Annotated in this window: 46 protein-coding genes and 1 pseudogene (1 of these 47 running past the window's edge); 28 read left to right on the top strand and 19 right to left on the bottom strand. The window is 60.6% G+C overall.

Annotated elements, in window-relative coordinates:
• The first annotated feature begins 1,009 nt into the window (after positions 1 to 1,009).
• Complete coding sequence (locus tag CXR02_RS12670) at positions 1,010 to 1,669, top strand: ParA family protein (protein WP_104062324.1); 660 nt, start codon at positions 1,010 to 1,012, stop codon at positions 1,667 to 1,669.
• A 676-nt stretch (positions 1,670 to 2,345) separates the two neighbouring features.
• Here CXR02_RS12670 and CXR02_RS12680 read toward each other — a convergent pair.
• Positions 2,346 to 4,088: a winged helix-turn-helix domain-containing protein gene (locus CXR02_RS12680; RefSeq protein ID WP_258060942.1), complete on the bottom strand. Its 1,743-nt coding sequence runs from the start codon at positions 4,086 to 4,088 to the stop codon at positions 2,346 to 2,348.
• 897 nt (positions 4,089 to 4,985) lie between these two features.
• Here CXR02_RS12680 and CXR02_RS12690 point away from each other — a divergent pair.
• The 3 genes from CXR02_RS12690 to CXR02_RS12700 are packed head-to-tail and all read left to right on the top strand — an operon-like array spanning position 4,986 to position 6,797.
• The gene (locus CXR02_RS12690; RefSeq protein ID WP_104062327.1) at positions 4,986 to 5,432 is read left to right on the top strand and encodes a hypothetical protein; all 447 of its coding nucleotides are present in this window, start codon (positions 4,986 to 4,988) and stop codon (positions 5,430 to 5,432) included.
• Positions 5,433 to 5,882 carry a hypothetical protein gene (locus CXR02_RS12695; protein WP_104062328.1) on the top strand — a complete coding sequence of 150 codons (450 nt, stop codon included), beginning with the start codon at positions 5,433 to 5,435 and terminating at the stop codon, positions 5,880 to 5,882.
• Between the two features lie 3 nt (positions 5,883 to 5,885).
• A complete protein-coding gene (locus CXR02_RS12700; RefSeq protein WP_258060943.1) occupies positions 5,886 to 6,797 on the top strand; it encodes a hypothetical protein in 912 nt (303 codons plus the stop codon).
• On the opposite strand, the gene CXR02_RS12705 is transcribed toward CXR02_RS12700, so the two are convergent.
• The gene (locus tag CXR02_RS12705) at positions 6,794 to 7,867 is read right to left on the bottom strand and encodes a S9 family peptidase (protein ID WP_258060944.1); all 1,074 of its coding nucleotides are present in this window, start codon (positions 7,865 to 7,867) and stop codon (positions 6,794 to 6,796) included. The genes CXR02_RS12700 and CXR02_RS12705 overlap by 4 nt on opposite strands.
• Positions 7,868 to 8,122: 255 nt before the next feature.
• Between CXR02_RS12705 and CXR02_RS12710 the strand changes: the two genes are divergently transcribed.
• From CXR02_RS12710 to CXR02_RS12775, 14 genes are all read left to right on the top strand, one after another.
• Positions 8,123 to 9,202, top strand: a complete 1,080-nt coding sequence (locus tag CXR02_RS12710) for a CHAP domain-containing protein (RefSeq protein ID WP_104062330.1) — start codon at positions 8,123 to 8,125, stop codon at positions 9,200 to 9,202.
• Positions 9,199 to 9,711: a hypothetical protein gene (locus CXR02_RS12715; protein ID WP_104062331.1), complete on the top strand. Its 513-nt coding sequence runs from the start codon at positions 9,199 to 9,201 to the stop codon at positions 9,709 to 9,711. Before CXR02_RS12710 ends, CXR02_RS12715 begins: the two co-directional genes overlap by 4 nt.
• A 41-nt stretch (positions 9,712 to 9,752) precedes the next feature.
• Entirely contained in the window at positions 9,753 to 11,240 is a 1,488-nt protein-coding gene (locus tag CXR02_RS12720) for a ParA family protein (RefSeq protein ID WP_104062332.1), read from the top strand.
• A gap of 34 nt (positions 11,241 to 11,274) precedes the next feature.
• Complete coding sequence (locus tag CXR02_RS12725; RefSeq protein WP_104062333.1) at positions 11,275 to 11,886, top strand: DUF6668 family protein; 612 nt, start codon at positions 11,275 to 11,277, stop codon at positions 11,884 to 11,886.
• A gap of 11 nt (positions 11,887 to 11,897) precedes the next feature.
• The gene (locus CXR02_RS12730; protein ID WP_104062334.1) at positions 11,898 to 12,167 is read left to right on the top strand and encodes a hypothetical protein; all 270 of its coding nucleotides are present in this window, start codon (positions 11,898 to 11,900) and stop codon (positions 12,165 to 12,167) included.
• Between the two features lie 28 nt (positions 12,168 to 12,195).
• Complete coding sequence (locus tag CXR02_RS12735) at positions 12,196 to 12,936, top strand: hypothetical protein (RefSeq protein ID WP_104062335.1); 741 nt, start codon at positions 12,196 to 12,198, stop codon at positions 12,934 to 12,936.
• Complete coding sequence (locus CXR02_RS12740) at positions 12,933 to 14,189, top strand: hypothetical protein (protein ID WP_104062336.1); 1,257 nt, start codon at positions 12,933 to 12,935, stop codon at positions 14,187 to 14,189. The genes CXR02_RS12735 and CXR02_RS12740 overlap by 4 nt, the downstream gene beginning before the upstream one ends.
• Positions 14,176 to 15,684: an SCO6880 family protein gene (locus CXR02_RS12745; RefSeq protein ID WP_104062337.1), complete on the top strand. Its 1,509-nt coding sequence runs from the start codon at positions 14,176 to 14,178 to the stop codon at positions 15,682 to 15,684. The genes CXR02_RS12740 and CXR02_RS12745 overlap by 14 nt, the downstream gene beginning before the upstream one ends.
• The gene (locus CXR02_RS12750; RefSeq protein ID WP_181037218.1) at positions 15,684 to 17,279 is read left to right on the top strand and encodes an ATP/GTP-binding protein; all 1,596 of its coding nucleotides are present in this window, start codon (positions 15,684 to 15,686) and stop codon (positions 17,277 to 17,279) included. Before CXR02_RS12745 ends, CXR02_RS12750 begins: the two co-directional genes overlap by 1 nt.
• Entirely contained in the window at positions 17,276 to 19,045 is a 1,770-nt protein-coding gene (locus CXR02_RS12755) for a type IV secretory system conjugative DNA transfer family protein (protein WP_104062338.1), read from the top strand. The genes CXR02_RS12750 and CXR02_RS12755 overlap by 4 nt, the downstream gene beginning before the upstream one ends.
• A gap of 14 nt (positions 19,046 to 19,059) precedes the next feature.
• Positions 19,060 to 19,500: a DUF4913 domain-containing protein gene (locus tag CXR02_RS12760; protein ID WP_104062339.1), complete on the top strand. Its 441-nt coding sequence runs from the start codon at positions 19,060 to 19,062 to the stop codon at positions 19,498 to 19,500.
• Positions 19,501 to 19,658: 158 nt separating this feature from the next.
• Positions 19,659 to 20,714 (top strand): YhcG family protein, encoded by a 1,056-nt coding sequence (locus tag CXR02_RS12765; RefSeq protein ID WP_104062340.1) that lies wholly within the window; start codon positions 19,659 to 19,661, stop codon positions 20,712 to 20,714.
• 422 nt (positions 20,715 to 21,136) lie between these two features.
• Positions 21,137 to 21,835, top strand: coding sequence for a hypothetical protein (locus CXR02_RS12770; RefSeq protein ID WP_146072536.1), 699 nt, complete (start codon positions 21,137 to 21,139; stop codon positions 21,833 to 21,835).
• A 273-nt stretch (positions 21,836 to 22,108) separates the two neighbouring features.
• Positions 22,109 to 22,936 (top strand): hypothetical protein, encoded by an 828-nt coding sequence (locus CXR02_RS12775; RefSeq protein WP_146072537.1) that lies wholly within the window; start codon positions 22,109 to 22,111, stop codon positions 22,934 to 22,936.
• Between the two features lie 329 nt (positions 22,937 to 23,265).
• On the opposite strand, the gene CXR02_RS12780 is transcribed toward CXR02_RS12775, so the two are convergent.
• The 10 genes from CXR02_RS12780 to CXR02_RS12830 form a co-directional block, all read right to left on the bottom strand.
• Positions 23,266 to 23,814, bottom strand: coding sequence for a hypothetical protein (locus CXR02_RS12780; protein WP_104062343.1), 549 nt, complete (start codon positions 23,812 to 23,814; stop codon positions 23,266 to 23,268).
• Positions 23,786 to 24,799, bottom strand: a complete 1,014-nt coding sequence (locus CXR02_RS12785) for a hypothetical protein (RefSeq protein ID WP_146072538.1) — start codon at positions 24,797 to 24,799, stop codon at positions 23,786 to 23,788. The genes CXR02_RS12780 and CXR02_RS12785 overlap by 29 nt, the downstream gene beginning before the upstream one ends.
• Positions 24,800 to 25,072: 273 nt before the next feature.
• Complete coding sequence (locus CXR02_RS12790) at positions 25,073 to 25,444, bottom strand: hypothetical protein (RefSeq protein WP_104062345.1); 372 nt, start codon at positions 25,442 to 25,444, stop codon at positions 25,073 to 25,075.
• A gap of 397 nt (positions 25,445 to 25,841) precedes the next feature.
• Entirely contained in the window at positions 25,842 to 26,105 is a 264-nt protein-coding gene (locus tag CXR02_RS12795; protein ID WP_104062346.1) for a hypothetical protein, read from the bottom strand.
• Positions 26,106 to 26,891: 786 nt separating this feature from the next.
• Complete coding sequence (locus CXR02_RS12805) at positions 26,892 to 27,698, bottom strand: GNAT family N-acetyltransferase (RefSeq protein WP_104062348.1); 807 nt, start codon at positions 27,696 to 27,698, stop codon at positions 26,892 to 26,894.
• Entirely contained in the window at positions 27,695 to 28,765 is a 1,071-nt protein-coding gene (locus CXR02_RS12810; protein ID WP_258060945.1) for a M20/M25/M40 family metallo-hydrolase, read from the bottom strand. The genes CXR02_RS12805 and CXR02_RS12810 overlap by 4 nt, the downstream gene beginning before the upstream one ends.
• Before the next feature lie 455 nt (positions 28,766 to 29,220).
• Positions 29,221 to 30,048, bottom strand: a complete 828-nt coding sequence (locus tag CXR02_RS12815; RefSeq protein ID WP_104062349.1) for an ABC transporter ATP-binding protein — start codon at positions 30,046 to 30,048, stop codon at positions 29,221 to 29,223.
• Positions 30,045 to 31,844 carry a dipeptide/oligopeptide/nickel ABC transporter permease/ATP-binding protein gene (locus CXR02_RS12820; RefSeq protein WP_104062350.1) on the bottom strand — a complete coding sequence of 600 codons (1,800 nt, stop codon included), beginning with the start codon at positions 31,842 to 31,844 and terminating at the stop codon, positions 30,045 to 30,047. The genes CXR02_RS12815 and CXR02_RS12820 overlap by 4 nt, the downstream gene beginning before the upstream one ends.
• 1 nt (position 31,845) lies before the next feature.
• Complete coding sequence (locus CXR02_RS12825; protein WP_104062351.1) at positions 31,846 to 32,880, bottom strand: ABC transporter permease; 1,035 nt, start codon at positions 32,878 to 32,880, stop codon at positions 31,846 to 31,848.
• Positions 32,881 to 32,893: 13 nt separating this feature from the next.
• A complete protein-coding gene (locus CXR02_RS12830; RefSeq protein WP_104062352.1) occupies positions 32,894 to 34,501 on the bottom strand; it encodes an ABC transporter substrate-binding protein in 1,608 nt (535 codons plus the stop codon).
• Between the two features lie 516 nt (positions 34,502 to 35,017).
• Here CXR02_RS12830 and CXR02_RS12835 point away from each other — a divergent pair.
• Positions 35,018 to 35,623, top strand: a pseudogene (locus CXR02_RS12835) (IS3 family transposase); the annotation flags it as partial.
• Between the two features lie 163 nt (positions 35,624 to 35,786).
• Here the strand turns inward: CXR02_RS12835 and CXR02_RS12840 are convergent.
• On the bottom strand, positions 35,787 to 37,508 hold the full coding sequence (locus CXR02_RS12840; protein ID WP_104062353.1) for a CdaR family transcriptional regulator: 1,722 nt from the start codon (positions 37,506 to 37,508) through the stop codon (positions 35,787 to 35,789).
• Between the two features lie 401 nt (positions 37,509 to 37,909).
• On the opposite strand from CXR02_RS12840, the gene speB (CXR02_RS12845) reads away from it, so the two are divergent.
• Positions 37,910 to 38,923, top strand: a complete 1,014-nt coding sequence (gene speB, locus CXR02_RS12845) for an agmatinase (protein WP_104062354.1) — start codon at positions 37,910 to 37,912, stop codon at positions 38,921 to 38,923.
• 877 nt (positions 38,924 to 39,800) lie between these two features.
• On the opposite strand, the gene CXR02_RS12850 is transcribed toward speB (CXR02_RS12845), so the two are convergent.
• Positions 39,801 to 40,646, bottom strand: a complete 846-nt coding sequence (locus CXR02_RS12850) for a M55 family metallopeptidase (RefSeq protein ID WP_104062355.1) — start codon at positions 40,644 to 40,646, stop codon at positions 39,801 to 39,803.
• A gap of 133 nt (positions 40,647 to 40,779) precedes the next feature.
• On the opposite strand from CXR02_RS12850, the gene CXR02_RS12855 reads away from it, so the two are divergent.
• The 5 genes from CXR02_RS12855 (at position 40,780) to CXR02_RS12875 (ending at position 50,931) form a co-directional block, all read left to right on the top strand.
• Entirely contained in the window at positions 40,780 to 42,408 is a 1,629-nt protein-coding gene (locus CXR02_RS12855) for a CdaR family transcriptional regulator (protein ID WP_104062356.1), read from the top strand.
• 686 nt (positions 42,409 to 43,094) lie between these two features.
• Positions 43,095 to 46,406 (top strand): serine hydrolase, encoded by a 3,312-nt coding sequence (locus tag CXR02_RS12860; protein WP_104062357.1) that lies wholly within the window; start codon positions 43,095 to 43,097, stop codon positions 46,404 to 46,406.
• A gap of 351 nt (positions 46,407 to 46,757) precedes the next feature.
• Entirely contained in the window at positions 46,758 to 47,885 is a 1,128-nt protein-coding gene (gene menC / locus CXR02_RS12865; protein ID WP_104062358.1) for an o-succinylbenzoate synthase, read from the top strand.
• 43 nt (positions 47,886 to 47,928) lie between these two features.
• Positions 47,929 to 49,482 carry a GMC family oxidoreductase gene (locus CXR02_RS12870; protein ID WP_181037219.1) on the top strand — a complete coding sequence of 518 codons (1,554 nt, stop codon included), beginning with the start codon at positions 47,929 to 47,931 and terminating at the stop codon, positions 49,480 to 49,482.
• 27 nt (positions 49,483 to 49,509) lie between these two features.
• A complete protein-coding gene (locus CXR02_RS12875; protein ID WP_104062359.1) occupies positions 49,510 to 50,931 on the top strand; it encodes an aldehyde dehydrogenase in 1,422 nt (473 codons plus the stop codon).
• Here CXR02_RS12875 and CXR02_RS12880 read toward each other — a convergent pair.
• From CXR02_RS12880 to CXR02_RS12890, 4 genes are all read right to left on the bottom strand, one after another.
• Positions 50,928 to 51,965: a serine hydrolase gene (locus tag CXR02_RS12880; RefSeq protein ID WP_104062360.1), complete on the bottom strand. Its 1,038-nt coding sequence runs from the start codon at positions 51,963 to 51,965 to the stop codon at positions 50,928 to 50,930. The genes CXR02_RS12875 and CXR02_RS12880 overlap by 4 nt on opposite strands.
• 89 nt (positions 51,966 to 52,054) lie before the next feature.
• Complete coding sequence (locus tag CXR02_RS12885; protein ID WP_258060950.1) at positions 52,055 to 52,297, bottom strand: hypothetical protein; 243 nt, start codon at positions 52,295 to 52,297, stop codon at positions 52,055 to 52,057.
• Complete coding sequence (locus tag CXR02_RS22955) at positions 52,207 to 52,782, bottom strand: hypothetical protein (protein WP_258060951.1); 576 nt, start codon at positions 52,780 to 52,782, stop codon at positions 52,207 to 52,209. The genes CXR02_RS12885 and CXR02_RS22955 overlap by 91 nt, the downstream gene beginning before the upstream one ends.
• On the bottom strand, positions 52,779 to 53,441 hold the full coding sequence (locus CXR02_RS12890; protein WP_181037220.1) for an MFS transporter: 663 nt from the start codon (positions 53,439 to 53,441) through the stop codon (positions 52,779 to 52,781). The genes CXR02_RS22955 and CXR02_RS12890 overlap by 4 nt, the downstream gene beginning before the upstream one ends.
• Before the next feature lie 413 nt (positions 53,442 to 53,854).
• Between CXR02_RS12890 and CXR02_RS12895 the strand changes: the two genes are divergently transcribed.
• A complete protein-coding gene (locus CXR02_RS12895) occupies positions 53,855 to 54,082 on the top strand; it encodes an Lrp/AsnC ligand binding domain-containing protein (RefSeq protein WP_258060946.1) in 228 nt (75 codons plus the stop codon).
• Between the two features lie 130 nt (positions 54,083 to 54,212).
• On the opposite strand, the gene CXR02_RS12900 is transcribed toward CXR02_RS12895, so the two are convergent.
• Entirely contained in the window at positions 54,213 to 55,745 is a 1,533-nt protein-coding gene (locus tag CXR02_RS12900; RefSeq protein ID WP_104062363.1) for a PucR family transcriptional regulator, read from the bottom strand.
• A gap of 177 nt (positions 55,746 to 55,922) precedes the next feature.
• Here CXR02_RS12900 and CXR02_RS12905 point away from each other — a divergent pair, with 177 nt between their 5' ends.
• Together CXR02_RS12905 and speB (CXR02_RS12910) are read left to right on the top strand one after the other, a co-directional pair.
• Positions 55,923 to 57,305, top strand: coding sequence for an MFS transporter (locus tag CXR02_RS12905; protein WP_104062364.1), 1,383 nt, complete (start codon positions 55,923 to 55,925; stop codon positions 57,303 to 57,305).
• Positions 57,302 to 57,671 carry the 5' portion of an agmatinase gene (speB, locus tag CXR02_RS12910; RefSeq protein WP_104062365.1) on the top strand. Its footprint extends 650 nt past the window's final position, so the window shows 370 of its 1,020 coding nt (coding positions 1-370); its start codon is at positions 57,302 to 57,304; the stop codon falls past the right edge of the window. Before CXR02_RS12905 ends, speB (CXR02_RS12910) begins: the two co-directional genes overlap by 4 nt.

Raw genomic sequence — 57,671 nt, forward strand, 5'->3', positions numbered from 1 at the left:
GCCGAACTGCCGATATACGTAAGTACCAGAGTCTGTCAGTACCGGAGTCAGTGAGCACCAGACTCCGGAAGTCCGTGCCCCAGCGAAATCGCCAGAGCCCGCAACCAGGACACCCTCCGCCACCGACCGACTACCAGACCCTGTCACTCCGGCACCCCCGAAGTGCCGAACTGCCGAACTGCCGAACTGCCGAACTGCCGATATACGTAAGTACCAGAGTCTGTCAGTACCGGAGTCAGTGAGCACCAGACTCCGGAAGTCCGTGACCCAGCGAAATCGCCAGAGCCCGCAACCAGGACACCCTCCGCCACCGACCGACTACCAGACCCTGTCACTCCGGCACCCCCGAAGTGCCGAACTGCCGAACTGCCGAACTGCCGATATACGTAAGTACCAGAGTCTGTCAGTACCGGAGTCAGTGAGCACCAGACTCCGGAAGTCCGTGACCCAGCGAAATCGCCAGGGCCCGCAACCGCCGTGGAGATACAGCCGGCACCACTGAAAAGTCATCCCCGGGGGAGAGAGACCGTCTTAGCGACAACAACCGCATGCTAGCTGAACGGTGTTCACGGCAAAAAACATAGAGGAACAGAGTCACTGACCCTGCGTTCGCCCGGATGGACGAATAGTCCAAAAAGGCTTCCTGGCTCGCCGTCACTGGTCAGTTTGAGACGCCGCGCCCAAACTACCGGCGGCGTTACCGGGCGGCACTAACTCGAAGACTACCGGGGGAGTGGTGCTTGCCTGAGGCGCTGACTAACAGAGTACCGGAGTTACGTAGTCGTGGAGTTACAGACAAACGCAGTCACTGACTCTGTGCGTTTACGGCGATTCTTCGGGGTGTGGAGGACTGGGACTGGTAATTTTGGCGTAGCGCTTGCCGGCGACTAACAGATGTTCTCTACTTTTTGGTGGAGCTGACCCGACTTTTCGGGTTGTGCAACTTTGGTGGAGTCTCAAATCCGCAGTCGGTCCGAGTGCCACGGTAACCGAACTTAAGGAAGTACTCATGAGAGTCGTAGCTGTCGTCAACCAAAAAGGCGGGGCTGGGAAGACCACCACGGTGATGAATCTTGCCGCCGTTGCTGCCCAGAGCTCGAAGGTGCTTGTCGTCGACGCCGACCCACAAGGGTCAGTAACCATGTGGGCAACCAATGCAGAGGAACTCCCTGAGAAGGAGCAGCTGCAGTTCGACGTTGCGACGGAAACGGATCCCGAAGCGCTCACACAAATGCGCGATCTCGACTACGACACAGTCTTCGTCGACACCCCAGGTAACTTGGAAAACATTCAAGTGCTCAAGGCCATCGTTGGCCAGTCGGACTTCATTGTGATGCCTACAGAAGCGACTCCGTTGGCCCTTTTACCTCTCGTCTACACTTTTGAGAAGATTGTCCAACCCTCCGGTCGGGACTACAGAGTGGTGGTCACAAAGGCCGATTCGCGTTCCCCACAGGACGCGCTGGATGCCCAAGAGATGTTGCGAGAGCAAGGGATCCTCGTATGCAACTCGTTTGTTCGCGCCTACAAAGCACACGAGCGGGCCCCGATGTACGGGACTGTGGTCACTTCCTACGAAAAGACCCGCAACTCTGAAAAAGCAACTATGGATTACAAAGACGTCGCCCTGGAACTTTTTAGTCTCTGGGCCAAGACCAGGAAGGGCTAACCCCAATGGCGCTCAAAGGTGGATTCAAGAACTTTGCAAACCAGACTCGAGACATCAAGGAAGCCCCTCCCATTGACCTTGGTGCAGAAGTACCCACTCTGCATATTGTCCATGAGGCCGCGGCTTTGCATAACGACTCACAAGTACCCTCGACACAACGAACTGGCACACCCCCTCCGACTGCTGACCTCGCATCAAAGTCAAATGGGGGAGCGGAGTCGGAGATTGCGGTCAACGACAAGAAGGCCACTGCGCATCCCTCTTCGACGCAAGCGGCAGCAGAGGATGAGGGGCCCATTGTTTCCAGCCATACCCATTACACGGAGCTGGTCCGCAAAGAATTGCGTCTGCACGCAGACCAAGCCGACGAGCTGACGGTACTAGCTACCAAAGTTCAACGCGCCCGTAAGGAGAAGGGGGAGCGGATTACGGACAACACACTGATCCGAGTTGCCGTGGACCTTCTGCTGAAGCGCCAGCAGGAGCTAATCGGTTCCACTGAGGATGAGCTCCGCGTTGCGTTAGGCCTAACTCCACGGACCTAAAATACATCAGGAGGATCACGTCCCTTGGCCGGGCCAGCCTGACACCCGAGGGCATCGCGAGTCGTACTCTGTAAGTCCGACAGTCACAGACTTACAGAGTACTTCAGTATCGGACTGAATGACTGGATGACTCATCCTGCCCGGGCAAATGCAATGTCAGTCATGGCCCACTCATCCGGCGGACCTTCGAAGTCCTCCCACGGATAGTCCTCACCGGGGGAGAGGAGCTCGGCGACGGTATTTACGTTCTTCGACAGCCACTCCCTCCAGAGAATTCGTTCTATCCGGTAGCGGTCCAGCTGAGCGGCGACAGCTTCCAATACGCCGAAATACTCGGCAAGATCCTTTAGCGACGTTGCAGTTACTACTGACCAGGCTCTCTTGTTGTCCCGTCCGATCATGTTCCACGCGGCCATTACGTCGAGGGCTTCACTGACAGCTGTCCTAGAGAGCCTAGTTAGTTTGATGATTTCCGCCGTCGACAAGCCGGGGGAGTGCTCCAACGCCTCGTAAACGAATGCAGCCGGCAAGCCGAGTTCGCGGAACACCGGCCGCACGGCATGGATTTTCCCTTTCTGCCACGTCAGGTCCTCAGCCGCCGCTTTAACGTCCCCCGGCACGGTGAGCATGTAGAGATCTCCCTTAGTGCCGCGCCCTTCTTCAACCAGGGTCACCAAGCCATCCTGCTCTTCGCGCAGCGCTCTCAAATGGGATCCGACTGTCGTGTGGTCGAGTCCTGTAGCTATAGCAATAGATCTGACGCCGAATTCAACGAATCGGGAGGCTGTCATATGTGCAGCCTCCCCGAGTGCCCTCAGGACCATTCTGCGTGCCAGTCCGGTCCTCGAGTCTAGGTAGGCGTGCTCCTTCAGTCTGAGCGCGTTGCGCCACGTCCTGATGAGCCGATGCTCAGCGTCGGCATTCAGGAGAGCTGAGTTCCCTTGGTTCCCCTGGGCGTGTGTAGTTGGCTGGCTTGTGGGGGATATGTGGGCATTGTTTTTCCCTGCTGTGGATCCTGGGTTTTTCATTACGTAAGCGACGGCTTCAAGCCAGTCGCGGCGCAGCGCTTGGCCTCGGTGCCGGGAGGCGTAGCGGGCGTAGAAAGAGGCCAGCCCTGGCCAGGTTCCCTGCATCATCCGGCGTTCCACATCTGTCAGTTCCATCCCGGCAGCCGCAGCTCCGACGAGGATTGCTTGCCTGGCATCTGAGTCGGTCGAATAGCGGTTCGCGTCGTAGAGGCCTGTTTGTGCCATCTGGTGCATAACCCGGGACATCCGGCCGGTGGGGTGTTGAATTCTTGGTACCCCGACGTCCGTCGGCGTAAACGTCTGTTGTAAACGCAGCGCACGTACAGCGCTGATCTCCCCGGCTAGGTCGGCATTCATGGCAGCCCATACGGAGGCTGAGTTGGGCCGGCGGGCGACGTCGTAAGCCATGCTGAGGCTCATGGCCAGTTCTTGGTGGCCGCCGCGCTTGTGAGGAGAACCTGGAGTCCGCATGCAGCCGTGCAAAAGGTTCTGATGAGGGGACTTATCCAGGCTCTGGTGACGGTTACCCAAGGCTTCTACAAGATCTCGGGCTTCCGAAAACGTGACTCGCTTCTCCAGCGGTATGTAAACGTGGCGGCCGCCGTTGGGGGAGTAGTCCTCGATCCACCGAGCGCCGCAGGAATGCAGCCAGGTCTGAACGGCGCGGACATCGGCTTCCACCCAGTCAATACCCGCGACTGAGGAGTCAAAGTCAAGGAAGATCGCTGCACACGTGCCGTCCTTGCCGAAGATCCGGACCGCCGCGGGGAAGGCGGGAAGCGCTGGCGTTAGGGTTCGTTCATGTTTCTGTGGGTAGGTCTTTCCGCCGTCGCGGGAAAGGCGCATGCGAGGCTGCCCAGCAAGCAATGGAGCTAAGGCGGTCCAAGCTTGAGCTGGACGGCTTGGTGCATGCGGCGCGCCCGGACTCTGTAAGTCTGTGCATACGCGCATCTCGTGGGGTACGATGATGCTATTCCTCTCAAGGGATAGGAAGATGCCCGGACCGCAAGGCCCGAGTTGATTCTCACGGACTCTCTACCTCGTCGCCGGCAAGCAAAAAAGGTAGTGAGTCAAATGCTTAGAAGGCCCGCCTCGTGCGGGCCTTCGTCATTTAAGAGGCGATGCGGCCGATGGGCAGCTCCTCTTGATATTTGGGATGGTCATGACGCTCTCGCCATGGGCAAAGTCTCCGGGGCGTCGAGCGCTTCTAAGTCAATGGTCAGTAAGTGCTCATGGAGGAGCCTGGCCACGATGTCAGACCGAGTTTCAGCAGTAAGTTCTACGACTCTGCGTAACTTGTCTGCATCCGCCCTTGGGATCTTTGCCGTGACAACGTGACGGTCGCCTTTGTGCATGCGTGCCATGAGTCCTCCTAATTAGGGTGCTGGGACTACCCAATCGCAATTAGATTGCATTAAGTGGGACGCCGCGCGTCGGCGTGTCGGGGGCTTCAGTCCTGGATGGACGTAAGTCCCAGAGCTTGACCCGGTGCACACCACTCCTTCCTCTGCCAGCAGCTGAAGGCCTTCGCAGTGAACCTGCACGTCTACAGGTCCTGTCGCGGTGGCGCCCGGTGCTCCTTCAAAAGCCCAGCCACCGAAAGACTACATACATGCTCCGCACATGCACAACTCACTGCTTGTACCCTGCGGAAGTCATCGGGTAATATTTTGAGTCAGCTGCCCGCCTCCTCTGTGTTGGCGGCCTACACAAGTGGCTGAGCTTGGCTAAGGAGCTGTATAGATGGCAAATGGGGGCCGCAGCGTGTTTCTTACGCAGCAACAGAAGAAAGAGCGGCTAGCGGATCGCATGGGCATCCTGGTGGATATCTGGGAGGCAGATAACCACACTGCGCTCATTTACCCTCATGTCGAAGAAGCACTTTCCGCCCACGGAATCCACCTGTCGCGGACACGGTGGTCCTACTTGATCAATGGCACTGGCAGCCTGGTGACGGATCAGGAACTGCTGAAGGGCATAGCTGAGTTCGTTTTTGCCGTACCAGCCAGTTATCTGTGTGATCTCAACAGCGAGACTCCTCCCGAGGTAGAAGCGCGGATGGAATTCCTTGTGCAGATGCGGAAGCTCAAGGTGAAGAACTTTGCCGCGAGAAACCTGGGGGCCACCTCGCCAGAAACACTGAGGACGATCACCAGGATCATCGATGCATCGATGAAAGGCGACGAGTGAATGGCTCTCCCGCCGGTACCGGAAAAGGTCCGGGAGTTATGCGGAGACGGCACGACGTCGATGAAGGAAGTTATCGACCGCTTGACCGTGATCTGTGAGAAGCCGATCAATCTGATCGAGTACAAGGAGTCCTGGGGTGCGCTGACGGCCTTCAAAGCCGAATTTGAGGATCGCATAAACGTCTATTTCCCCCCGCAGAAGTCGCGTCAATACAAACTTCACTGCATCTATCACGAGCTCGGACACATCTACTTGGAGAGCTTTCGGATTCCCCTGGCTCTGCCGGATCTTTCTGAAGAGATGCTGAGGGAGACCGCGGACGCAATTAGCGTTACCTGCCGGTCCGTTCCGAACCATCCTGTCGAACGGTGGGTGGAGGATTTCGCTTTCGAGATGTCGAAGAAGACCCGTGCACGCAGCTCGTCCGATCCTGATCCTTTCCTTAGCTAGACCATGAAACTCTTGCTCTTTGCGCTGCTGAGTGCCCTATGCCTCCTTCGGATCCCCTCGGTGGTGAAGGTGGCGGAATCCCGGGCGTCGTGGCTGGCATCGATGTTCGGCCTGACGGCGCTCTATGTCCTGGGGACGGTTACACCGCTTGAGGTTATCGACAGCTACCTCGGTGGCATCAACGTGACGAACCTGCTTCAAGCCATCTTCGCGCTACTGGCGATCTTCTTTTTCAACGACAGCGTGCGGCGGTTAGCGAACGTACCAGTCAGATGGACTTACTACGCCCCGTTGCTGAGCGTTCCCATCATGATTGTCAGCTTCGCCCTTATTCAGGACAAAGCTCCAACAGCTGCGGACTTCATTGATTCCCGCATGGACCAGCTCGCAACTGCCACGTACAGCGGCACGTACATGCTCGCGTTGTTGTTCACCGTGCTCAGGATCCTCTACATGCTTCGGCACAAGGCGAGGGGCCCGTATGCAACATTCTCAGCGGGTCTGGTTGTGGTTGCGGCGGCTTGTTCGTGCCACATTACGTACGTGGTGCTGTTCCATTTCTCGCCCTGGGACGCTTTCGCCCAAGCGATCGGATCCTGGTTTGACCGCCTTTTCTATTTAGGCCTCTCGGTGACGGCTGCGGGCTGGCTGGTTCTTTTCCTGTCGAAGCAGCTCCCGAAATTGCGGCTCTGGATGATCGATGCGCTCTGGCTTACTGCGCTGAGGATCCGGGTAAATGCAGATCAATCCCGAGTCAGCCCGGCGTGGGACCTTTTCAATGAATCGCTCGAAAACGGGGTCTACAAAAGCCTCATCGTTCTGCACAACTACCAGCGGGGGAACATGACGATGTTCCCGGATTCTGTTCAGGGCAGAATCAGCCAAATTGAGGCCAAGCTAGACGCACAGACCTAGCCCTGCTCAGCCAAGATCGTTTTGCTGACCCAAGCCGTCAGTTCGTTAGAGAAGGTACGGGGCGAGGCATTCCACTCCTGGGTATGGTGTGCCTCAGGTAGGGGGATCAGGGTGACTGTGTCAGGATTCGCGCGTTGGAACGCCGCCGAGATCTCCCAGGGAACCTCTTGATCTGTGTAGGAGTGCAAGACCAGCGTCGGGACTGCCACCCGGTTAGGTACATCGACCCATTCAAGTGCATCGAAATTGATCGGTTCCTCCAACCCGAGCATCCTCGCGAACGGGGGTGCCTGCAGCAGGCACATGACAAGGCCGGCCCCTATCGCCGGCACGCCAGCCCGCGCCGCCCCCGCCGTGATGGTCTTGCGCCAGCTCGTGACCGGCCCTACCAGGACGACTCCGACGATCCGGTCCCGGTAAGCGCTGCGCTCCGCTGTCAGCAGCGCAATGGTGCCACCCATTGACCAGCCCGAGAGGATGATGCGACTGGCTCCATGAGCCACGGCGTAGGCCACAGCGCTTTCCACGTCACGCCATTCGGATTGCCCAAGGTGGCTGGATTCGGCCTGTGGTGGGCTGACCTCCTGGTCGCTGCGGAATGACGGAATCAAGGACGTGAATCCCAGGGGGCTGAAAGCGTGGACGTCCCGAAACATGATCGAGCGGTCTGTCCAGCTGCCATGGATATGGATCACCCATGTGTCTGCGTTCTTTCCTTGGAATAGCCATGCAGGCGCCGCACCGTAGGCGGTGGGGATGTGCACCTCTTCGAACCGTCCGGCCACCGCAGAAGGTTCGAAGAACACATCGGGGGTCCAATCAACCAGGGGCCCCAGGGACGCCGGCCCGGCACCCGAAGGATGAATTAGCCGCTCCACGTACTTTCGATCCTCATCGATCAGCGTGACCTCGCCGACTCTCGTGTAGCGCTCTGCCACAGGGTCGAACACGCCAAAGTCGCCCGGAGCTTTCGTGTAGTCATCCAAATCGATGCGGACTCTCCGGCCATCACCTGTCAGCTCGGCACGACGGTAGTCCTTTGGTCCCCGCTTAACGATCTTGCGCGCCATGACAACCGCGAACCCAGATAGCGCGGCCGCCGGTACAAGGAACGCGAGGTAGGCCAGGCCGCGCCGTGTCGTCAGCATTAGGTCTCACCCTCCAGCGCCGAGCCAGGAAGAGGAACGGAACCCAATCATCGTAACGTCGCCTCGTTCCTGATATATGAACAATTCATGCCCACTACAGGCGTTGCACATGTTCACTACAGGCGTGTACTCTTTTTGATTGAGCCAGTCGACGTCCAAGGGGGAGGGACGAATCTAATGCGGCGCAAATCGCTTGGCCTAGTGGCCATCATTGCCCTCCCTGGGCTGTTCTTCGGCTTGATCTTCTCCATGCTCTTGCTGTTGGCCCCCGCGAAGCCTGCTGCAGCTGATTGCGGCCCGGCCATCTCCGTTGCCGTCGACGCCAACACCAAGGTTGAGGGCTACACCGAGGAGCAGTTGAAGAACGCCGCGGCGATCATGGGTGCCGGTAAGGCACTGGACTTGTCCGTTAAGGGCCAGATGATCAGCGTCATGGTTTCCCTCGGGGAGTCAGGGTTGCGTGTCCTGGACCATGGCGATGGACCCGGCCCGGATTCCCGTGGGTTGTTCCAGCAGCGCGACAACGGAGCGTGGGGCTCCTATGCAGACCGTATGGACCCCACCACCAGCGCCACGAACTTCATCAAGGCCCTGCAGGCTGTCGCCGGCTGGGAGCTGTTGGAGCCGACCCTCGCCGGTAACAAAGTTCAGCGCAACGCCGACCCTTACCACTACCAGAAGTACTGGCCTGAGGCCCTCAAACTCGTCCAGGCACTCTCGGACGGGAAGTTCACGCTGGAAGGCAGCGACTGCACCATCCCGGGACAGTCCGGTGCCGGGGATGACTACCCGTGGAAAGACGCTCCCACCTGGTTGCAGGTCGGAGCGAACGCTGCCAGCACCTCGCCGCTGGGTATGTATAACCGCGAGTGTGTGGACTTCGCGTTGTGGCGCGTGAACCAGCAGATGGGTTCCGCCAGCGCACCCTTCAAATTTCTCAACGGGACCTTCCGCCCGGATGGGCAGGGCCTCGGCTCGGCTCTGACGTGGAAGAGCGGCTGGGACGCCAAAGGCTGGCCCACAGGCGCCGTTCCACGCGTCGGTGCGGTCGCTTGGTACGCACCTGGCACCGGGGGAGCGGACCCGAACTTCGGCCACGTTGCGGTGGTCAAGGAAGTCAAGGACGACGGGACTTACGTCGAAGAAGGCTACAACGGCAACCCGGCCCCGGATGACCACAACTACTACACCCGGACAGTCAGCAGCAACGTCCCCTCAGCCTTCCTGTACCTGCCCGCTCAAGAGGAGAAAAAGTGAAAAAGCCCTTGGCCCTGCTCGCCGTGGCCCTGCTCTGCGTTTCATGCGCACCTGCAGCGAACACGACACCGGCAGAAACGGCCAGCACCACGCCCACAGCGTCCGCCCCCGTCTCACTGAGCGCCAACAGCGGACCACAGGCCCCCGGAGGAACAATCCCGGCCTCCACCGGCATCACCTGGGATCAGGCCAGCAAGGACAAAGCCGTGGAAATCGCCCAGAAGGCTATGGGCGACTTCGCGCGCCCCAACGTGGAGGAAAAACAGTGGGCCAACGATCTTGCCCGCTGGCTGACACCACAGGCCACCGCCGACTACTCGGCGGTGGACCCGGCCAACATTCCGGCCAACCGCGTCACCGGTCCGGCCACGCTGACCGTCGATGAAGCCAACGGCTACGGCGTCACGGCAGCGGTCCCCACCAATGCCGGGACCTACACGCTGCAGCTGCTCCGCACGGGCAAGGAAGCCCCGTGGAAGGTCAACCGGCTCACACCACCCACGGCCTAAGCGCCGCACCTCTCCATCCCACACACGTAAGGAAGAAGTTCATGGGTACTACACCAACCGAGGTCCTGGCCTTTCCAAACATCAGGGCCATCGTCCGCGACAACGGGACCGCTGAGGTCGTCGTCGCAGGTAACTCCCGCATCGTGCCTGCCGGGGATTCGGTACAGGATCTCCGCAACAACGCCCTGGCTCTGGTCGTGGGCGAGGCGCAGACACTGCAGCGCCCCGTCCGGGTCCAGATCGAGGATCCCGAAGGACACGGTGAACTGATCGTGCACCCGGACAACACGATCGAATCCGTCTCCTACGAACCGCGCCCGGCACGCCGCCGGGCAGAGGCCCCGGAAACCACCCCCGAGACCGTCGCTCCGACCGTCATTGATACGGTCCCTGTTGCTGCTCCTGAACCAGTAGCCGCCCCCGCACAGCCCACCGCTGCGGCAACGGTGGACCGCCAGCCATGGCCGCCCAACCCCGCCGAGACCGAGCCAACAACCGAGACTCCTGCGCCTGCCCAGCCGGCCGCCGCAGAAGAACCGCAAACCACCGCAACCGCCCCGGAAGCACCGCTGACCCGGCGCAGCCTGAAGGAAACCTCGTTCCTGGTCAGCGCTCCGATTTTGGAACCGGCAACACAGGGCTGGCGCGGAACGCTCACGCGACTCGGATACCGGATGGACCCCTCCGCAGAAGAACTCTCCGAACGTGAGGACATTCGCACTGTCAGCCAGCACTGGCCCGGACCGCGCACCATCGCGGTGGTGAACCGCAAGGGCGGGGCTAACAAGACCCCCACGGTCGTCATGCTCTCGGCCATCCTCGCCCGCTACAGCGGGGCCGCCACAGTGGCCTGGGACAACAACGAATCTCAAGGCACCCTCGGGTGGCGGACGGAAAAAGGCTCCCACGACCGGAGCGTCCTGGACCTCATCGATGCTTCCACCGAGCTGCTGTCACCTTCAACGAACGCGGCAGAAATCGCCAAGTTCGTCCATCACCAGACCGCCGACAAATTCGATGTCCTCCGCTCGGATGAGAACGAAGAAGGCGACCACGAAGTCACCGCTGAGGAAGTCGACATCGCCCACCAGGTGCTCACCCGCTATTACCGACTGGTGGTCATGGACTCGGGCAATACCGCCAGGTCAGCGAACTGGCGTCGGATGATTGACCACACCAACCAGCTCGTCGTGCCTGTGACAGCCATCGAGGACCGCGCCGAAGCCGCCCGGCTGACGTTGCAGACCCTCGAATCCCGTGGTGGCCACAACGCGGAACTGGCACGCAACGCCGTTGTGATCGTCTCCGAATCCACTGACGCCAAGCGCAGCATGAGCGGGGACGCCTTGCAGCGGGCCAAGGACGAGGCCCGGCGGATCGCTGACGGCTTCGAACCGTTCGTTCGGGCCGTCGTCCGGATTCCTTACGACCCGGCCATGGTCAACGGCCCCATCCGTTACGAAGCCCTCCAGCCCGCAACCCAGCGGGCATGGCTGGCCGCAGCGGCCGCCGTCGCCTCCGGCTTCTAGAACAGCCCACCGACGGATTCCGAAAGGAGGAACCATGCAACAGTCCCTGAACCCCTGGATCACCCGCCCAGCCGAAGACGCGGCAGAGGCAGCCCCGGCGGATAGGCACGTGCCACCAGAGGCCGCCATCAGCGCGCCGCTGAGGGGAATGGTAGAACCGGACGCAGCAGACCGCCTCGGCCGACGCACCATGTCAGGCTCGCCAATATTGTGGATTACCGGCGCCCACGGGGGAGCCGGCGAGAGCCGCATCGCTGACCTGTTCGACGGAGCCCGCCCCACCGGTCACTGCTGGCCCGTCCTGCAGAACGGAAGCACACCCCGGGTGCTGGTGGTCTGCCGGGCAGACATGCGCGGCCTGACAGCGGCACAGAGCGCACTGACCCAATGGGCATCAGGAGCAGCCCCTGGACTGGATCTGCTCGGACTCGCCGTCCTGGCGGACGCACCGGGGAAGACTCCCAAAGCGCTCCGTGACTTCGCCGCAATCGTCGGCGGGGGATCGCCCCGGCTCTGGACCCTGCCCTGGGTAGAGGCCTGGCGGCATGGCGACACCACGACACCGCCAATGGGCCGCGAATACCAACGATTCATCAATGACTTGGCCTCCCTGGCCACCGACAGCACACCCAGCACCACCCACTGAAAGGTCTCACCATGAACTCCTTCTCCGCACTTGCGGCAAGCGTCATCCCCAACCCCACCCCGGTCGTCCCGGCCGAGGCCGGCGGCCTGCTTACGGTCTTGAACTGGGCCTCCGGTATCGGGCTGGTCCTCGGCGTCCTGGGCGTCATCATCGTCGGCGTCGGCATGGTCATCCAGCTCCAACGCGGCGAGGGTGGCCAGGCCCTCGCCAAGCTCGGCTGGGTCCTCATGGGCTGCATCATCATCAGCGGCGCTTCCGGCATCGTCCGCGCCTTCGTCTAAAGCCAGCACCAACAACGGGAGGTTCATCATGAGCCAGTCAACAGAGAGCACCACCGAAAGCAATCCGTTCACCAAACCCGGTTTCCTCATCGCTGCCGCGCTGGTGGTCGCGCTGATCGCAGCAACCGTCATCATCTTCCTGCTCCCCAAAGGACAGGGCAACGCACAGCCAGCCCCTGCCCCGGGAGAAAGCAGCAGCACAGCCGCAGCCAGCCCCGGCACATCAGCTGCGGCCAGCAAAAGCATCTGCGGACTGCCCGCCTCGCCGGAGTCGTCATTGGGGGCGGCACCGGATACGAAGTGGGAACTCGTAGGCACCATGGCTGCACCAATCGATCCGAAAGTTGGCCCGGGAAAGTCGGACGAACAGGGCATCAGGTCCTGCTTCGCCCATACACCAACAGGGGCGCTGTACGCGGCGGTGAACCTTTGGGCGCTAGGCATCGATCCCTCCAACGAACGAGCTATTGCCGAGCATCTTGCAGCCAAAGGACCTGGCCGTGACGCTGGGATGAAAGCAACCCAGACCCCCGCGCCGGCCTCGGCCGTGAAGGTCCAGATAGCGGGCTTCAATGTCTCATACACAGCGAACCAGACCGTCGTGGAACTGGCATTCAAGGCGGACAATGGAGCGCTTGCTTCGGTGCGGACAACGCTGCTTTGGCAGGACGGGGACTGGAAGGGCGTCGTCGCTGACAATGGCGCACCCTTGGAGGAACCCCGGCAAGTCCGTGACCTTTCAGGATTCATCCTCTGGAGTGGAGCATGAGGCCTACCTGGAACCCGGTAGGGGACTGGTTTTCAGGGCTCGCGGATGACGCTATGGGCAACATGGCGAAGGCCATCCTGGAGGGCATGAGCCAGATGGTGACGACACTGTCTACCTTCTGGGTGACCATGCCCACGGTGAACCTCGCCAGTGAGGACGGAACGACGCCAAGCCCCATCGTCTCCATGGTGAACAGCGAATTGATGCCCTGGACGGTGACGCTGGCAGTTCTCGCCGTCATTCTCGGTGGTATCCGGATGATCTGGGAGCAACGCGGGGCACCGTTGAAGGATCTACTGCGATCCCTGGTCACGCTCACCCTGGTCACGGGGTTGGGTCTGGGTGTCATCTCGATTCTGGTAGTCGCCGCCGATGCCTTTTCGGCCGCCATCATCGAGCGCTCCACGAACGGTAAGGGCTTCGCTGAGTCGATGAACCTCCTGGTACTGACCGGCCAGACGGGGGTCGGGGTGTTCATCCTGATCGTCCTGGGTTTGATTGGCCTGATTGCCTCTCTCGTCCAGGTCGTGCTGATGGTGGTGCGCAGCGGCATGTTGGTGATCCTGGCGGGCATCCTGCCGACCACGGCCGCGTTCACGAACACGGAAATGGGAAGGCAGTGGTTCCAGAAGGCAGTTGGCTGGACTATTGCCTTCATCCTCTACAAGCCAGCGGCCGCCATCGTTTACTCGGTCGCGTTCCTCCTCATGGGCAGCGGCGGGAAGGACAGCTTGATCACTTCCATCACGGGCTTCACGCTGATGATCGTTGCCCTGTTCGCCTTGCCAGCCCTAATGCGTTTCGTGACGCCGATGGTCGGTGCCGTCGCCTCTGGCGGGGGAGCAGGAGCAGGGGCTGTCGTTGGCGCCATGGCCACAGGCGCCGTCTCCCTGGGCCGCAGTGGCAGCGGTAAAGGCAATGCGGCACCAACGCCAGCGAGCACGCAGAGCAGCCAGGCAGGCACGTCTCCGAAGGGCAGTGACGGCACGTCGGGTCCCAGGGGAAGCGGCGGCCAGCCGACTCCAGGGTCAACCGGTCCTGGAGGTCCGGGTGGAGCTACCAGCACCGCGACCGCCGGCACTGCAGGAGCAGGGCCCGGCGCAGGGGCAGCAACGGGAGCCGGCGGGGCAGCAGCAGCTGGTCCGGCGGGCATGGCCGTAGCTGCAGGCGCCCAAGTGGCGTCCAAGACGTCGCAGGCAATCGCAAAGACCGCGCAGGATTCAACCGGGGAGGGCCCCAGTGGCAGCAATTAATACCGAATACAAGGAACCGTCCTATGGCAACTGGCGCGTACCGCGCTCAGCCGGCTTGGGTAACCTCGGCGCTATCGGCACCGGGATTGTCATGGCCGGGCTGTTGATGGGCATCATCAGCTTCGCTATCTGGGGTCTTTTCCCGGGCCTCGCTGTCCTGGCCGTGGCCGGGGCCAGCGCTCTACTGCTGACCGTCAAGGACAAGCACGGCCAGTCCATTGTTGACCGGTTCGCCACACGGATGAGCTTCCGGCTCTCCAAGTCCTCCGGAACGAATCTCTACCGTTCCGGCCCCCTGGGCGTGACGCAGTGGGGCATGTACCAGCTGCCGGGGCTCGCCGCGAAGTCCACCCTGTACGAGTTCACTGACTCCTACAAACGGCCATTCGCCCTGCTGCACGTGCCCACCACCAGCCACTTCACCGTGATCTTCTCCACCGAACCTGACGGAGCCTCACTGGTGGACCCTGAACAGGTTGACGCGTGGGTGGCGAACTGGGGCGGCTGGCTCGCCGGCCTGGCGGACGAGGCCGGCCTGGACGCCGCGGCCGTGACGGTGGAGACCGCCCCGGATTCCGGATACCGGCTACGGAACGAAGTTGAAATGAACATAGACCCGAACGCGCCAGCCTTTGCCCAGGCGATTCTGCGCGAGGTCGTAGACACCTACCCGGAAGGATCGGCCACGGTCCGTGCCTGGGTGTCCCTGACCTTCAACGCCTCCCTCCGGACAGGATCGAAGAAGCGCACACCGGAAGATGTTGCCCGCGACCTCGCCTCCCGGATTCCTGGCCTGTCGGCCCGGCTGCAGTCCACCGGCGCCGGTATTGCCCGTCCGATGTCAGCCCAGGAACTCTGTGAAGTCGTGCGGATCGCCTACGATCCCCCCGCAGCCTTGATCATTGATGAAGCGCACGCCGCCGGCTCCCCGGTCTCCCTTACCTGGGGCGAGGTTGGCCCGACCGCGACGCAGGCAAGCTGGGATGACTACCGGCACGACAGCGCGTTCTCGGCCTCTTGGACCATGACCGGCGCACCCCGCGGGTCTGTGAACTCATCGGTCTTGTCCCGGCTGTTGGCCCCGCACGGGGACATTGACCGTAAGCGGATTTCGCTGCTGTACCGCCCGATGGATTCCGCCCGTGCAGCTGCCGTGGTCGAGCGGGACCAGAACAACGCCAACGTCCGCATCACCTCCGGGAACCGGCCGTCCGCCCGCGCCCTGGTCGACGCACGGTCCGCTGTGCAGACCGCACAGGAGGAAGCCCAGGGTGCTGGCCTGGTGAACTTCGGGATGGTCGTCACGGCCACCGTGACCGATAGGGAACGCCTCGCTGATGCTGTGGCGGCCATCGAACAGACCTCCGGTACTGCCCGGGTACTGTTGCGCCGCGCCTACGGCGCGCAGGACACCGCGTTCGCTGCATCCCTGCCGCTGGGCCTGGTCCTGCCCAAGCACAGCCTGCTGCCCTCCGAAATCAAGGACGCCCTGTAATGGCCCTCATGAAGATGTTCACCCGTTCCCCCAGGAAGGCAGCTGAGCCGGTACCGGCTGCACCGACAAAGGCTGAGCGGCACCCTCGGGAGGCCGGGCCGGGCTCCCGCGGCTGGACCGGGCGCGGCGGAGGCATGGCCGCCCTCGTCCCGTCCGTGACGGAGTACCGCGGAACGACGGTCCAGGTCTGCGGACTGTGGCCGTTCTCCTCCGGTGCATCCTCGCCCATGATCGGCGTCCCACTCGGACGCCATGAGGAAACCCAGGCCACGGTCTGCTGTGACCCGATCAGCTGGTTCCAGCGGGCACGGCTCATTTCCAACCCCTCCGCGTTCATCCTGGGCAAGCCCGGGTTGGGGAAATCCACGCTGGTGCGCCGCATGTTCCTAGGGCTCTCCGCTCAGGGTGTCCATCCGCTCGTCCTGGGGGACTTGAAGGGCGAGCACGTCAAAGCGGTCCAGGCACTCGGTGGACAGGTCATCAAGCTCGGCCGTGGCGTTGGTTACCTGAACATTCTTGATCCCGGCCAGGCCGTTGAGGTCGCGCAGCTCCTCGAGGGCAGCGACCATCACGAAGCCGCCACCCGGGTCCGGGCTGACGCTCACGGCCGCTGCCTGAACATGGTGGTCTCGCTGATCACGATCAGCCGGAACAACCCGCCCACGGATCAGGAACAGACGATCCTGGACAGGGCGCTGCGGGTCCTCGATGACAAGTTTGTAGGAATCCCTGTCCTGAAGGACCTCCTGGACGTGATTGTGTCCGCGCCGGACGAGCTGCGCCAGGTCGCACTGGACCGTGGCGACATGGCCGTCTACCTGCAGGAAACACGGGCACTGGAAGCAACCCTGCTGGGCCTGACCGGGGGAGGGAAGCTGGGAGAAATCTTCTCCCAGCAGACCACCAACCCCATGAAGCGGGACCGCGCCGTGGTCTTCGATGTCTCGAGCATCGACGGGACGGAGACGGACCTGCAGGCCGCCGTGCTGCTCGCTTGCTGGTCCTACGGCTTCGGCACTGTCAACGTCGCCAACGCCCTGGCCGACGCTGGCTTGGAGCCGCGCCGGAACTACTTCGTGGTCCTGGATGAGCTGTGGCGGGCGCTGCGCTCCGGTAAGGGAATGGTTGACCGGGTGGACGCCCTGACCCGTTTGAACCGTTCCGTCGGCGTCGGGCAGATCATGATCTCCCACACCATGTCCGACCTGCTGGCATTGCCGGCCGAAGAGGACCGGATGAAAGCCCGCGGCTTCGTGGAGCGTTCCGGCATGGTGATCTGCGGTGGTCTGCCGGCGTCGGAGATGCCGCTGCTGACCTCAGCGATTCCCCTGTCCCGGCAGGAGCAGCAGAAACTCATCTCCTGGCAGGACCCGCCCGCCTGGGACTCACGCGGAGTCGACGTCGAACCGCCCGGGCGCGGGAAGTTCCTGATCAAGGTCGGCGGCCGCCCCGGGATCCCGGTGCAGGTTGGGCTGACGTCGATCGAAACCGGAGACCACGGCGTGAATGACACCGAAACGAGGTGGCACGCCCCGGCTGATTCTCTCCTTGGGCCAGCAGCTCCGGAGCTGCCCCTGGAAGGAGGCACACCGTGAGTGCACCGAACCGTAAGGGAATGGGTCTCGGGGATGCCCTGCTGGTCTGGCTGGCTATCGGCTTTATCGTCGTCTTTGGCGGCGGGACCTACGCGGCGGCCCACATGGGTTCCCGGATGGCCGGCGTCGACGCACCACCTGTCCATCCGATTGATCTGATTGCCGGGCTGGTCAAGGGCCGGGTGCCCTGGCCCACCCAATCCACCTTTGTCGCTGCTCTCATGGCCGGCGTGATCGTGGTCCTGACCATCGTCGTGCTGGTGGCCTGGAGGAAGGGTGCGAGTAAGCGTGCCCGGGTCGATAAGGCCGCCCGGTATCTGGGGCGGGGGAAGTCCCTGGCCGCGTTCTCCGAAAAGGGAGCGAAGGCCACGGCGGAGCGCCTCGGCGTGAAGGGCACTCCGGGCATCGTGGTGGGCAGCGTGGTTTCCACGGGGCAGAAGTTCATTCAGTCCTGGGAAGACCTTAGCCTCGACATCTGGGGTCCTCGGACAGGTAAGTCGACCTCCCGGGTCATGCCCGCGATCCTGGATGCACCAGGGGCTGTCGTCTCGACCTCAAACAAGCGCGACGTGGTGGACGGCACCCGTGGCGTCCGGGTCCTGACCGCCCCGGTGTGGGTGTTTGATCCGCAGAAGATCGCCCAGGAGGAACCGGACTGGTGGTGGAACCCGCTCTCCTACGTCACCGATGAAGAGAAGGCCTACAAACTCACCCAGCATTTCTCTGTCGGTTCGCGCCTTCCGGGGTCCAAACCGGATGCGTACTTCGACCCGAAAGCCGAAGACATCCTCTCCTCGTACTTCCTCGCGGCCGCGCTGGGGGAGCTGCCCATCACCCAGGTGTATCTGTGGGTGACGGAGCAGGTCAGCCAGGAACCCATCGAAATCCTGAAAGAGCATGACTACGAGCTGCAGTACAAGGGCCTGGAGTCCACGCTGAAGCTGGCCGACAAGCAGCGCGACGGTATCTTCGGCACGGCCGAGAAGATGATCCAGTGCCTCAAGAGCAGGAACACCCTTCGCTGGGTCGCCCCGGCACGCGGGGCATCCGTGGCCGCGGATCCCCGCCGCCAGTTCAACCCTCACGGCTTCGCCGCCTCACAGGAGACGATCTACATCCTCTCCAAAGAAGGGGCCGGCTCCGCCGCCCCGCTCACCACGGCACTGACGGTGGCCATTGCCGAGGCCATGGAAGAACGCGCCGAGCGCAGCGGCGGCCGCCTGCCACTGCCGGCGCTGTTTGCCCTGGATGAGTTGGCGAACGTGGTCCGCTGGGCAGGACTGCCGGACCAGTTCAGCCACTACGGCTCCAAGGGCCTGATCGTGATGGCGATCCTGCAGTCCTGGTCACAGGGCGTTGAACTCTGGGGCGAGGCGAACATGCGGAAAATCTGGTCCGCCGCGAACGTCAAGGTCTACGGCGGAGGAGTGGCCGAAGAAGGCTTCCTCCGGGCCCTTTCGGACCTCGTCGGCGATTACAGCTATATCAACGTCTCTGTCTCTGCCGGGAAATCCGGGTCCAGCCGCTCCCGCCAGGAAAGCAAGGAGCGCATCTTCGATGTCTCCAACCTCGCCGAACTCGACCGGGGCCGCGCCGTCGTCCTTGCCTCCGGGGCACCCGCCACCCTCGTCCGCACACTGCCCTGGTACACCGGCCCGCACAAGGACGCCGTAGAGGCATCCATCAAAACCCACAGCCCCCAGCCCGAAGAACCAGCCGTACCAGTGGCGGCAGTCCCCGCGGCTAATCCCTGGGTCACGAAGTAAGGAAGCCCCCAGCCATGTCAGAAGAGCTTGGATTGTTCGATACCGACGCACCTGCCACGGGGCATGACCGGGGGAGTGATGGAGGGGGAGGGGAGAAACCGCCGGAAATCGTTTACGGGTCAGCCGAAGAGTTCCTGCATGAACAGCTCCTGCCGACCTACGTCCGCGACGTCGACGGGCGCTCCGCGAAATGGTGCACAGAGTGGTACTTCCACCCGGAAGCGGTCTCCCGCGTAGCTGCTCTCTGGCGGGCGTGGGAACACCTGCGCCTCGACCCCGCTACCGGCATGAGCGTCTGGTGGCGGGACCACGCGGACCACCACATGCGCGTTCTCCTGGACCCCCACGGCCCGTTCTACAAGTGCGACATGCAGAAGCACAGGGACCCCGAGCACCTGGAACCGAAGAAAGCCCCCGCCGCTTGGTTCCCGGATGTACGGACTCAGCGACCTTAGCGGCCGTGCCATCGAGGGAAAGTACTTGGTGGACCGACAACGGGCCCGGAATGAATCGGACGAGCACTCGACTAGAAGAGCCGGCGGCTGGCGCCCCGCCAAGCCCGGCCACCAGCCGATGCCGTTCCGGGCCGGACTTGATCGATAGGATCGAAGGCATGACTGACGCCCGTGACCTCGCCCTCCCCGCCGGGTACTCCGACCTCCTCGGCGAGCTCAAGAACCGCGTCCGCGCCGCACGCGCCAAGGCACTCCGAACCGTTAATACCCAGCTCATAGAGCTGTACTGGTCCATCGGAAATGACGTAAGTGCACAGCAGGACAGCCAGGGCTGGGGGAGTGGTGTTATCAAAAGACTGGCCGAGGACCTCCGTGCTGAGTTCCCCGAGATGAAGGGATTCTCTCCCCGGAACCTCCAGTACATGACCACCTTCGCCAAAGCTTGGTCGGGGACCTCAATTGCGCAACAGGCTGTTGCGCAATTGCCATGGGGACACGTCACCGTGCTACTGGACAAGGTCAAGAGCCAGCAGGACCGGGACTGGTACGCATCGGCGGCGGCCGACTACGGGTGGTCCCGAAACGTCTTGATGAACATGATCATGAACAAGACCTTGGAACGCACAGGAGCAGCACCCTCGAATTTCGCGCAACAGCTTGTTGCGCGAGACTCCGAGCTCGCTCAACAGGTGGCAAAGGACCCGTACAACTTCGAATTCCTCGGCCTCTCCGGTGAAGTGGCGGAACGCGACCTCGAAAATGCCCTCACCAGCAGGATCACCGAAACCCTCCGCGAGCTGGGCCCAGGATTTGCCTTCGTCGGCCGGCAGGTCCACTTCGATGTTGAAGGGGACGATTTTTACGTAGACATGCTGTTTTTTCACATCGAGCAGCTCCGGTACGTCGTCATCGAACTCAAGACCGGCAAGTTCCAGCCCGAATTCGCCGGGAAACTCAACTTCTACGTCGCCCTCGTGGACGATGTGCTCCGCCGCGACCACCACAACGAAACCATCGGCATCCTCATCTGCGGCACCAAAAATGACCGCAGCGTCCGGTACAGTCTCGGCCGGTCCACCTCACCCATGGCCGTCGCCGCCTACACCTATGACAAGCTTCCACAAGCCGAGCAACAGGCACTCCCCAACGAGGGACACATCGTTGCCGCCCTCGAATGGGCCGAACCGGACACCGAGTTGATACAAACTGACTAGAAGAGCCTCGCCGATCGACATGTGCTGCCGCTTAGATCGTGTTTACAGGGGACATTGCGCCCTCCGGTTCTTCACAGGAATTTATAAGGTTCAGGTATGCATAATGAACCGAAGCTCCGGTCAACCGCTATTTGACCGGAGCTTCGCCAATTGAGGGTGTCCCGGTCGCACCTCAGTCATTGACCGCGGCCCTTCTGACGGTGGGCGGCGGGCCGGCTGGCGGTGGTGAACAAACCCTACTTCTGTCAGATTTGCATCTGAGACTGCCCAGCATGAGTGTGCAGGAATCGACTCTTGGAACCTATCCTGACGTTGTTTGTGGGACTTCCTGACGTCAGGTTTAGGTGTACGCCGGGCTGTAAGTACTTCACCTCCGAAATCGAAATGCGAGGCGATGGACGGGCCGCTTGTATGATCCGGGAGTGGATTTGATTGTTTGCGCCGATGCGCTTTGGATTTCTTGTGGCACCTGGGCCTCAATGTGGAATGGTTCGATAGGGGCATTGGTAGGTGCAGCAGTTGCCGCCTATGCCATCGTCAAGACGATCCGAACCCAGCGGAATCTGTTTCAGATCCAGCTGTCGCGAACCTACACGGCAACTCAGCTCGCTGACCACCGGCGGAACGTGGAGTTGAACAAGCAGCTAAAGGCACAGAGGGAGGACGTAACTCTGCAGCTTGCGTTCCAGGCTGCAGAGGCTTCCCGACAACGCGAACGTGAGGCCATCACGGCCCTCGTAGCTACCGGCAACGCATTCGTGAAGCGGTTTGAGCATGGGCGTGAGGGCATAGAAGAGCTCATATTGCGGGCCGACTCTGCCGTAGTGCGGTGGCGAATGGAACTGAACCACCGTGGCTTGGCTGAAGAGATATGGGCTTGGCCCCACCTTCTCGGGACCCTTGCCCTGCAGTTAGCCGATATGTTGGAACCCGGCGCAGAGCAGGACCAAGAGGGCTTCCTTGCTGCTTTCGATTCCCTGAATGATGCAACAGCTGAGCTGCTGCTCGTCGCGTTGTCTTGGCCTTCAGCATCACCCGAATATCGCGATGAACTGGCAGCCACACTTGTCTCAGTCCGTGAGAAATACGAAGTCACCTCATCCGAGCCGACCAGACTTTAGCTCGGAAGAACCCTTTCGGTCAGGTCCCCGGAGAGGGACAACGCGTGACAGACGCAACGCCCACCTAGCGGTGCTGAAAGAACGCTTGCCCGAAGCTTGGTCTGGATCGGCCCTGAAAGGACGGACACCCGGATGGCTATATCGACTTTGTCCCGTAAGTTGCTTTGGGGTCGCTCGGCGAGCCATTGTGCAATGCCCTCGTGCCGTAGAACGCTTGCCCATCAGTCCGACTTCAACGCTGATGCCGTTCTGATAGGCGAAGAGGCCCACATTGTGGCAAAGAGCCCCGATGGACCCCGCGGCGAATCCCCCCTATCGCCAGAACAGCGTGATGAGTACAGCAATCTCATACTGCTCTGTCCGACTGACCACGCCCTGATAGACAAGGCCCCGGAGGACTTCTCCGTTGGTTTTCTGTTGGATATGAAGACGCAGCACGAGGCATGGGTGAAAATCACCCTCGGGGCAGCCTCCAACTCCGCCGATGAGAAGTGGGCAGCTTTGGTCGATACTCTGACCGCCCGGTTGAGCCTGGATACATGGCACAAGGATGTGAGCGCGGTACTCAGCGGCGGCGAAGCAAGCATGTCTATCTCAACCGAAGAACGATTGCGTGCCTGCTTGCATTGGATTGCCACACGGCCGTGGCCGAAAGGGTATGACGACCTGCGAAAGGTGATCGAGACTATCGGGCACTTTCTAAATGAGCTACTGAGTACCTTTTCCCAACACGCCGATCCGGACCGCAGTGGCGATCGGCTCCGCTTCAAGGCCTTTTATAAGATACCCATTTGGAACGACGATCTATATCAATCACTTCTCAATGAATACCAAGAATGCCGGGAATATTTAGCCGATATTGTCCTTGAGTTAACCCGATATGTGAACTTGTTCAGTGATGTTGTCAGAGATGAAATTGACCCTGATTTCAGGAACGAACAGGGTTACGCAACCCTCATTATTGAGGGGGAAATTCTTCGTTTCGATACCTACGTCCCTCGGTTCACCGAGGAAGAGGTATCTGAGATCAGCGAGTCCGTGAATCCATTGAAAGACTTCGCCGAACACCGCTTAGTGCGAAGTCCCCGTTTCTCTTGGTAATAGGACGCAAACGGCAAAGTTTACCCAACGATACTTCTGCGTACCAACACTTCAGGCTATGCATAGTTCCGTCCGCATTGTGCGCAAGAGCACCCGGACGTAGCAACTGGCAGACACCTGATTGATTCATCTGGTGCGATACGCAGAGTACAGCCTTACGTAACCTCCGCTATCAGCGAGGTGGTCCAGTGGGGGAGTTGGGCTCCATGCCCTGCTTGGTGCCGTCAACGGCCTACGTTTTCATTCGAGCTCAAGACCGGAAATGTTCCAGCCTAATTACGCCGGTAAGCTCTAACCTGGAGAGAATTGGCGGCTTCGGCGGGCTTAGTTCATTCCACAGTATCGGTTGTCAGCTCTCTATATGCAGCCTGGGTGCGCTGTATGACAACGTACAGCAACCCTATGAGGTGTGCCCCTAGTGCCACCACGATCATCGACGGCCATAGTTCGAGGCGGATGGGGCCAACGGCTGGAAGGGGCGCCGTGACGGTGGAAACAACGACGGCCAGGGTGAAAGCTAGGGAGACGAGCGCCGAGTATAAGACGTTTTGAAATAACTCGTCTACAAGGCGGGGCAGATTAAGGCGTTCCTGGACCCGGGGGTCGTGGGTAATTTGCAGCCGAAGCTGAAACACGAAGATCATCAGCGCAAAAAGGAAGCCGGCAAGCACAGCTGTGCCTGCAATGAGTTCGGCGACGCCAGAAAGTCGCCAGTCGAATATGAAGGCCAGAACTGCCCCCGCGATCGGAGGAAGGTATGCCGGCAGCACCAGCCCCCACACGAGGACACCTGTCCGGTGATGCCGGAACGTGTGGAAGTGGTTCAAATGCTGCCTGTCCTGCTCGAGGTTAGGCGTGGGGATGATCCCATTTGCCATCAGCGTTGACCCCCAGCCAGTTAGTTTGCTCCCATGAAGGCTGCCACGTGAACCCATTCGCAGTGTAGTAGGTCTCGGCTTCGCGGAACACCCGGTAACGGAACGTCGAATTGTCCAGCGATGGCTGGCCGTCATCGCTCAACAAAATCCGTACGCTAGGAGTCTTCTCCTTACCTACGACAAATTTCTTGGTCTGCTCGCCCTTCTGCAGTTCGATAACGACTTCCACATCGTCATCGTCGGCAAAACCCAAATATTCGGTCATTTTGAGGCTGCGGTTCATAACCGCGTCCCTCAGCCAGCGCGGGAAATACTTGACACCGGATTCTGGGACCAGTTCCTGCCGCAGGGTACCTAGTGGAACCGTGTGTGTTGTGGTTGATCCAGCAGCAATGTTCGACCGCCATTTCCGGGCCGTTGTCTTGATCTGGCTCAGTTCAGCATCCTTGCGCCACGCATCAGCTTCTACGACTGTTTCGGTGGGGAAGTGGTGTAGCTCACCGAAGTCGGCAATGAGAGCGTCCTTGAAGCGTTCAACTACGCGGGCCCCTCCACCGCTTATCCCCTCCCGCTCGGTGCAGAAGATGCCTGTCTTGGACTTCGGTGGGACGACAAAGGCCATGCGAGTCATGATGGTTGCGGAGTGGTCATCAGACCGTTCATGTTCCACGCTGTGGTCGGTGATGTTGAACGTCTTACCTACACTGCCGTAGTGGCCAAACTCGACGTCTACGAAAACTGCACACCCCTGAGCATGGATGTTTGTGATGAGGGTGTACCGCTTTTTCACGGGGTCGAGAAGCTTATTGGGATCCACTGAGTTGACGTACTCATGAAACATCGTCAGCAGTCCGAACGGTGAAAAGTCGTCCAGCGGCGCCGTGGCCCGCTTCTTCTCTCGTTTGAACTGCAGCGTGGTCAGTCCCAGAGTCCTCTTCGGCACGGTCAGGTCCCCAATCTTTGTTTCAGTTTTAGGCGCAGGCATTCTGGCACGAGCGGCTCTTGGTTGTTGCAGAAGGATCTGTTCTCGCCGTATGGACCTGGCCAACTGACTGAGCCTACTCTGGCTCTTTCAGGTGGTCGTCAGTTTTTGCCGTCGACGAGTTGGCTTCTCTGTCAAATCTGCCATACGGAACACCAGATTCCTAAGCAGAGAACCGTTTGGTGAGGCGACGCAACCAGGGTTACCTAGGGCCTAAATTGCCGATGATTTTGTTCTAACAAACTGACAACCTTACATAATCTTCATTATCGGCGTTCAAAAACGGGTGGGGGAGTGGCCGAAAAAGGGGCTGCTCTTGGCCTCAGGCCGGGTCGTTTCTTCGCCCCAAATGCCGGGATCAGAACTGGTCAGCCAGGCACGCTCAAGCATCCCGGCGACCAGCCGTTCGGCCGTTTTTCGTCTGAATGGCTTCCCAAAGCTGGCCATGGCCAAGGCATTTCGGAGGGTTGTCGCGTCCCGCCACAAGTACCTGTCATCGTCGAGTTCAGCCCTGACCAAGTAGCCGGCTTCCTCCATGCGCCCGAAGGCGGCGTTGGCGTCGTCGATGCGGTTCCTGGTGAGCAAGCTGTCGGCGACGTCTTGGGCGAACGTGCCGCCACGGAAGAAACGGACCAGGCTCCGTGCCACCAGCGGGCGACTACAGGAGTTCCTAAATCTACCCTCGCCCGCGACTAAGGCATCAGCCGGTGAACGGTCTACCAGTACCTCCGTCACGCCAAGCCTGCGCAGGACCCCTCCCCTGCCGGTGACGGGACTGCCTCAGTATTAGGCATCCAGCTCAACAACGACATCTCCATTATTGGCGTCCGGTTTGGACTCTCATTTGAGAAGAGAGTCACGCATTTGGCAACGGCAATTAACCGTATGAGCGGACTCATGAGCTCCATCTTCACTACATCCACTCCTGTGGCTTTCTCTGCCATGGTCACTTCGTGCTCGACTGCGCTTTCACCTTCGGTAGTCGCCCGGGTTCCGCTCACAGCACGGATCGACGAAGGCGAATTAGGGTAAGCAAGTCGGTGCTCTACAGGCTGGAGAGCGGGAACCGTCGTATCGAATGCTCCCGAACATCCAGCATTTTGCGTTCGCGGGTATCCGTGCGGATCCAAGCCACGCCCAGGTGCGGGGCTGATGCCTCGACTGTGCCTCGCCAATGCCCGATACCTCGTTGGTCGAAGGCTTCGACCCGATCGCCCTCGACCAGCGTTGTCAAGAGCTCGATTTCAGTTGTAGCTGGTTCGCTTTTCAGGGTGCATTCCTTTCGCGCAGGAATGCGGAAATTCACCATGTAACCTTCTCGAGTGTGGTGCCGCAGGGAACGCTGCGGCTCAGGCTTACTATGAAGGTGTTGGGCCCACTGCGGGTAACCAGGATGCCGCACTTGGCAGTCTTCGCCCTGGTCGAGAGCTGTTGCACTGCCGTCTCAAGCGTTCGGTCCATTATCGAGCGGTCCCATATTTTCAGCGTTACGGAGTTGGCGGTTGCAAAGGTCATTTCTGGGTGCTTTCATTCATGCGTTCGGATGTTGAGTTTTCGCCGGGCAGAGCGCCGGAGCAGACCAGCTCGGGCTCGCGGTCAAAGCCCGAGTAGTGGTGACCATATTGGCTGGCCTCTGGCGCTGTTGCCGAATGTCGGCCACTCGCCTCACGTTGAGGCCGCCGGAACGGTGAACCGGCTATTGAGTAAATTTCACGACGGCGCAACCGATAGCGAGCTGCTCTCCTAGATGGAATGCTGCGATGCATGGATAAGCGCCTGAGCTTCACTCCAATAGGTGCGAACAATTGAACGGCGAGGTTTCGACGTTTTACCACGGCAAGCCAGGTCTCCTCATAATGTCCGGACGAAGCTCAGCGGCCTAAAAGGAGCTCTAGCTCATCGAGGGCTCAGCCGTTTGTGGATTCAGGCGAGCACACGAACTCATTAAGGGCGACCCATGCAGGCCGCTCGATGTCGACCCGCGATTCCGTTGAAATCCTGAGCTTGCCTTTGAATTTCAGCAAAACTTGCGGTGAGAGCCTGGTCTCAGCGAGGTGGTGCCTGATGCGACCAAGGGTATTCGACACGACGGAATTCACCTGACCAGATTCTCATTCGTTGTCCTTTCCAAAATGTAGTATCCCGCCTTGTCAAAGCCCGTCACGGTCCATCCGGAGAGCATTCGGGTGCCTAATTCGCTTCGAAGGACCAGCCTCCATGCCCGGGCCATCGTGGGGTCCGAATGGCGCATGCTTTCAATGTCCGTGGGGATCTGCAGTGCAACCCTGTCTTCCTGCGAGGTGCGAACTATGGGTTCTTCACGGTCACCCACCTTCAACAGGACCGGTGTACCCTCAGCAGAGACCGGCTCGGATGGGTCACGGGTCACGGGCCATGCAACCAGCATCCTGTCGCTGGGTTGGCCCGCATTAACCTCGTCGGTCATCTTGCCATAAAAGTCCACTAGGTATTCGCTGGCAAAGGCCCCGAGTCTGGCAATGTTGAAATACGCGTTGCGGGCTACAAGGGGGTCAAAGGTCCAAGTGATAGTTTCGATATTTCTGGCACGGCACCAACTGCGTTGGTGTTCCTTTAGAGCCCCGCCTATGCCCTGGCCGGCATATTCAGCCTTCACCCCGGCTATATGGGAATGGAGTGTTGCGCCTTGGGGTGCGGCGAAGAACCCAACACAAGCTGCAACTATTTCCTCGCCGTCATAGACGCCCACCACATAGTTTTCGGCGTGAGCTAGTGCAACCAGGAGTGCCGGCTCAAAATGTCGGCTACCCTCGTCGCGCCAGACGGTGGCCAGCAGGGCGGTGACCTGCAACATTTCCTCTAGAGCGTGCAACTCGCGGAATTCCAGTGTAGTCAGGGCGCTGCGGCCCGTGGTGCTTTTCATGACACAACACCGTTCGAGAGCACTGCTTCAACCAGCCCCGCGATCAGGGCGGTTCGTTCCGGCATTCGCGCAGGGATCACGTGCTCATCGTGGGCATGGGCGCCTCCCCCAACCGCCCCAAGCCCGTCAAGGGTGGGTACGCCCATCCCTGCGGTAAAGTTCCCGTCCGACGCGCCTCCCACATGTACGGAGCCCACCAGTCCCAAACCCAGTTCCGCTGCCACGCTCTGCGCCAACGCCAAAACAGGGGCGGACATACTCTCCTCCAAAGGCACCCGATTGATTCCTCCTAGCAGTTCCAGCCGGGCACCGGGGAGTACTGCGGCCAGGCTCCGCAATGCGTCGTCCACTCGTGCTTGTTCCTCGCCGGTCCAGGCACGCACGTCGATGCTCAACGTGCCGGCCGCGGCCACAGTGTTGGTGGTCGTTCCAGCGTTCATGAGTGTCGGTGTCACCGTGGTGTCCCGGTCTGGATCGGCCAGAGCCCCGATCTGGAGAACCTGATGTGCCAGTTCGACGACAACGTTGACCCCTTTTTCCGGTTCGAGCCCGGCGTGGGCAGCCCTGCCCGTCACCTTCAACTCGTAGATCGACACACCCTTGCGGGCAGACTTGAGCAACCCACTGCCAGCTGATGCCTCCAAAACTAGGACTGCCGCACATTCTCGCGCCGCTTCCTCAATCAAGGCACGCGACGTTCGGGATCCCGTTTCCTCGTCCCCCGTGACCAGCAATTGGACACCAGCAAGGCCCAGCCCACGCATTTGGAGCGCACGGAGGGCGTACAGCCCTTGAATTATTCCTGTCTTCATGTCAAAACTTCCGGGGCCACGCAGGACGGTTTCGCCGTCCACCATGTCCAGTCTGCTAACAGGCCCGCTGCCCCAGGAGCCCAAGGGCCAAACCGTGTCATGATGGCACAGCAGCAGGACCTTGTGTCTCGGCAAAACGGCGGTGTCCTCAAATTTCCAGGACAGGTGGGGCACGCCGTGGAGGTTTATGCGCTGTGGTGCACGCCCAAGAAGTTTGGTTCCCAGCGCGGCCACGACGTCGGCGCTACGGCCCATGGCCTGAGGGTCACTGGTGGGAGATTCGGTTTCCACTAGCACTCGCAGGTCGGCCAGCATATCCGGCAGCAACTCATGGAACCCGGCTCTGAGGGTGTGTGGGGCAAGTTGCGACCCCCCGACCTTATTCATGGTGGGATACCAGGGGCTCGGAACGGGCACCAAAGTGGACCAACGGAGTCGACCTCGGCGCTGCAACGCTGAGGCAAGGTGAATCGAGGGAGTCAGGTACATGTGCACTCATATGGTTATCACCGACTCTGACTAGTCTGTTCGTTTTGGATGCTGATGCTCCTTGCAGGCCACTAGTGTTGTGTGTCATAATTTGCGATGCTCCGGTCACGCAAGTGAGTGTATGGACAATTCCGGCTGCGTCAGGACTGACGGCGCGAGCGGACAACACGCTCATCTCGGCTAGATCGTGGAGCCTAAAAAGATGGTTCAAGTCGGGTTCCTCACTTGACAGGAATGGTAAATGTTGGTTCTTGGGTACTCTCAAATAGTGGCCGCCCTATCTGAGGCACGGCCGCCAACAACTGCTGCGTATAGTCGCTCGAGGGGTTGTTCAATACCTTTCCTGAGCTGCCCTGCTCTACAATGAGCCCGGACTTCATGACCACCACGTCGTCACACAGGTATCGCACCACGGCCAAATTGTGGCTGATAAAGAGCATGCTGAACCCCATCTGACCCTGCAATGCCTTAAGTAGATTCAGCACCGATCCCTGGACAGAAACATCAAGAGCGGAAGTGATTTCGTCCGCCAGGATAACTTGTGGCTCCGCCGCAAGTACCCGGGCCAAGGCCACACGCTGGCGCTGTCCCCCTGACAGCGTGTCAGGTAGATCCTGAGCCCGTTCAGGCGGCAATTTCACGGCCTGAAGTAGGCCGGCGATTCTTTCCTTGGATTGGCTCCTGGTTAGCCGGGCTCTGCTGCGTAAAGCTGCTGTCTCCAGCGCTTCCGCTAAGGACTGGCCAATAGTCCGCCGTGGGTCCAGACACGCGTACGGGTCCTGGAATACCATCTGCACTGTTCTGCGCAGCCGGGCCGCAGCTCCCCGAGCATGGGAAATTTCCTCGCCTCCCAGCAATATGCTTCCTGCTACGGGTTCACACAACCCAACGGCGACGCGCGCCACAGTTGACTTACCTGAGCCCGATTCCCCCACCAAACCCACAATGCGCCCGGCCGGGACAGCGAAGCTGACGTTGTCCACTGCCGTAAAGGCGTTCCGTCCGCGTCCAAACCGTACCGTGACGTTTCGAAATTCAAGTTCGCTCATGCGTCGGCCCTCAAGATCTCTGCCGAGAAGTCCAAGCCTTCCGGGATGGTGGGCATGGGTAGGGTCCTGTCAGTGTCCATATCCGGGACCACGGCCATCAGTGCTCGGGTGTAGGGATGTCTGGATTTTCCGGCCAAGAGGTCCTCTGTGGCAATATTCTCAACAACTTCGCCCTGGTACATAACAAGAACCCTGGTGCACAACCCCGTGACGACGGCCATATCATGGGAGATCATGAGAATGGCTGTACCCGTCTCAAGGTGCAATTCGTGCAGAAGGCCTAGTACTTCCCGCTGCACTGTTACGTCAAGAGCTGTGGTCGGTTCATCGGCGATGATCAGCGATGGGACGCCCATCAGGCCCATGGCCATCATCACGCGTTGACGCATCCCCCCTGAAAGCTCATATGGATGCTGCCGGACGCGCTTCTCAGCCAACCCAATCTTTACGTCCTTCAACCGATCGATGGCCTTTGCCCAGGCCATCTTGCGCGTTAGGCCGCCGTGTAGATAGCCGACTTCCGCCACTTGCGTGCCAACTTTCAGTGATGGGTTTAGGGAGGACATCGGGTCCTGGAAGACCATGGCAAGACCCGTCCCCAACAATTGTTGGACTCTCCTGGCGGAAGTTGTTCTTGGGCGGTGCTCGCCGCTAAGAAGCTCTACCCCGTCGAACGTCACTCTTTCCGCATTGACCTTGAGCGGAAAGTCCAACAGACCGGTTGCCGCCATGCACGTGAGGGACTTTCCCGATCCTGATTCACCAACGATGCCAACGAGCTCTCCTCGGCCCACTGAGAAGGAAACACCCTTCACAGGCTCAAACCAGCCGGTGATGGTGGGCACGGCAACGTTGAGGTTCTCCACGGTGAAGACATCAGCGGAGGAGGGAGAGATCCCAGCGACTCCCCGCCCCCGCGCAGCGGTCCCAGCTGTCCACTTTGGTAGCCGCGCGACGGGACCAGGGTTGACGCCCAACCCCCTAGCAATCAATTCCCCTGCCAGGGTGAAAACGACTCCTGCGAAGACCACTGCTGCCCCGGGCGCCAACGCGGTCGCGGGGTTGACGAAGATTCTAGAGAGCCCTTCATTGAGCATGCGTCCCCAGTCGAATTCCGGCGGCTGCACGCCAAGTCCAAGGAATGAGAGGCTCGCGAAAGCAATAAGTGCCCCACTTGCGGTCACGGAGGCATTGACAATCAGCGGTCCGTAAATATTAGGCAGAACATGCCGGAAGACGACCTTGAGCTTCCCGACTCCCAAGACACGGGCGGCCGCGATGAAGTCACGTCCCAGGATGGCTGATGAAAGCGTGTGCGTAAGGCGCGCGTAAGCCGGAACAATGGCCATGCCGATGGCCAGAACGGCTCCCCAGCTGCTCTGCCCAAAGATCACCGACAGAAAGATGGTCAGCAGCAGGCTGGGAAAGGCAATGGCAAAATTGAACGATGCCACCACGGCCCGGCCGAGGGCTGGGCGAAGTACGGATGGCAGCAGCCCAAGTGATACCCCGGCCACCACACCGAAGCAACTGGCGGCTAATGCCATTGCCACCGACAGACGCGATGCTGTCATGGTGCGAGCAAATACATCTCGTCCGCCAGCGTCGGTGCCGAAGAGGTGCCCCGGGCTGGGTGGCTGGGACAGTGCCAAAAGATCGGTTGCCATCGCCGATATTCCCCAAATTACCGGCCCAAAAATGACAGCCCACGCTACCACCAGCAGTCCAAACGTTGCAGCGATTCCCGTCGGGGAAATGATGGCGTTGCGCCAGCGCCCGGCGCGATTTATCGACATGTCAGCTGTCCTTAATGGTGGATCGGGGATCTAGGAGGGCCAAAAGGATGTCCACAATCAGGTTGATCAGCAGCACAATCACCCCGTAAACCACCACCAACGTTTGCGCTAGAGGATAATCCTTATTAATTATCGAATTCACGATCGTCATACCAAGGCCCGGCCAGGCAAAAATGGTCTCCACCAACACGGTTCCGGCGATCAAGGAGCCCAAGAAAAGACCTGCAATCGTCAGGGTGGACGTCATGATGTTCGGCAGAGCGTGGCGCAGATACACTCGCATGGCCGGCATTCGCTTTGCTCGAGCCGTGCGCATGTAATCCTGCTCTAGGACCCCTAGAGCTTCGGAACGCACGATGCGGGTCAAAGCTGCTGCACTTCCCAGGGAAAGTGCAGCCACCGGCAGGACAAATGACGACGGTCCGCTGCGTCCTGCGACAGGAAAAATTTGAGCATTGACGGCAAAAACGTAGATCAGGCCGACGCCGAGTAGAAATTCCGGGATGACCGCCAGCAAGCCCGCCGCGGTGTTGAACCCCAGCTCTGTTGCCCGGCGTCGTCCGCCGCGGGTCAGTGCAGCAGCCCCCAGCCCTAACGGTATCGCCACCACAAGAACCACCAGCACGGTGAGGAAGGCAAGCTGGAGGGTGGCCGGCAAGCGGGTGGCCACCACATCGGCAACCGGCATGCGCAGGCTGATGGAGTTACCTGGATTGCCCGTGAGCAGACCTGACCAGAAATGAAGATATTGGATCAGCAAGGGTTGGTCTAACCCCAGCTCATGTCGACGTGACGCGACCGCTTCCACGGTCGCCGTGGCGCCCAAGGACGTCCGGGCAGGGTCGCCCGGAATTAATTGAAGCATCAGGAATGCCACGGTCACCAGAACAACCACGGCCACCACGAAACGGCTACTTCGGCGGACGGCGAAAAGTCCACGAGATCCGGGGGCGAAGTATTTGCCCCAAGCAGGTCGACGCTGTGACTGTGTTTTGATCTTCTTGGCAGTGTCCGCCGCAGGAGAGGATGGACTCATTGTCAGGCCCGATTCACTTCAAAAGGCGGACGCTCGGCCCGATGAATGAGTCTTTAAGGCTCAAGCTGGCTTTCGCCAAGTATGTCGAGAGGGTGGTGGTCGCGAACGGAACCACATCGGCGGAACTGAAGAGTGCGGTTTCTGCCGTGCCCCAGGCTTTGCAGGCCTGATCTCCCACCAGTGTGGATGCATTTTTGACTTCCGCTTCGTAGCGGGTGTTGTGAATGCTGGCAAAGTTGGTACCAGCTGCGGGGGCCGCACCAGAGACGAACGGAACAATGGTGTTAGGGGTGCTTATACCCACAGGTACCCAAACGATATCCCAAGACCCGTTGTCGGCGCCACCGAGAATCTTGGCGACGACCATGTTGGAATCACCGCCAGCCAGGGTGATCGTGACGCCGATCTTAGCCCATTGTTGCTGAGCAAATTCTGCAGCAGCAGTCGTGGTGTCATTGAGGATCTCGTACAACAACGTGAGCTTCAATTCCCTACCGGCCTTGCTCCGCTTTCCGTCGGCCCCCGTCTTCCAACCAGCTGCATCCAGTTTCTCCGCCGCAGCCGCGGCGTCGAACGCCGGCAGCGCATTCGTGGTTGTCATGGTGCACGCCACTGGATCAGCGGTGGAAAGTTGGTCTGCGCGGGTACCCTTGCCTGCAGTCATCACCTTGGCTACGTTATCCAGGTCGAGCCCTTCGGTCAGGGCAATGCGTACCGCCGGATCCTCAGTCGGCTTACCGGTCATCTGGTTGTAGAACATCTCCCCCCTGATGCTGTGCGTCGTGAACGCAGAGAGGCCGGCGGCCTTGACGCGAGCCTCATCAGGCCCATTGATTGCGGCAATGTTGAGCCCCCCGGAAAGTAACAGGTTCGCAGCGGCGCTCTCGCTGGGCACGATCTTAAAAACGACCGTTGCAGGCACTCCTGGCGTCTCCGAGGTCACGGTGGCATCAGGGCCCCAGCTGTAGCCACTGCGGCGCTCGAGTGTGTAGTGGTCGTTCGCTGTGGCTTCTTTGAGGACGAAGAGGCCGGTCCCGGCAGACTTGTCCGTTACGGAGGTCGGCTCCTTGACCGCGGACTCGCAAGCAATATTCAACGTGGAGGCATTCGCCAACAGAAACGGCGAGGGTGCAGGCGTTGCCAGGGTCACCACGCCGCTGCTGTTATCCGCGGTGGCCGTGAGATCTCCTGGGACATAAACATCCCGTAGCGGTGAATTGTTGTCTTTTGTAGCCACAAAATTGAAGTTGTCTGCCACTGTTTGAGCCGTCAACGGCGTACCATCTGAGCAAGTTATGCCGGATTTGAGCGTGAATGTCACTTTCGACGGTGCTTCGGTCCAAGACTCAGCCAACCATGGCTTGAATTGACCAGAGGCAGGGTCCTGATATGTCAACCTGTCGTACAGAAAATTCAGAACACTCCTAGCATCAGTTGAGACCGTCATCAGCGGGCTCAGGCTGCCAGGATCACTGACCATAGACGTAGTAAGTGTGCCATTTATGGCAAAATTGTCGGGTCCCTCGGTCTTTACCGCTGAACCGGTGCCGCCACTGCATGCTGATAAGAACAGCGCGGCACAGATGGTTAGTGCACCCACTGTCGTTGTCTTCTTTATCATTCTTCCTCCAAGCCAGTGCGGGCTCACCCGGCCATGCCGGGGAGTGAGCCGGATGCATCAATGCCCAACCGACGATACTTCAAGTATGGCGTTGACAATGGATCACTTCTCTGGTGGATTCGACATTACTTCATCAAAAAAATGTCGAAATCACCAGTAGCCGCTCGGCTGTGTCTCTTCCATCCCTACGATTCGGACTGGAACGGTATCGGGGGCTCGTAGCAACTCGGCACCTCGCATGGGGCAGAACCAGGAATCCACTAATCATGTCCAATCCAGTTTGAGTGCAGCGCGCGAATACCGCTGTAAGTACCAGTAGGAGTAGTTCCGGGCCGATGGGTCTCGGTCGCGCCAGTCGTTCACCCCGTTCAGAGGCTCGAGTTTGGCCGTGCACGAGAGCGCCCGTGAGAACGGTGAGGTGACGCGGTCTGCTCCGGGAAGGGCTGCATTCGGGACTGCCCCGCTTTCGTTGACTTCTTGTCCTAGCGAGCTTGTGCTCGTGGAAGGATGTTGACCATGCCCACGGCTTACGGGGCGGAGTTCCGCCAGCATGTTATTGATGCGGCCCGCAAGACCGAGGCGCCGCTGGCGCAAATCGCGAAGGATTTCGGCCTTCGGTCACGACGCTGACGCGCTGGATCGCCATTGCCAAGCGCAAGGAAACCGGGGCCGGCCCGGCAGTGGCGGAGTCGGCCGAGATGCGGGAGCTGAAGAAGCGCAATCGTTTGCTTGAGCAGGAGAATGAGATTCTGCGCCGGGCTGCTGCCTATCTGACCAGGGACATCAACCCCAAATGATCTACCGCTGGTCACGGACCTTGCCGCCCTATTTTCGGTTGGCGTTAACAGACGGTCTTCCGTGGCGGTGACCTGCAGGGTGTTAAAGTTCAGTAAGCAAGGCTATTACCAGGGAGAGCGAACCCGGTCACGGAACGGAACTGGGCCGACGCGCCCTCGTCAACGCCGCCCGGGACATCCATGCCGACGACCTGCATTCGGATACCGTTTCATCGCCGAAGAACCCCCGGAGAATGGCATCACGGCCGGCGAGAACAGGGTCCAGCGCTTATGCAGAGACCACGGCATTTGGTCGGCATTCTCGAAGAAACGCGGCCTGAACCGCGGAAGGACCCTGTCGCCATCCAATCCCAGCTTCAGGTCCTTCCCGCCGAACTAGGGCCTAGCCAACCATCCGGGCAGAGCTAAACAATTCCACGAATCAACCCACGCAGGCGTCCTGATATCTCTCCCGGGGGCGGCCCATTTCGGGGATGCCTGCACGTGGACTAAGGCACGGCAGGAGGCAGGTCAAACAACCGCATTTGAAGCATCAGGGCAAACCGTTGGTCTGCGTCGTCCAGGTTAATCCCGCTAATGCCCATCAAACGCTTCAGTCGCAGCCTGAAGGTGTTTTGATGAATATGCAACGCCATCGCCGCCGCGGAGACATCACCAAAGTGATCAAGCCAAGCAGCCAATGTCTTGACGAGTTCGCTGGAGTGGGCCCGGTCATAGATCTGTAGTTTAGCCAAGGGGCCCGTAACCTGCTGCTCGCTGGCCGCCAACGAATCACGCATAGACAGCATTAGAGATTCGACTTGTACCTCATCCCCGCTGGCCACAGACTCAGACGGTCTATAGCGTACTGACTCAAGACGGTCGGAAGCGCCCGCACCCCTTCTCGACAATAGGACCCGCAGGGCAGAGTCCGCCTGTGAACGAGATCGGTTCAAACGACCAGCCGAAGCAACGGGCGTCCCCACGCCCACCAACAGTCCATCCCGATTCAATGCCTTCACCAAGTCTCGTGCAAGGCGCAGCCCCCCATCTACCCCAGAAGTCCCCGGCTCCAAGGGCAAGACCGCATACACGCGACCACCCACCCTCGCCACCGTGGACAAGCGACTGGCTGAGTACAATCGCAGGCCGATGGCAGCAGCAAGTCGGTCAAGTTCGGCCTCGGAGTCCGCGGTTCCGGCGTCTCCAATAGGGCCTTTACGTCGAAGTGCCGCGGCCAGAACCACTGTGGCTTGACCTACAATCCCAATTCGGGCTGCCGCATCTTCAGCCCCGGAGCCGCCCTCCAAAAGCATGACCAATAGACCGTGACGTAGTTGCGCCGAAGCATCGGCCGCAGTACGGGCCCGCAGCATGCTCAAGGCCACCATGTCGGCAGCTTCACTCAACGCCCGATTCTGAAGCGAGCTGAGAGGGTTCTCCACAACTCCCCAAATTGACCCCAACAGTTCATTGCCCGCACGGATCCGCATGCCGATTCGAGGGCGGATGCCCGGACCAATCGATGACAAATAAACCGGTTCAGGCGAGTCGTAGATTGACTTGAAGGCACCAATTTCTCGCAACATTTGGGCGTATTCAACCGGCACCTGGTGACTGAGGACTGACTGTTTCCGAGCGTCATCGGCGGCAGCCTGATCTGCGGAGAACGCCAATATGCGTGAATCCAAATTTTCGATGGTCACAGGAGCACCAAGAATCCCTGCCACCGAATTCGCGACCTCAAAAAGGTCAGGAGGTTGCCCCACTCCCAATTCCACGTCGGGCCTTTCAAAGGACCGGGCATCGTTCGAGAGCCCGTCAAAGGGGTGGTGGGGGCGGGTCAGAGTCTGGAGCATTGCGGCCAGCTGCAACCAAGAGGCGCCCTCCGCGAGTCGAATGACGGCGAGCCCGGCGGAATGCGCCCGTTCCTGATTCTCCATCCCAATCATGGCTTCTGCCCCGACAATCAAGGCCGCCGCGGACGTCTCCAGCGCCCCCAGCAATTTCTCGGTTTCGTCAGCTGTCAAGACACCTGGAACCAGAACAAGAGTACCCGCCCGGACATGGACGTCGGCTCCCCGTTCAGCCATCCACATTCCAGTGATCACCCGCGGCACCGGCGGCATTCTTTTGGGGAAGTCCAATAGGGTCGCACCCAAAAGTTCCTCGATGTTGGCCACAGTTGCCAAGGCACCTCGGGATTTCGAGGCTTGGTTCGGTACGGTCATACGTTCAGCATAGTCATGCCGCACAGATACGTCGGCTGGCGTCCGAGGGCTCTTAAACGCCGTTCGACTGTAGTGGATGGATGGCGTGCCGAGCACTTCCTCATTATCTGACAGCTGTCGTCGAAAAGGTGTAAAGCCTGGTTCCTGAGCAAGTTTGGCCGTGGGGCCATCTCGGGGAAACCGCGGGGCAGGCCAAGTGACGAAACCGTCTGCGCGACGACCGGCAGGGCCGCTCGATGGCGACGCAGAAATGTTTCGCTCGTATTTCTGTCCGAACCGAGTACCGATTCTTCGTCTCTTCGCACAGTGCTTGGAGTCAGTCCGGCGCGGTTGGATTGCATATATGGGCAACGGTCAGTTGCCCGCAAATAGCTCAAATACGGAAGACGAAGAGGAGCCCCATGACTAGTCCTGTCAGCGATCGCGGAATAGAGGACAGCCTGGAAACCTCGCATCTTAAGGACGCGAGCCTGAATGTCGGCCCACCGGACGCGTTGGCGCAGATACCCCGATTTGCTGGACCGTCGACCTTCGCGCGGTTGCCACGGCTCGACCAGATCGCCCGCACAGATGTCGCCATACTGGGGGTGCCCTTTGATTCAGGAACCACTTATCGTCCTGGAGCACGCTTCGGTCCGGAAGCCATCCGTGCCGCATCCAAGCTGCTCAGGCCTTACCATATCGGGCTCGGCGTTGAGCCGTGGGTGCAGCAGCAGGTGGCAGACGCGGGTGACGTGGCCGTCACACCCTTCGACATCGCCGCAGCCGTTGGCCAGATCGAGATCGCTGCTCGTGCCCTCTACACCAGCGCTGACCGCATCATCGCCCTTGGAGGCGATCACACCATCGCGTTGCCAATGCTGCGTGCCGCACACGAGCAGTTCGGTCCTGTAGCTCTCGTCCACTTCGATGCTCACCTCGATACGTGGGACAGTGTCTTTGGCAGCTCCCTCGCGCATGGCACACCATTCCGACGCGCGGCCGAGGAAGGGCTGCTCTCGGTCGACCAATGCATGCATGTCGGTATTCGCCATAGCACTCCCTCGACCAAGGACTTCGACGAGGACACTGCGCTCGGTTTTGCCACGATCACCACCCTCGATATAGCACGATACGGCGTCGAGCATGCGGCTTCCCGGATTCGTGAGCGAGTCGGCGATCAGCCGATGTACGTGAGTATCGACGTCGACGTCCTCGACCCTGCACACGCTCCGGGGACCGGAACGCCAGAACCTGGCGGACTGACCACGAGAGAACTTCAGCTGCTACTGTTCGCGCTTGCCGACATGCAAGTCGTTGGCGCCGATGTCGTGGAGGTGTCGCCTGCCTATGACCATGCTCAGATCACCGCACTCGCTGCAGCTGGAATCACTTTCGACCTGCTCGCGATGCTTGCCACAGGACATCGAGGTTAGCGGGCATCCACCAATCAGCACGGCTAGAATTGACGGTCGGTCACGACGGACCGAGCCAGCTCGATCCTGGGGCGGTCCCACACTAAGGCCGGACTTTACTGAAAGACTCCATTCCGATGCGGACCTGGGCGGATTGGGACGGATCGACCTACTTGGTGCGAACAAGAGAACCTGACGTTCGCCGGATCCCGCTCCGGGAACAAGAACGACGGGGTGCATGGGGAACAGCAAAAACTGGCGCTCGTCCGCCGGCTACCACTGCTACGACACCGCCGACGGGTTCGAGCAATTGAACTGGATCTGAGCTCGAGCGGCGGCTCTCCTGGCGAAGGCCGGACTGAGCGAAGATCAGCGAGTCATACGACCGGCTCGCGACGCTGTACCACCGCTTCTGGCCGGCGCCGGCACCATCTCCCGGGATGTGAAGACGCGGCTGCGGGCGGAAACAAGCCCTTGAGCCCGGCGGCCATCCAGCGACAGCTCGAGGCACTTAGCGCCGAACACCTGACGCCTGACTGCGGCGAACAGTGCACCAACCCCAGACGGGCATCCTGACATGATTCCTCGGGTGACGCATGACTAGGTGTGTTTACGCGCCGGTGGCTACAGCTTCTGCTCCCGGCGGCGATGGCGGCGGCCGGCCAGGCCTTCATGCGCCACGGCTCGCACTTGATCTCGGCCACTCGCTCTCGGAAGCTCAACGCGGCCGGCGGGGCGGCCGATCGACGATTTACGGCAACATGCGCAATTTGCCCACCCGTCGCAGTCGGCGGTGGGCTGACGCCTGAGATGGGCTGGCGAATACCGCATCGCTTTGACGCGCAGGAGCGCGTCTGATGGCGAACTAGTAGGCGAGGTTCGGCGACCGAGAGTACGTTCAGCGTCGGCTGGCGATAGCTGCTCGCGTGCGCTCGCTCGCTGCGGCGAGCTCGTAGAAGACAGTTATGAGCCCGAGCATGTCGCGTGCCGTAGCCAGCGTCGTCGAAATCGTGCGACTTGCGGTTCTCGTGCAGCCCGGGATGCCCTCGGCCAGCTCCGCCGCGACAGGTGAGGGCATGTCGACCTCAAGTTCGAAGCTAGCTAGTCGCACAGGGCGCGCAAGATCGCGCGCGCCCCTAACGGCTTCGGCGGCGGACTCACGGATCATCTCTCTTGCGACCGAGGGCGCGACCGAGTTTGCGGACGAAAAGCCATGGGCGGTTTTAACAGTCACAATCTTCGCGTCTGCGAATGCTCGCGAGGCGATATCAGCAATAACGTCGTCGCCTGTGACAAGACCGACGGGAACTCCCAGCGACGCGGTATACATTCCGTTGACCTCAGCTTCGGACACGCGTGCACCGTTGACTCTCACCTCGCCGAAATATGCCGAGAACGTGTGCGCGAGCACGCCAGGGGCGCCGGCAGGTGCGTGATAACCCACAAATAAAGCCACGTCGCAATCATCTGTGAGCCCTTCAGCCATGCACTGCGCTTTCGGACTCCCAAACACCAGCCGGGCTCGTGGGTCAAGTCGTTCGTGCAGCAGATTATCCATCGTTCCATGCGAGTCGTTGACGAGCACGCTCGTGGCGCCACCTTCGAACGCCCCAGCGATCGCCGCGTTCGCCTCTTCAGTCATGAGCTCCTGCGCGCGGCCATACCCGTAGCCGCCGCGAAGGATCTGATCGAATGTTGCGATTCCGGCGACGCCCTCCATGTCAACAGAGATATAGACCTTCACAGTTTCGTCCTCCTAGTGCGGGATCTCGGCACCGACACAGCTCGGCTAACCCCACGCCACTATCTCCCATTCTCGCTGGCGAAGATTCGTTCGGGAGACCGAATCTTGCGTACGTGAACTGTATGATCCACCCATGTCTGTTACGCAAAGACCCGTAGCCGAGCTCGGGCGCCTGACTGAACGGCTCGGTTCCACGTTGTTGACTCACAGGGCCGGGCCGTTGCAGCCGAAACGTAAGGTCTCCACAATCCTATTGAACGACCCACTCGACCCGCCAGATGTTGAGCCGGACGCGATCATCCTCTGTATTGGAATCACCGGTGAGGACGAACTCGCTGAGCTCGTCATCACACTTGGTGCCGCGCAGGCGTGCGCCCTTGTCGTTCGTGACTCAGAGGACCTCGGTGAGAGCGTCATAGCCGAGGCAGACCGAGGTGGGGTGTCGGTGTTTGGACTCGTCCACGGCGCCTCATGGCTCCAGGCCGCGATGCTGATCGGCGGTGCGCTGAACCTCGGGGTCGACGGAATCCCGAGGGATGGTCTCGAGACGGGAAGGGATCTGTTCACACTTGCAGACTCACTGTCGGCACTTCTGAGGGCACCCGTGACCATTGAGGATCATTCCTCGCATGTTGTCGCATTTTCGGCCGACCAAGCCGGTACCGACGACCCTCGCCGCATGACGATCCTTGGCCTGCGCGTGCCCGATATCTACAGTTCCGCTCAGCGCGACAATGGCGTCTTCCGACAGGTTTACGCGTCGGACCGCCCCCTTCTCTTCACCGAACCCGCTCCAGGGACGCTGCCGAGGGTAGCAATGCGGGTGCAAGCAGGTGGAGAAACACTCGGCTCCATCTGGGCGGTTGTGTCGGAGCCGCTCTCTCTCGAGCAGGAGCGTGGAATGATCGAGGCCTCTCAGGTTGTCGCCTTGTCGATACTCCGATCCCGCGTCAGCGCCGACGCATCGCAACAACTGAGGGAGGCAATGACCTCAAAGTTCCTCGAAGGCGGGACGAGTGCCCGCGAAGCTGCTCAGCAGCTCGCCATCGAGCCCTCTGCCGCTTGTGCGATTGTGTTCGGTCCCGTGGGCGACGAAGACGAAGTACAGGTTGTGGCTGACACGCATCGTGCCTCCGTCGCACTCTACAGATACCTGCAGCTGATGTACCCGAGAGCCGTGACCGCTCAGCTAGGCGGCGTCGTCTACGCCATCATCCCGGTGGGTGACACCACTGAAAGCACTGCGGCCTCCATGCGCAGCATGGCGGCAGAATTCGTCTCGCGGCTCGGAATATCCACCTCATTCTGTGCCGGGTTGGGGGGCATCGTAGCCGATATCAGTGAGTTAGCCAGGTCGCGCCGCGAAGCGGACATGGCGATGCGAGTGCTGAAGTCACGTCCGCAGGACGGCGGCGGAGTCGCACGATTCTCTGACGTCTACATCGAGTCGCTCATGCTGCACATTAGCGACTCACTTACAGCGGAAGGTATTGAACTCGGCGGACCACTGCGATTGCTGAGGGAGTACGACACCGCACACGACATGCACCTCGTCGCGACTCTTCGCAGTTGGCTGGAGCACTTGGGCGATGTCAGTAGCGCCGCGCGGGCGGTGCATGTGCACAAAAACACCTTCCGCTACAGACTGGAAAGGGTCGAGTCTGTGGCTGGGATCAACCTAGGGGACCCCGATGTGCGCTTCGGGCTGATGTTGCAGCTACGCCTACCCTCTCCACCCAGCATTCGTTCAAAAGACCTATAAGTGGCCATGTCAATCGGTCTATACGACGATGAACTGGAAACCGAAGGCGATCAGGCTAGTCATTAGTGACCAACCCCTCCTCGAACGCACTAGACCATCAAGGCGGACCACCATGAACCGACGAGAGTTCGCTCACGCGCAGCGTAGACGTGGGCCCTGGGCTCTGGGTGTTCAAGAGGAGCTTCAGAACCCTAACGCTTCGTTGAATCCAACAAGTTCGATTGACGTTGCAAATCTCTTGCGCGAAAGTCACTCACAACGTGGCCCCTCGACCCAACGGACCGAATTCAATGAATTCGTCGAGTTGGTCGAATTAGAACCTGGGCGTCCAGATGACATCTGTGGCAGCTCTCTGGCGGCCAGCCTCAGTGCGCCGCGGTCGCGCGCAATCGCACGTCGTTGTGGCAAACGGAAGCACGGCGTCGCTGGATGTCGCTGTTCTAGGCCCACGACTCAACGGGATCATGCAGGGCAAGAAACTGCTCGGTTCGACCGTGTTGTTGATCAGCGACAACCTAACAATTGTCCGGCAACTCTTCGGCAACTTGGACGTGAGGGGTCCGGTCCGATCATAGACGTAGGCAGGCTATCCCGGTGCTCGATGACCCGCAGCGTCCGCACATGCGAAAACTGACCCGCACGATCCCATGCCCCCGCATGCGTGCATTGTTTGAAGGAAAGAACCCATGACAACCCGTCCTCTCGCACTAGACGACATCCGCGACATCGTCACCATCGACGACACGGCGATAGCCTCGGACGGAACGTCCATCGTTTTCACCAGACGCGAGACATCCGCGTCCCAAACAGTGACCTCGCTGTGGAAGGTTATGACAGGGCACAAGCCCCGTCAACTGACGCGCGGACCGGGTGATCGTGCACCTCGCGCGGCTGCCGACAGCATCCTATTCCTTCGCGACGTGGCCGGAGTACCTCAACTGCATCGGCTACCAGATGCGGGCGAGCCGGAGCCTCTGACCGACCTCCCCCTGGGTGCGGGGCCTGCCGCTACAAGCCCGGACGGCCGTCGCGTCGCATTTACCGCGCCTGTAGACCGCGGGAGCAGGGGGCCTGGTAGCCCGATCGTCATTGACACTTTGGACGACAAAGTTGACGGCCGAGGCTGGATCGGTCAGATCCGGGAGCACATCTTCATCCTGGAGCTGGATGACCTTCGGGTTCGGCAGGTGACCGACGGAGAATTCGATGCCGGCGCTCCGGCGTGGTCGCCGGATGGCACAAAATTGGCCTTCTCGGCTGGACTTGCGCCGGACGCGGACATCTCAAGGGAACGCCGTGCTTACGTCATCGACGTCGACGACAGGGCCTCTCGGCCCGAGGGTATGGGCTGGGCCACAGGTATTTCCGGCCCACTCCTGTGGGCGCCAGATGGAATGTCGCTCCTCGCAGTCGGGACGCTGACGCCCGCCGTCGGAAACGCCCGAATTCTGCGTCTCTACTGTGATGGGCGAGAAGACGTCGACCTGACGGCGGGATCAGACCGCAACGTCATGCCGGGCGCGACGGCATATCCTGGAGGGCAGCCCACACTCACACCAGACGGCGAACATATCCTGTTCTGTGCCCGTGACGGCGGTTGGACTCATTTGTACACCATCCGACTTGCCAGCGGTGAGTGCCGCAGCATCTTCGCTGAACCGCACAGTGTAATCTCTGGGCTCTCCGTGGCGGCAAACTCTGCACACGCCGCAGTTGTCGTTACGACGGCCTCTTCGTTCGCCGAGGTTGCGTTGGTGGATATTAGTCAGGCTACGCATACGGTACTCACTCAGTTGATGGCCGAAAGTCTCCCCGGCGTCGAGTTGTACCGGCCAGAGCCAAGGCAATTCGAAATCAGTGACGGCACGATCGTTCATGGCTGGCTCACGGGAGCACCAGACACCGACGGCGCGGCCCCGCTATTGCTCGATATTCACGGCGGACCGCACAACGCCTGGGCGGGAGTCGCAGACGATATTCATCTGTACCAGCAGCTCCTCATCGCTCGTGGGTGGCGCGTATTGACGCTCAATCCGCGCGGGTCTGACGGATACGGCGAAGAGTTTCTCCGCGCGGTAGATGGCGAGTGGGGGCGCGCCGACTTGCGTGACTTCCTTGAGCCGATTGACGCGCTCGTCGCAGAAGGCCTGGCGCATCCCGATCAGCTTGCTGTCACCGGCTACAGCTACGGGGGCTTGTCGACATGTGCGCTTACGACACACACCGACCGGTTCTCGGCAGCTGTGGCGGGCGGCCTGTTGTGTGACTTCGCGTCGATCGGTACTCAACACCTGCCCGAGGGCTTCTTCGCCAAGATGACCAGCAACGTGTCACCACTGAATGTCACCGCCCTGGCCGCGCTCTCCCCCATCTCACGCGTCGGTCGCGTTCGCACCCCCACTCTGGTTTTGCACGGGGCAGACGATGCTTCGTGCCCTGTTGATCAGGCACGGCAGTGGTTCTCGGCCCTTCGCATGCAGAACGTGCCGACCCGACTCGTCGTGTACCCCGAAGGAACACATGTGTTCATCGCAAACGGCCCGGTCGAACACCGCATTGACTATCACGCACGCGTCGTGGAATGGGTGGAACAGTACACACGGGCGACACCGAGAGCGGCACCGGCATCCCCCGCGCCGCGCGATACTGCCTACTGGCAGCGGCGGCTGGAATTTCTCTCTGAAAAGTACGGAGTCCCCGGAGCGCAGTTTGGGATCGTGCAGCTCGACGAGAACGGCGTGAGTTACGACCGACGGACTGTCAGTACAGGCGCGACGGATACGTCCACGGGCGAACGAGTCACCGACGACACAATCTTTCAAATCGGATCGATAAGCAAGGTCTGGACGACAATGCTCGTCATGCAACTCGTCGACGAAGGGCTAGTCGAGTTGGATGCTCCGGTGCTCCGCTATCTCCCTGACTTCGCACTGGCAGATGATCCCACGCCGGCCGTCACGATTCGGGAACTGCTCACGCACACAAGCGGTATCGAAGGTGACGTCTTCACAGACACTGGGCGCGGTGACGACTGCCTCTGCCGCTACGTCGAGCACCTCACTTCCTCGACGCACCTCCACCCCAGGGGCGCAAGATTCTCGTACTGTAACTCGGGTTTCGTGATTGCCGGGCGCATCGTTGAGGTTTTGCGAGACATGACGTGGGACGACGCACTTCGACAGCACCTGATCGAACCGATGGGCTTGACGCACACAATCACCCTGCCCGACGATGTCCCGCGGTTCTCGGCCGCGGTCGGTCATACGGGCGTCGGGGATTCCTCTGCACCGGTGACGACCTGGTCGATCACCCGCTCGATGGGCCCCGCCGGTCTCATCCTTGCCAACACCGACGATCTCCTGACGTTTGCAGAGACCGCACTGCGCGAGGGCGTCACCCCCACAGGGAAGCGTGTCCTCTCTACCGACAGCGCACGCCTGATGACGCAGGAACACGTCAGTCTCCGCACCGATGTCGTTGCCACTCAAGGATGGGGTTTGGGATGGTTTCTGCAGGATTGGAACGGTCAGTGCGTTCCTGGACACGACGGAGGGACGATTGGGCAACGCGCCTACCTAAGGCTGTTCCCTGGAGCGGACTACGCTCTGGTCCTGCTGACCAGCGGCGGCCAGCCGGACGGCCTCTACACCGAATTGTTCACCGATGCTGCCGCCGCGATCGATGGCAGTGTTCCACCTCCATCCCTGTGCGCGGACCGTTTGGCCCCTGCCCCATCACTGGCCGGGCGGTGGGTGAACGCCGGAATCCAAGTCGACGTCTGGAACGAACGCGACGAGACATTCATCTCGTTGACCGATCGCATGGAGCTTACCGCCGGGGGAGAACAGAACGACGCCGTCGTCACCACGCTCCATCCTTCGAACGTGCCCGGTGTATACGCCTACACCCTTCCCAGCCTCGCGGGTTGGGAGCAGTTCCGCCCCGTTCTCGGAGGAGCCTATATCGGATACAGATTCGTCAGAGGGGAGCAATCATGACGAATTTCCTGTCAGTCAGGACCCTGAGCCAGAAGCGACCGTGCCGCACCAGCTTCACATACCCAAAACCATGGCGGTCGCTTCGCTGGAATCCCGCAGAGAGCCCAGACTGACAACGTCACCCACCGCAACGTTGACGGACCATCCGTCATTATGCCAACACCGACGCATCCCGGGGCCACGCATCCCATTCAGATACCGCCGAACGTCGACGGGATTTTGCCGCAACGCCAGAAATCGTGCGCGATTGGCGGATCGCGCTCGGACAAGTCCCAGGCGGCCTACCCGGTGAGGGGTGGGCTGTCACCGACTTCGCCCGACACACAATTACCACCCCAAAAGGAACGCATAATGCACATCGAACACATCGAACTGGTAACAGTCCGCATGCCGCTCGTCTCCCCTTTCACAACATCGTTCTCGACACAGACTGAGCGCACCCCACTACTCGTGCGCGCCACCGTCTCCGATCACGGCCGTATTGCCACCGGATGGGGAGAGTGCGTAGCACTCGCGGAACCCTACTACTCCTCCGAATACCTCGAAGGCGCCAGACAAGTACTTCAGCGATTTCTCGTACCCGCACTCTTCGAATGGCAGGCATCCGGCAGGGCCATCACCGCCCAGACGGTCTCCACAGCCGTCAGCCATATTGTCGGCCATCGCATGGCGAAGGCCGGACTCGAGCTAGCAATCCTCGACGCAGAGCTGCGCCTGCAAGACGTCTCTTTTGCCGATCACCTAGGCGTGACGCGGGACAGCGTCCCCTCAGGAGTTAGCGTGGGCATCGAGGCATCCATACCGGCGCTTCTCGATCGCGTACAAGGCTTCGTTGACCAGGGATACGCCCGCATTAAGCTCAAGATCCGCCCAGGATGGGACCTGGAGCCCGTCAAGGCGGTGCGCGAGCGGTTCGGCGACATCCCTCTTCAAGTGGATGCAAATGCCGCATACCGCCTGTCCGACACTCCGTCGCTGCGAGGCCTCGACCCCTTCGGCCTGCTGCTAATCGAACAGCCCCTCGCAGAAGACGACCTCCGCCAGCACGCAATCCTCGCATCCCAAATCAGTACACCAATCTGCTTAGACGAATCCGTGGTCTCGGCACAGTCCGCAGCTGACGCCATCGCGCTCGGCGCGGCATCCGTTATCAACATCAAGCCAGGACGAGTCGGCGGCTACCTCGAGGCAGTTCGCATCCACGACATCGCCCTAGCAAACGGAATCGCCGTCTGGTGCGGCGGAATGCTCGAGACAGGCATCGGCCGGGCCGCAAACATAGCACTGGCAGGCCTGCCGGGGTTTAGCCTGCCGGGCGACGTCTCAGCATCTGACCGCTTCTACCGCACCGATATAACCGAGCCGATCACCATGACTGACGGCGTTGTCGCCGTCCCAAGCGGACCAGGCATCGGCGTCGAGCCGATCCCCGACGCACTCGCGGAAGCCACCATCCATTCCGTGGAGATTACAAGTTGACCGTTGTCCCACTCCGTCTCTCTACGCGAAGGGTTTGTCGCTGATGGGAATCTCAAACTCCTACGAGGTGATCGTGGTCGGCGCGGGATCAGCGGGCGCTACGCTCGCTGCTCGCCTCAGCGAAGGCAACCGCCGGGTCTTGCTCGTCGAAGCCGGACAGGATCATCGATCCGCCGAACTCCCGGAAGCGTGGCGCTCACCGAACCCGGTGAATGCGATCTTCAGCTCAGACCACACCGCGTTCCTTTGGGAGGACCACCTCGCCACTCGCACCAGCGCGCAGCAACCCTACCTCTACTGGCGAGGCAAGGGAGTAGGTGGAAGCTCCGTCATCAACGGCCAGATCGCAATCCGTCCACCGGTCGAAGATTTCGACGAATGGGCCAGCATAGGTTGCACAGGCTGGGCCGCGGTCGATGTGATGCCGGACTTCATCAGGCTGGAGTCTGATGCTGAGTTCGGGCACGCCGGGTACCACGGCGAGACTGGGCCGATCCCGATCTATCGCACCCCAATCGACCAGTGGGGAGCCGTGGACAAAGCTCTTAGCGCAGCCGCGGTGGACACGGGATTCCCTGTGGCGCCGGATGTCAACGCGCCGGGTGCCACAGGAGTCTCCCCCTATCCGATCAACTCCCGCCATCAGCGGCGCGTGACCGTAAACGACGGCTATCTAGAGCGGCTACGCAATGATTTGCGGCTGAAGATCCGCGGAGGAAGTCTTGTCGATCAGGTCATCTTCGACGGCAAGAGGGCGATCGGAGTGCGTCTAGCCGACGGTGAGACTTTGTTCGCAGAACAAATCATCCTGGCAGCCGGTGCTACGGCCTCACCATCAATTCTCCTGCGCTCGGGCATCGGCCCCGTAGATTCCCTGACATCTCTGGGGATTCCGATCCGCGCTGATCTACCGGTAGGACAAGGTTTGCAAGACCATCCTATGGCTGTCATTGGTGTCCCACTCACGGAAGCCGCGTCGCCTGGAAAGGAAGACCGGCATACGAACTGCTGCATTCGTTACTCCAGCGGCCTGGCACACCAGGTTAACGACATGATGATGGTTTCCCTCAACCAGAATGCGCTCGCGCTAGCGTCGGCCGATGTCCGTGCGGGGGCAGGAGCGGTGGGGGTCTTCGTCAATCGCACGTACTCCCGCGGCAGTTTACGACTTCAGAGTACCGATCCGCGGATCCAGCCGCTGATCTCATTGAACATGCTCTCCGACGAGCGGGACTTGAGCCGCCTCGTGGCCGGGACACGGCTGCTGGCTTCGATGGTCGAACACGCGGCGTTCGACCAGATAGCGGATGGTGATCTGTGGCGATCGAACACGCGTCTCCGAGCAGCGCTGCAAGGCTCCGATACCAAACTAGGCGAGTACTTGCGTGCAACTGCTGTAGACACACAGCACGCAACGAGCACATGCCGCATGGGAGCCCCAGATTCTGCCGACACTGTAGTCGATCCTCAGGCCAGGGTACTGGGCTTCGAGGGCCTGCGAGTCGCCGATGCGTCGATCTTCCCCTTTGTCCCCCGCGCCAACACCCATCTCGCGACAGTCGCCGTTGGCGAGCACCTGGCCCGCATCATGCGCTGACCATTCCACAACCTCGAGGAAACCCCAATGATCCTATTGAAGAACCACATCAACGGCTTGGCAGCCGATGGACTGACCGCCGAATACCGCGACGTTGTGAACCCCTATACCGAGCAACCTATAGCGAGAATCCCGGTCGGCTCATCTGCAGACGTTGAGGCAGCGATGCAATCAGCATCAGCCGCACAACTCGGCTGGGCCTCGCTGAGCCTAAAGGAACGTCTGAACCATCTGCAAAGAACTGCAGAAATCCTCGATGACCATGTCCGCGAGCTTGCCGAGTTGGAAAGCCTTGAAATGGGAAAGCCAATCCCCCTCGCCGAGCAGTTCATCAGAGGCGCCATCGACTCGCTGCGCACGACCATCGAGCAGGCTCGGGCCTACCAGTTCGTCGCCAATGTGTCTCAGCCCGGAGAGACATCGCGCACTATCGTCACACGCAGGCCACTTGGCGTCGTGGCGTTGATCGCACCCTGGAACTTTACTGTGACGTCCATCCTATCGCCGCTCGGTCCCCTGCTCGCGGCAGGCAATACTGTTGTTGTGAAGCCGTCCGAGAAGGCCCCGTTGTCTGCGGCACGGCTCCTCGAACTTATTGACGTTCCGCCAGGCGTCACCAACCTGCTCCTCGGGGACGCGCGCGCAGGAGTACCACTCGCAGAACATGAAGACGTCGCGCTCGTCCACTTCACTGGGTCAGTCGAAACCGGCCGTTCCGTTGGCGTCGCGGCAGCACGGCGCCTGCGCCGCTCGGTACTCGAATTGGGCGGCAACGACCCTGTCATTGTCGACAACGACGCCGATGTCAACGCCACTGCGAAAGCCGTGGCGACATCAACCTTCTTGAACAGCGGACAGATCTGCACATCTACCGAACGTATCTACGTGCACCGCGATATCGCCGAAGCATTCACCCACGCTCTCGTAAGGGAGGCTGAGTCTTTCGACATGGTCGACTCCCCCGAGTGCTTTGGGCTCGGTCCAATGGTGGACGACGGGCAACGCCAGATGGTGCACGCCCACGTCATCGACGCCGAGAGCCGTGGAGCGACAGTGCGATGTGGCGGGCGGATCCCTGACCGCCGAGGCTTCTTCTACCCGGCAACCGTTCTGACTGGTGTCACTCCGGATATGCAAATAATGGTGGAGGAGACATTCGGTCCAGTGGCACCCATTACCGTGGTCGACTCCTTCGACGAAGCCATTGCCCTAGCCAACGGCACGGGCTTCGGTCTCGCGGCAACAGTGTATTCGCGCAATCCGCTCAATCTGCAGCGCTGCTCGGAGATCAACGCGGCCATCGTATGGATCAACGAATGGCAAAGCGGCGGCGCCCACATGATCTACGAGCCGTGGGGGCTCAGTGGGGTGGGAATGACAGGTGGCTTCGCCTCCTTCGATGCGGCGACGCGTCCCGTGTCGATCGTCTCCCCCGCCGAAACCCCCTAGCTCGGGTGGCTCGCGGTCGCCAACTCTGACCGAACAATTGCCGCAAGGGCATCTGCGGAACCATCATCGAGGTTAGTGAGGACGACTAGCGTGGTATCGGATTCGAGATCATGACCAGCGAAAGACTGGAATCCTGGCAGCGCGCCGTTGTGCCCCCACATTCCCGCGAAGTCGGCGATACCGATCCCATAGCGAAGGTCGCTTGAGACAGTCCGGGCGCGTAGGCGTTCAGCCTGTGTCGCATCCTGCAGGAGTCCGCCGCGCACAAGCGCCTGTACGTAGATGCTCAGATCTCGTACGGTCGAGACTGCACCGCCCGCAGTCCAGGCCCAGGAAGGGTTAATTTCCGTTGCATCAACAAGCTCCGCGCCCTGTCGGTGATATCCGCGCACGCGTGAGTCCGGCAACGCCGAGAGCCCGGGAACGTTGGCTGGCAGGTAGCTGTCGTACATCTCAAGCGGGTCAAAGATCAAGCGCCGAGCAAGCTCCTCGATGCTCGCGCCGGTTGCCTCTTCGATAACCCGCCCCAACAGGATGTAACCCGCGTTGTTGTACTCCCACGAAGTTCCGGGTTCGAATCGGGGCTCGGCTTGAAAGGCGAGCTCAAGGAGTTCATCCGGTGTCCATAGCCTTTCAGGGTGGACTAGGAGGCCTTCGACGAATTCTTCCGAGGTGTAGTCGGGGATGCCCGACGTCATATCCAGCAGCCGACGTACGGTCACCCCGGACGCGATCGGCAGAAAATACCGCACTTCGTCGTCGAGCGGCAAATCCGCGCTCTCGGACAGTTTCAACGCAATCGTTGCCACCATCGTTTTAGTGATGCTTCCCACCCTCATAGCGCTTTGGGCGCGGATTGGTTCGCCCGATTCCACGTCCTCAACCCCCAGTGCGCATGTCACCGCACCCGTTCTCAAGCTGGTGAAATGGATAATGGCTCCAGGAATCGACAAGCGGGACCGTTCTGCGTCTACTGCGCGCAGAATGTGCTCGTTCACCGACGTTCCGGCATCGAGGGGACTTAGTTCGCTCATGATTCGGAGGCTCCATATCTTTTTAGGTGCGGGTCGAATTCCAGCCTCTCCCGCTAACACCGTTTATCCCTCGTCAGAACGGCTGAACCTCAGGGCGGGAAGTCGGTTTTTCGGACAACGACCCTGCCCTGCTGGGCCTCGCAGCGTAGTTCTGCCGGTGAAAGATCGGCCTGCAGACGCCAAGCGGACCAGTCCAGTGGATGAACGGAGGGCCGTCCGAGCAGATAGCCTTGGGCGGCTGTTACCCGGGGTTCGGTAACTTCCACGAGTTCCGCAGGAGTCTCAATGCCTTCTGCAACGACAGCTGCCCCGATTTGCCGGGCAAGTCCCATGATGGCTCTCGCCCGAACCTGCTGTCCTTTGTTGCTGTCAATGTCCTCGAGGAGACACCGACAAGTACCATCATCAGAACGCACTGCCATGGCTGATCATGATTGCCGGCGAACCAGAAGAACGTCGCCGCAGCGACCACGCCACCCTGGGCCGACGCACGGCGTTGGCCCAGCACACGAATAACCGGGGCCATGATCGAACCACCCAAGGCGATGGCAATTCCGACGGGAATGAGGTAAAGACCTGCGTCAAGGACCGTGCCCCCGAAGCCGTATCCGAAGGTTTTCGGAGTCTGGACGTAGTTGCTGATCGTGAGCGAAGCCGCGCTCCCTAGGACGGCGGCAATTCCGACTGCGCCAAATGCCGGCCAGATCTCCCGTCGCTCCACAACGCGAAGATCAATGAGGGGCACCTTGGTATGCACTTCCCAGCGGACCCAGGCATTGAAGGCAAGGACCGAGAAAATCAGGACACCGATTGTCAAAGGAGAGCTCCAGCCCCAGCGGCTGCCTTGGCCGAGTGCCACAACGAAGCTGCCAAGCCTGCCCCCATGAGAATGGCGCAGAAGTAATCGACTGTGACCTTGGTTCGAACGTCGCTGTCCTGAACAAAGAGCCATGCCAGCACCAAAAGAAGGAGCGAGAAGGCAGTCATGATCTCCAGGACTTTCCGTACGGATCCTCCCGCGGCAATTACCACCCCTCCAAAGAGGAAGGGAGCCGCGATTCCACCACCTATTGCGGCGGTCATGAGCCCACTGCTGCGGTCGACGGCACCCTTGTCATGGCTCTGAAGCCGAGGTAACGCATACAGCAGCGGTAGCGCCGCGTTGATGCCGACTAGCGCACGGCCCGTCAGGAGCAGCGCTGGCCCCTGGGCAACTGCGCACAGAATATTTTCGACTCCAACGAAGACCAGACTGATGAGCAGCAGCCGGCGTATCCCGGAGATGTCCCCGAGCCTTGAAAGGACGGGAACGAACGCCGCACCGGAAATACCCGTGGCAGAAAGAGCGAATGCGGCCTCGGTTGGGGTGAGCCCGTACTCTTTCACGAGCTGTCCGGCCGAGGGAACGAGTCTGAGTGCCCTCGCTGTCAATGACACGGACGTAACTGCGCTCTTCCTCAGTTGAGCGTCTTTCATGAATGTTCGAGGCCCACGCCATAGGAGAGGCTGGGTCGTTGGATGAGACGAAGGTGGCGTAGAGGTGGCGGGTCTGGTGCATAAGTAGCGACTATGATTTGTGGTCCGGAAGCCCTGAGGGAAGATGTTATGCCTAAGCCATAATTCCCGCTCGGGTTCGGGAGGACGTAGTGAAGGATGGTAGGTGGCGGGAGACGCCATGGAACCAAGCCGCGAAGGACATCGGCATTCCCGGGACGCGACTTCAGAACTAGCCGCGGTGTAACGTCCGCGGCATTGCGTGAGCTGCGGGAATGAAACCGGAAAGAAGACTAAAAGCGTTCAAGTAGTGCGGACGGTGCACTGCTCATGCGTAGGTGAATGGGCACGAGGCTCCGGCATCTGAAAGGTTGTCGTATGTGTAGGCAGCAGCCATGGGTGACGTGGAACAGATTGAGGCTGTAACGGACGCTCGGAGGATCAATCCAGTGGCCCTCGGCTACCCCTGTGGTGTTCATCACCATCCGAGTGCAGCAGCAGAAGTTGGCGCCTTTGCCCAGGACCTGGCCGACATTCCGGAGATCCTGGAAGGGTGCTTCCTGGGTTCGGCGGACTTACTGCTGCGCGTTGTGGCCCTCGACGTACTGGCCATACGGAAATGATTCCCTACCGCGTACAACCCTTTTGTGGAGACCTGTGATGTATCGATCACTTGCGCCGGAGCCTTGGCCGGCTTTGTTTACACCGCCTTGCAGAACCGGCAGCCCCTCTTCCCGAGCGTGCGGACCCTGCTTAGCCCTTTTCTCGGCTATGTCCGGGCGGCGAAGGGGCTTGCGTTTGCATGGCCTCGTGGATCTGTAGGGCGAACCATAGCTGCGCCAGGGTGGATGTTTCGGTCATGTCCAGGCCGGTCAGCTCGCTGATCTTCCGCATCCGGTAGATGATTGTCTGCCGGTGGGCAAAGAGGGCAGCCGCGGTCTTCTGCCACGACCTGTGGGTGTCCAGGAAGGTTTTCAGGGTGACGATGAGGTCCCCGCGCTCTCCCTGTTCGTACTCGAAAATCGGGCCCAGGAACCTCTGAACGAGCGCGTTGCCTTCCTCGAAGCTGGTGAGCCCCATCCACGAGGGGCCGTCGGCGTAGCGGACCAGCCACTCGCCGGTGCCGGCTGCTGTCCCGAGGGCCCATAGTGATTCCTGCAGGGCTCGCTGGATTCCGGCGGCAGTTGACGGTCTGCTGATCCCGATTCTGACATCCGACCCGACTGAGTGCATCAACAGATCATCGGTCAGGTCGGCGGAGACAGCCAGATGAAGGGTGTTGAAACGGCGGAAGCACGCGGTGGGATAGCCGTGACGCCACAGCTCGACGTGGATGTTTGCCAGCGTTTCCCCGTCGTCCGCAGAAATCGATACAAGAAGAAATTCACGGGCGGGAACCTCAAAATCGGCAAGGCGGCTTTCGACGTCCGCTATCCCGAGGCGTCCGTCGATGGCCTGCAGGAGGAATTCTGCCCCCAGCCGCCGCTGGTTTTCCAACGCCAGAACGGTGCGTGAAAGTTCCAGTCCCAGAACCGTGGCCGCATGCAGCAGGACGACGGGGTCCGGGTGGGGTATTGAGTTCGGCAGCACGACCAGCAGGGCGTTAGGGTGCGTCGGAATGTCCATCAACAGGACGTGCCTGTCCCGGAGGTAATGCCATTGAAACTTTTTGCTCATGGTGGGTGTCTGGCCACTCAGCTGTGCCAGGTCCTTGTCAAGCGATCCGGGCAACAGTTGGCCGCCCGGATACCACGGATGGAGGCACCCCCGGACCATAACAAAGAGTTGCGAGTCGAGCTCGCTTGCAAGTCCCTGAAGCAGGCTCTGCCAGTGGTCTTCCGACGTGCCCGCAGTGCGAAGCAGATCGTAGATGCGGGCCGTCTGGCGCAACCGACGGGATTCCTCGAGCAGCGACGCCTCGGCCACAGAGCGGGCTATGGCGATGAATGGCAGCGGATACGGGACGTTGATCACCGGCAGCGGCAGGCGGTCGCAGGCCGCCAGAAACGCCGGCAAAAGCTCGGGGGCGTGCATCTTCTCGCCGATGGCCAGGGCACTGGCGCCTGCTTTCACGAGCGCCTCGGCGAGCTCCACCTGTCCCTGGGCGTCGGCCGGGATAGACAGGCCGTTGGTCATCATCAGCTCGCCGCCGGTGACCCATTCCCACAACCTCGGCAAGTCAGAAGTGTGGGCCCACGTGATGCGGTTGGCCGTGCCGTCCGCACCCGCCAAAAGAGTCAGCCCGAGCTGCGGTTCGGCCAGCAATTCGGCCACGGTGATCGCCATGCGGAGCACTTCCTGTTCATGAATCCGGAGGGCGCCCCACAGCCGCTTATACACATGTATAGGCTCTCCCGATATTTGTAGTCAATCTGTGGGTGTACGCGGTGACGCCGCTCACGAAGACTTAAGTCACGGAAACTTCCCCGCTCAATGATGAGCATTCACGAGAGAGGGTTTGCAATGAGCGCAACGAGCAATCTCATTGATGACGCCCCGCTGAACAAATTCCACAAGAAGCTGACGTTCTTCGCTTCCGGTGGGCCGTTCATCGACGGCTACGCACTGTCAATCATCGGCATCGCCCTGATCACTATGGTTCCCGGTCTGCACATGAACCCGGCCGAAATCGGCATGGTCGGCGCGGCCAGCCTGGTCGGCATCTTCTTCGGTGGTGGCATCTTCGGATGGCTCACCGACAAGATCGGCCGGCACAAGATGTACATCGCCGACCTCATCGCCCTGGCGGTGTTCTCCGTGCTGAACAGCTTTGCCACCGAGATCTGGCAGGTAGTTCTCTGCCGGTTCTTCCTGGGCATGGCCATCGGCGCCGACTACCCCATCGCCACGTCCCTTCTTGCGGAGTTCCTCCCTAAGAAGCACCGCGGCCGCCTCCTCGGCGCCACCTTCGTGGTCTGGGCCATCGGCGCTGCCGTTGCCTACGCTGCCGGCTACCTCCTGCGCGACATGGGCCCTGACGCCTGGCGGGTCATGGTTGCCAGCCCGGCGATCTTCGCCATCATCACCCTGCTGTTCCGCCTCGGCACCCCCGAGTCCCCGCGCTGGCTGCTCTCCCGCGGTCGCCGGGATGAAGCCGACGCGATCATCAAGAAGGTCTACGGGCAGCAGTACGGCCTGTCCGACATCGCGTCCGACAGTGAAGGCCCGGCCAAGCAGGGCAAGTTCCTGGACATCTTCCGCGGACAGTTCTTGAAGCGCACCCTGTTCGTCTCCATCTTCTGGACCGCCCAGGTCATCCCGCTCTTCGCCGTCTACACCTTCGCCCCGGACCTTCTGCACTCCATGGGCCTGACCGGTGACGCGAACCTCTACGGCGGATCGTTCCTGATCTCCATGCTGTTCGTCGTGGGCGGCATCCCCGGACTGTGGCTCGTCGAAAAGATCGGCCGCCGCAGGCTGCTCCTGTGGAGCTTCGGCATCATCGTGGTGGCCCTCGCCATCCCTGCCTTCATCCCCAACGTCCAAGCTGCCCCGCTCTTCATCGCCTTGGCCATCTTCGCCCTGGCCTCGGGCGCCTCGAGCTTCCTCGAAGTCGTCTACCCCAACGAGCTCTTCCCCACGGAAGTCCGCGCCACGGCTGTGGGCTTCGGCACGGCCATCAGCCGGGTCGGCTCCGCAGCCAGTACCTACCTGATGCCGGTCGCCATCCTCAGTTTCGGCGCCGCCGGCTCGCTGCTCATCGGCGCCGTCATCTCCCTGGTGGGCCTGCTGGCTACCTTCCTGCTCGCGCCGGAAACCGCCAACAGGTCCCTCTCGGAACTCACCACAGAAAAGACGCCGGCATCGCCGGCAAACAGCAAAGCAACGGAAGGATCCCTCTCATGACCAGGCACAAGCCCATCGGCCCCGTCGACGCAACGAAGGTTCCCCGCTACGCGGGCCTGGGCACCTTCGCCAGGCTTCCCCAAATCGACCGGGTCCCCGACTACGATATCGCCATCGTCGGCGTGCCGTTCGACGGCGGAACCTCCTTCCGCCCGGGCGCACGGTTCGGTCCTGCCGCCGTCCGTGAAGCGTCCAGGCTGCTGCGTCCCGGATACCACCCGGAGCTGGACGTTGAGCCCGTGTACGAAGCCCAGGTTGTGGACGCCGGCGACATCGCCTGCACCCCCTACGACATCACCCGGGCAGTCCGCGAAATCGAGGAGCAGGCCCTCCCGCTGCTCCAGGGCCCCGCGGATGGCGATGGAG

The sequence above is a fragment of the Arthrobacter sp. 4R501 genome (assembly GCF_002929755.1).
In the GTDB taxonomy this organism is placed as follows: Bacteria; Actinomycetota; Actinomycetes; order Actinomycetales; family Micrococcaceae; genus Arthrobacter.

Coding starts and splice junctions, on each gene's coding strand:
- CXR02_RS12670 (WP_104062324.1), top strand. CDS start 1,010: ATGAGAGTCGTAGCTGTCGTCAACCAAAAAGGCGGGGCTGGGAAGACC.
- CXR02_RS12680 (WP_258060942.1), bottom strand. CDS start 4,088: ATGCGCCTTTCCCGCGACGGCGGAAAGACCTACCCACAGAAACATGAA.
- CXR02_RS12690 (WP_104062327.1), top strand. CDS start 4,986: ATGGCAAATGGGGGCCGCAGCGTGTTTCTTACGCAGCAACAGAAGAAA.
- CXR02_RS12695 (WP_104062328.1), top strand. CDS start 5,433: ATGGCTCTCCCGCCGGTACCGGAAAAGGTCCGGGAGTTATGCGGAGAC.
- CXR02_RS12700 (WP_258060943.1), top strand. CDS start 5,886: ATGAAACTCTTGCTCTTTGCGCTGCTGAGTGCCCTATGCCTCCTTCGG.
- CXR02_RS12705 (WP_258060944.1), bottom strand. CDS start 7,867: ATGGCGCGCAAGATCGTTAAGCGGGGACCAAAGGACTACCGTCGTGCC.
- CXR02_RS12710 (WP_104062330.1), top strand. CDS start 8,123: ATGCGGCGCAAATCGCTTGGCCTAGTGGCCATCATTGCCCTCCCTGGG.
- CXR02_RS12720 (WP_104062332.1), top strand. CDS start 9,753: ATGGGTACTACACCAACCGAGGTCCTGGCCTTTCCAAACATCAGGGCC.
- CXR02_RS12725 (WP_104062333.1), top strand. CDS start 11,275: ATGCAACAGTCCCTGAACCCCTGGATCACCCGCCCAGCCGAAGACGCG.
- CXR02_RS12730 (WP_104062334.1), top strand. CDS start 11,898: ATGAACTCCTTCTCCGCACTTGCGGCAAGCGTCATCCCCAACCCCACC.
- CXR02_RS12735 (WP_104062335.1), top strand. CDS start 12,196: ATGAGCCAGTCAACAGAGAGCACCACCGAAAGCAATCCGTTCACCAAA.
- CXR02_RS12740 (WP_104062336.1), top strand. CDS start 12,933: ATGAGGCCTACCTGGAACCCGGTAGGGGACTGGTTTTCAGGGCTCGCG.
- CXR02_RS12750 (WP_181037218.1), top strand. CDS start 15,684: ATGGCCCTCATGAAGATGTTCACCCGTTCCCCCAGGAAGGCAGCTGAG.
- CXR02_RS12760 (WP_104062339.1), top strand. CDS start 19,060: ATGTCAGAAGAGCTTGGATTGTTCGATACCGACGCACCTGCCACGGGG.
- CXR02_RS12765 (WP_104062340.1), top strand. CDS start 19,659: ATGACTGACGCCCGTGACCTCGCCCTCCCCGCCGGGTACTCCGACCTC.
- CXR02_RS12780 (WP_104062343.1), bottom strand. CDS start 23,814: ATGGCAAATGGGATCATCCCCACGCCTAACCTCGAGCAGGACAGGCAG.
- CXR02_RS12785 (WP_146072538.1), bottom strand. CDS start 24,799: ATGCCTGCGCCTAAAACTGAAACAAAGATTGGGGACCTGACCGTGCCG.
- CXR02_RS12795 (WP_104062346.1), bottom strand. CDS start 26,105: ATGGTGAATTTCCGCATTCCTGCGCGAAAGGAATGCACCCTGAAAAGC.
- CXR02_RS12805 (WP_104062348.1), bottom strand. CDS start 27,698: ATGAAAAGCACCACGGGCCGCAGCGCCCTGACTACACTGGAATTCCGC.
- CXR02_RS12810 (WP_258060945.1), bottom strand. CDS start 28,765: ATGGGCCGTAGCGCCGACGTCGTGGCCGCGCTGGGAACCAAACTTCTT.
- CXR02_RS12815 (WP_104062349.1), bottom strand. CDS start 30,048: ATGAGCGAACTTGAATTTCGAAACGTCACGGTACGGTTTGGACGCGGA.
- CXR02_RS12820 (WP_104062350.1), bottom strand. CDS start 31,844: ATGTCGATAAATCGCGCCGGGCGCTGGCGCAACGCCATCATTTCCCCG.
- CXR02_RS12825 (WP_104062351.1), bottom strand. CDS start 32,880: ATGAGTCCATCCTCTCCTGCGGCGGACACTGCCAAGAAGATCAAAACA.
- CXR02_RS12830 (WP_104062352.1), bottom strand. CDS start 34,501: ATGATAAAGAAGACAACGACAGTGGGTGCACTAACCATCTGTGCCGCG.
- CXR02_RS12840 (WP_104062353.1), bottom strand. CDS start 37,508: ATGACCGTACCGAACCAAGCCTCGAAATCCCGAGGTGCCTTGGCAACT.
- speB (WP_104062354.1), top strand. CDS start 37,910: ATGACTAGTCCTGTCAGCGATCGCGGAATAGAGGACAGCCTGGAAACC.
- CXR02_RS12855 (WP_104062356.1), top strand. CDS start 40,780: ATGTCTGTTACGCAAAGACCCGTAGCCGAGCTCGGGCGCCTGACTGAA.
- CXR02_RS12860 (WP_104062357.1), top strand. CDS start 43,095: ATGACAACCCGTCCTCTCGCACTAGACGACATCCGCGACATCGTCACC.
- menC (WP_104062358.1), top strand. CDS start 46,758: ATGCACATCGAACACATCGAACTGGTAACAGTCCGCATGCCGCTCGTC.
- CXR02_RS12870 (WP_181037219.1), top strand. CDS start 47,929: ATGGGAATCTCAAACTCCTACGAGGTGATCGTGGTCGGCGCGGGATCA.
- CXR02_RS12875 (WP_104062359.1), top strand. CDS start 49,510: ATGATCCTATTGAAGAACCACATCAACGGCTTGGCAGCCGATGGACTG.
- CXR02_RS12880 (WP_104062360.1), bottom strand. CDS start 51,965: ATGAGCGAACTAAGTCCCCTCGATGCCGGAACGTCGGTGAACGAGCAC.
- CXR02_RS12885 (WP_258060950.1), bottom strand. CDS start 52,297: ATGGGACTTGCCCGGCAAATCGGGGCAGCTGTCGTTGCAGAAGGCATT.
- CXR02_RS12890 (WP_181037220.1), bottom strand. CDS start 53,441: ATGAAAGACGCTCAACTGAGGAAGAGCGCAGTTACGTCCGTGTCATTG.
- CXR02_RS12895 (WP_258060946.1), top strand. CDS start 53,855: ATGGGTGACGTGGAACAGATTGAGGCTGTAACGGACGCTCGGAGGATC.
- CXR02_RS12900 (WP_104062363.1), bottom strand. CDS start 55,745: ATGGCGATCACCGTGGCCGAATTGCTGGCCGAACCGCAGCTCGGGCTG.
- CXR02_RS12905 (WP_104062364.1), top strand. CDS start 55,923: ATGAGCGCAACGAGCAATCTCATTGATGACGCCCCGCTGAACAAATTC.